The organism is Microbacterium sp. NPDC056569 (assembly GCF_042793475.1).
Taxonomy (GTDB): Bacteria; Actinomycetota; Actinomycetes; order Actinomycetales; family Microbacteriaceae; genus Microbacterium.
This window is the reverse complement of sequence record NZ_JBHTUV010000002.1, coordinates 1-56661: the sequence shown is the minus strand read 5'-3', so window position 1 is coordinate 56661 and position 56661 is coordinate 1. Positions and strand designations below refer to the sequence as shown.

General features: G+C 71.1%; 50 protein-coding genes and 2 tRNA genes. 21 read left to right on the top strand and 31 right to left on the bottom strand.

Going from position 1 to position 56661, the window contains the following annotated elements; all coding sequences use genetic code 11:
* Window positions 1–10 precede the first annotated feature (10 nt).
* The 4 genes from ACFQ7C_RS02620 to ACFQ7C_RS02605 form a co-directional block, all read right to left on the bottom strand.
* The gene (locus tag ACFQ7C_RS02620; protein ID WP_378897530.1) at window positions 11–1123 is read right to left on the bottom strand and encodes an aromatic acid exporter family protein; all 1113 of its coding nucleotides are present in this window, start codon (window positions 1121–1123) and stop codon (window positions 11–13) included.
* Between the two features lie 11 nt (window positions 1124–1134).
* Entirely contained in the window at window positions 1135–2241 is a 1107-nt protein-coding gene (locus ACFQ7C_RS02615) for a YgfZ/GcvT domain-containing protein (RefSeq protein WP_378897527.1), read from the bottom strand.
* A gap of 13 nt (window positions 2242–2254) precedes the next feature.
* The gene (locus ACFQ7C_RS02610; protein WP_378897525.1) at window positions 2255–2857 is read right to left on the bottom strand and encodes an FABP family protein; all 603 of its coding nucleotides are present in this window, start codon (window positions 2855–2857) and stop codon (window positions 2255–2257) included.
* Between the two features lie 135 nt (window positions 2858–2992).
* Entirely contained in the window at window positions 2993–3295 is a 303-nt protein-coding gene (locus ACFQ7C_RS02605) for a hypothetical protein (RefSeq protein WP_378897522.1), read from the bottom strand.
* A gap of 139 nt (window positions 3296–3434) precedes the next feature.
* Between ACFQ7C_RS02605 and ACFQ7C_RS02600 the strand changes: the two genes are divergently transcribed.
* The 3 genes from ACFQ7C_RS02600 (at window position 3435) to ACFQ7C_RS02590 (ending at window position 7314) form a co-directional block, all read left to right on the top strand.
* Window positions 3435–4133, top strand: a complete 699-nt coding sequence (locus ACFQ7C_RS02600) for a response regulator transcription factor (RefSeq protein WP_045298087.1) — start codon at window positions 3435–3437, stop codon at window positions 4131–4133.
* An 80-nt stretch (window positions 4134–4213) separates the two neighbouring features.
* A complete protein-coding gene (locus ACFQ7C_RS02595; protein WP_378897518.1) occupies window positions 4214–6379 on the top strand; it encodes an RNA degradosome polyphosphate kinase in 2166 nt (721 codons plus the stop codon).
* A complete protein-coding gene (locus tag ACFQ7C_RS02590; protein ID WP_378897516.1) occupies window positions 6376–7314 on the top strand; it encodes an NUDIX domain-containing protein in 939 nt (312 codons plus the stop codon). The genes ACFQ7C_RS02595 and ACFQ7C_RS02590 overlap by 4 nt, the downstream gene beginning before the upstream one ends.
* Window positions 7315–7356: 42 nt before the next feature.
* Here the strand turns inward: ACFQ7C_RS02590 and ACFQ7C_RS02585 are convergent, their stop codons facing one another.
* Genes ACFQ7C_RS02585 through ACFQ7C_RS02575 form a run of 3 tightly spaced genes read right to left on the bottom strand, consistent with a single transcriptional unit; the run spans window position 7357 to window position 13440 of the window.
* Window positions 7357–8691, bottom strand: coding sequence for a M1 family metallopeptidase (locus ACFQ7C_RS02585; RefSeq protein ID WP_378897513.1), 1335 nt, complete (start codon window positions 8689–8691; stop codon window positions 7357–7359).
* The gene (locus ACFQ7C_RS02580; RefSeq protein WP_378897510.1) at window positions 8688–12635 is read right to left on the bottom strand and encodes a Pls/PosA family non-ribosomal peptide synthetase; all 3948 of its coding nucleotides are present in this window, start codon (window positions 12633–12635) and stop codon (window positions 8688–8690) included. Before ACFQ7C_RS02580 ends, ACFQ7C_RS02585 begins: the two co-directional genes overlap by 4 nt.
* Before the next feature lies 1 nt (window position 12636).
* Window positions 12637–13440 carry a hypothetical protein gene (locus tag ACFQ7C_RS02575; protein ID WP_378897508.1) on the bottom strand — a complete coding sequence of 268 codons (804 nt, stop codon included), beginning with the start codon at window positions 13438–13440 and terminating at the stop codon, window positions 12637–12639.
* 239 nt (window positions 13441–13679) lie between these two features.
* Here ACFQ7C_RS02575 and ACFQ7C_RS02570 point away from each other — a divergent pair, with 239 nt between their 5' ends.
* The 4 genes from ACFQ7C_RS02570 (at window position 13680) to pstB (ending at window position 17741) form a co-directional block, all read left to right on the top strand.
* Window positions 13680–14798 carry a phosphate ABC transporter substrate-binding protein PstS gene (locus ACFQ7C_RS02570; protein ID WP_378897506.1) on the top strand — a complete coding sequence of 373 codons (1119 nt, stop codon included), beginning with the start codon at window positions 13680–13682 and terminating at the stop codon, window positions 14796–14798.
* A gap of 76 nt (window positions 14799–14874) precedes the next feature.
* Window positions 14875–15819, top strand: a complete 945-nt coding sequence (gene pstC, locus ACFQ7C_RS02565; protein ID WP_378897504.1) for a phosphate ABC transporter permease subunit PstC — start codon at window positions 14875–14877, stop codon at window positions 15817–15819.
* A gap of 1 nt (window position 15820) precedes the next feature.
* Window positions 15821–16930 (top strand): phosphate ABC transporter permease PstA, encoded by a 1110-nt coding sequence (gene pstA, locus ACFQ7C_RS02560; protein WP_378897501.1) that lies wholly within the window; start codon window positions 15821–15823, stop codon window positions 16928–16930.
* Window positions 16931–16961: 31 nt separating this feature from the next.
* On the top strand, window positions 16962–17741 hold the full coding sequence (gene pstB, locus ACFQ7C_RS02555; RefSeq protein ID WP_378897499.1) for a phosphate ABC transporter ATP-binding protein PstB: 780 nt from the start codon (window positions 16962–16964) through the stop codon (window positions 17739–17741).
* Window positions 17742–17790: 49 nt separating this feature from the next.
* On the opposite strand, the gene ACFQ7C_RS02550 is transcribed toward pstB, so the two are convergent.
* A complete protein-coding gene (locus tag ACFQ7C_RS02550) occupies window positions 17791–18339 on the bottom strand; it encodes a TetR/AcrR family transcriptional regulator (RefSeq protein ID WP_378897496.1) in 549 nt (182 codons plus the stop codon).
* Between the two features lie 68 nt (window positions 18340–18407).
* Here ACFQ7C_RS02550 and ACFQ7C_RS02545 point away from each other — a divergent pair, with 68 nt between their 5' ends.
* Window positions 18408–18860, top strand: coding sequence for a hypothetical protein (locus ACFQ7C_RS02545; protein WP_378897493.1), 453 nt, complete (start codon window positions 18408–18410; stop codon window positions 18858–18860).
* 9 nt (window positions 18861–18869) lie between these two features.
* On the opposite strand, the gene ACFQ7C_RS02540 is transcribed toward ACFQ7C_RS02545, so the two are convergent.
* The 7 genes from ACFQ7C_RS02540 to ACFQ7C_RS02510 form a co-directional block, all read right to left on the bottom strand.
* Complete coding sequence (locus ACFQ7C_RS02540; RefSeq protein WP_378897491.1) at window positions 18870–19757, bottom strand: aminodeoxychorismate lyase; 888 nt, start codon at window positions 19755–19757, stop codon at window positions 18870–18872.
* 214 nt (window positions 19758–19971) lie between these two features.
* Window positions 19972–20610, bottom strand: coding sequence for a DNA-directed RNA polymerase subunit beta (locus ACFQ7C_RS02535; RefSeq protein ID WP_378897488.1), 639 nt, complete (start codon window positions 20608–20610; stop codon window positions 19972–19974).
* Between the two features lie 83 nt (window positions 20611–20693).
* Window positions 20694–21101 (bottom strand): VOC family protein, encoded by a 408-nt coding sequence (locus tag ACFQ7C_RS02530; protein WP_378897485.1) that lies wholly within the window; start codon window positions 21099–21101, stop codon window positions 20694–20696.
* A gap of 59 nt (window positions 21102–21160) precedes the next feature.
* Window positions 21161–21508, bottom strand: coding sequence for a helix-turn-helix transcriptional regulator (locus ACFQ7C_RS02525; protein WP_045298308.1), 348 nt, complete (start codon window positions 21506–21508; stop codon window positions 21161–21163).
* A gap of 98 nt (window positions 21509–21606) precedes the next feature.
* On the bottom strand, window positions 21607–22440 hold the full coding sequence (locus ACFQ7C_RS02520) for an anti-sigma factor domain-containing protein (RefSeq protein ID WP_378898266.1): 834 nt from the start codon (window positions 22438–22440) through the stop codon (window positions 21607–21609).
* Window positions 22440–23042 carry an ECF RNA polymerase sigma factor SigK gene (gene sigK, locus ACFQ7C_RS02515; RefSeq protein ID WP_378897482.1) on the bottom strand — a complete coding sequence of 201 codons (603 nt, stop codon included), beginning with the start codon at window positions 23040–23042 and terminating at the stop codon, window positions 22440–22442. Before sigK ends, ACFQ7C_RS02520 begins: the two co-directional genes overlap by 1 nt.
* A 33-nt stretch (window positions 23043–23075) precedes the next feature.
* A complete protein-coding gene (locus ACFQ7C_RS02510) occupies window positions 23076–24794 on the bottom strand; it encodes a cytochrome c biogenesis protein CcdA (protein ID WP_378897480.1) in 1719 nt (572 codons plus the stop codon).
* A gap of 222 nt (window positions 24795–25016) precedes the next feature.
* Between ACFQ7C_RS02510 and ACFQ7C_RS02505 the strand changes: the two genes are divergently transcribed.
* The 8 genes from ACFQ7C_RS02505 (at window position 25017) to ACFQ7C_RS02470 (ending at window position 35540) form a co-directional block, all read left to right on the top strand.
* Window positions 25017–25679, top strand: a complete 663-nt coding sequence (locus tag ACFQ7C_RS02505; protein ID WP_378897478.1) for a fasciclin domain-containing protein — start codon at window positions 25017–25019, stop codon at window positions 25677–25679.
* A gap of 195 nt (window positions 25680–25874) precedes the next feature.
* Complete coding sequence (locus ACFQ7C_RS02500; RefSeq protein WP_378897476.1) at window positions 25875–27314, top strand: serine/threonine-protein kinase; 1440 nt, start codon at window positions 25875–25877, stop codon at window positions 27312–27314.
* 43 nt (window positions 27315–27357) lie between these two features.
* Window positions 27358–27430, top strand: a tRNA-Lys gene (locus ACFQ7C_RS02495).
* Window positions 27431–27513: 83 nt separating this feature from the next.
* Window positions 27514–31221: a nitrate reductase subunit alpha gene (locus ACFQ7C_RS02490; RefSeq protein ID WP_378897473.1), complete on the top strand. Its 3708-nt coding sequence runs from the start codon at window positions 27514–27516 to the stop codon at window positions 31219–31221.
* Complete coding sequence (narH, locus tag ACFQ7C_RS02485) at window positions 31221–32912, top strand: nitrate reductase subunit beta (RefSeq protein ID WP_378897470.1); 1692 nt, start codon at window positions 31221–31223, stop codon at window positions 32910–32912. The genes ACFQ7C_RS02490 and narH overlap by 1 nt, the downstream gene beginning before the upstream one ends.
* On the top strand, window positions 32909–33532 hold the full coding sequence (gene narJ / locus ACFQ7C_RS02480; protein WP_378897468.1) for a nitrate reductase molybdenum cofactor assembly chaperone: 624 nt from the start codon (window positions 32909–32911) through the stop codon (window positions 33530–33532). Before narH ends, narJ begins: the two co-directional genes overlap by 4 nt.
* A complete protein-coding gene (gene narI, locus ACFQ7C_RS02475; protein WP_378897465.1) occupies window positions 33532–34320 on the top strand; it encodes a respiratory nitrate reductase subunit gamma in 789 nt (262 codons plus the stop codon). Before narJ ends, narI begins: the two co-directional genes overlap by 1 nt.
* Entirely contained in the window at window positions 34317–35540 is a 1224-nt protein-coding gene (locus ACFQ7C_RS02470; protein WP_378897463.1) for a nitrate/nitrite transporter, read from the top strand. Before narI ends, ACFQ7C_RS02470 begins: the two co-directional genes overlap by 4 nt.
* A gap of 6 nt (window positions 35541–35546) precedes the next feature.
* Here the strand turns inward: ACFQ7C_RS02470 and ACFQ7C_RS02465 are convergent, their stop codons facing one another.
* Genes ACFQ7C_RS02465 through ACFQ7C_RS02445 form a run of 5 tightly spaced genes read right to left on the bottom strand, consistent with a single transcriptional unit; the run spans window position 35547 to window position 39946 of the window.
* A complete protein-coding gene (locus ACFQ7C_RS02465) occupies window positions 35547–35816 on the bottom strand; it encodes a hypothetical protein (protein ID WP_378897461.1) in 270 nt (89 codons plus the stop codon).
* A gap of 35 nt (window positions 35817–35851) precedes the next feature.
* Entirely contained in the window at window positions 35852–36301 is a 450-nt protein-coding gene (locus tag ACFQ7C_RS02460; RefSeq protein ID WP_378897458.1) for a GNAT family N-acetyltransferase, read from the bottom strand.
* A gap of 27 nt (window positions 36302–36328) precedes the next feature.
* Window positions 36329–36994: a DNA alkylation repair protein gene (locus ACFQ7C_RS02455; protein WP_378897455.1), complete on the bottom strand. Its 666-nt coding sequence runs from the start codon at window positions 36992–36994 to the stop codon at window positions 36329–36331.
* A complete protein-coding gene (locus ACFQ7C_RS02450) occupies window positions 36987–37577 on the bottom strand; it encodes an isochorismatase family protein (RefSeq protein ID WP_378897453.1) in 591 nt (196 codons plus the stop codon). The genes ACFQ7C_RS02455 and ACFQ7C_RS02450 overlap by 8 nt, the downstream gene beginning before the upstream one ends.
* Window positions 37574–39946, bottom strand: a complete 2373-nt coding sequence (locus ACFQ7C_RS02445; protein WP_378897450.1) for an MMPL family transporter — start codon at window positions 39944–39946, stop codon at window positions 37574–37576. The genes ACFQ7C_RS02450 and ACFQ7C_RS02445 overlap by 4 nt, the downstream gene beginning before the upstream one ends.
* 95 nt (window positions 39947–40041) lie before the next feature.
* On the opposite strand from ACFQ7C_RS02445, the gene ACFQ7C_RS02440 reads away from it, so the two are divergent.
* On the top strand, window positions 40042–40998 hold the full coding sequence (locus ACFQ7C_RS02440) for an EamA family transporter (protein WP_378897447.1): 957 nt from the start codon (window positions 40042–40044) through the stop codon (window positions 40996–40998).
* Window positions 40999–41018: 20 nt separating this feature from the next.
* Here ACFQ7C_RS02440 and ACFQ7C_RS02435 read toward each other — a convergent pair whose 3' ends face one another.
* Together ACFQ7C_RS02435 and ACFQ7C_RS02430 are read right to left on the bottom strand one after the other, a co-directional pair.
* Window positions 41019–41414, bottom strand: coding sequence for a hypothetical protein (locus ACFQ7C_RS02435; protein WP_378897444.1), 396 nt, complete (start codon window positions 41412–41414; stop codon window positions 41019–41021).
* Window positions 41415–41472: 58 nt separating this feature from the next.
* Window positions 41473–41545 (bottom strand) — tRNA-Thr (locus tag ACFQ7C_RS02430).
* Window positions 41546–41803: 258 nt separating this feature from the next.
* On the opposite strand from ACFQ7C_RS02430, the gene ACFQ7C_RS02425 reads away from it, so the two are divergent.
* From ACFQ7C_RS02425 to ACFQ7C_RS02415, 3 genes are all read left to right on the top strand, one after another.
* Entirely contained in the window at window positions 41804–42706 is a 903-nt protein-coding gene (locus ACFQ7C_RS02425; protein ID WP_378897442.1) for a MetQ/NlpA family ABC transporter substrate-binding protein, read from the top strand.
* Between the two features lie 88 nt (window positions 42707–42794).
* Window positions 42795–43832, top strand: coding sequence for a methionine ABC transporter ATP-binding protein (locus ACFQ7C_RS02420; protein ID WP_378897440.1), 1038 nt, complete (start codon window positions 42795–42797; stop codon window positions 43830–43832).
* Window positions 43825–44484, top strand: coding sequence for a methionine ABC transporter permease (locus ACFQ7C_RS02415; RefSeq protein WP_378897437.1), 660 nt, complete (start codon window positions 43825–43827; stop codon window positions 44482–44484). The genes ACFQ7C_RS02420 and ACFQ7C_RS02415 overlap by 8 nt, the downstream gene beginning before the upstream one ends.
* 148 nt (window positions 44485–44632) lie before the next feature.
* Here the strand turns inward: ACFQ7C_RS02415 and ACFQ7C_RS02410 are convergent, their stop codons facing one another.
* The 9 genes from ACFQ7C_RS02410 to ACFQ7C_RS02370 all read right to left on the bottom strand — a co-directional run bounded on the left by ACFQ7C_RS02410 (window position 44633) and on the right by ACFQ7C_RS02370 (window position 54133).
* Window positions 44633–46192, bottom strand: a complete 1560-nt coding sequence (locus ACFQ7C_RS02410; RefSeq protein WP_378897434.1) for an alpha/beta hydrolase — start codon at window positions 46190–46192, stop codon at window positions 44633–44635.
* Window positions 46189–47373: a DNA polymerase III subunit delta' gene (locus ACFQ7C_RS02405; protein WP_378897432.1), complete on the bottom strand. Its 1185-nt coding sequence runs from the start codon at window positions 47371–47373 to the stop codon at window positions 46189–46191. The genes ACFQ7C_RS02410 and ACFQ7C_RS02405 overlap by 4 nt, the downstream gene beginning before the upstream one ends.
* A 57-nt stretch (window positions 47374–47430) precedes the next feature.
* On the bottom strand, window positions 47431–48072 hold the full coding sequence (gene tmk, locus ACFQ7C_RS02400) for a dTMP kinase (protein WP_378897429.1): 642 nt from the start codon (window positions 48070–48072) through the stop codon (window positions 47431–47433).
* Window positions 48069–50786: a type I DNA topoisomerase gene (topA, locus tag ACFQ7C_RS02395; RefSeq protein WP_378897426.1), complete on the bottom strand. Its 2718-nt coding sequence runs from the start codon at window positions 50784–50786 to the stop codon at window positions 48069–48071. The genes tmk and topA overlap by 4 nt, the downstream gene beginning before the upstream one ends.
* A gap of 67 nt (window positions 50787–50853) precedes the next feature.
* Window positions 50854–51171, bottom strand: coding sequence for an Rv3654c family TadE-like protein (locus ACFQ7C_RS02390; protein WP_378897423.1), 318 nt, complete (start codon window positions 51169–51171; stop codon window positions 50854–50856).
* A 46-nt stretch (window positions 51172–51217) separates the two neighbouring features.
* The gene (locus ACFQ7C_RS02385; protein WP_378897420.1) at window positions 51218–51550 is read right to left on the bottom strand and encodes a TadE family type IV pilus minor pilin; all 333 of its coding nucleotides are present in this window, start codon (window positions 51548–51550) and stop codon (window positions 51218–51220) included.
* Window positions 51550–51786: a DUF4244 domain-containing protein gene (locus tag ACFQ7C_RS02380; protein WP_378898265.1), complete on the bottom strand. Its 237-nt coding sequence runs from the start codon at window positions 51784–51786 to the stop codon at window positions 51550–51552. The genes ACFQ7C_RS02385 and ACFQ7C_RS02380 overlap by 1 nt, the downstream gene beginning before the upstream one ends.
* 119 nt (window positions 51787–51905) lie before the next feature.
* Window positions 51906–52949, bottom strand: a complete 1044-nt coding sequence (locus ACFQ7C_RS02375) for a type II secretion system F family protein (RefSeq protein WP_378897417.1) — start codon at window positions 52947–52949, stop codon at window positions 51906–51908.
* Window positions 52934–54133: a TadA family conjugal transfer-associated ATPase gene (locus ACFQ7C_RS02370; RefSeq protein ID WP_378897414.1), complete on the bottom strand. Its 1200-nt coding sequence runs from the start codon at window positions 54131–54133 to the stop codon at window positions 52934–52936. The genes ACFQ7C_RS02375 and ACFQ7C_RS02370 overlap by 16 nt, the downstream gene beginning before the upstream one ends.
* Window positions 54134–54554: 421 nt before the next feature.
* Between ACFQ7C_RS02370 and acs the strand changes: the two genes are divergently transcribed.
* Window positions 54555–56549 (top strand): acetate--CoA ligase, encoded by a 1995-nt coding sequence (gene acs / locus ACFQ7C_RS02365; RefSeq protein WP_378897412.1) that lies wholly within the window; start codon window positions 54555–54557, stop codon window positions 56547–56549.
* Window positions 56550–56661 lie beyond the last annotated feature (112 nt).

Genomic DNA, 56661 nt, shown 5'->3' with positions numbered 1-56661 from the left:
GGGGGGTCCGTCACACCCGCGGCAGCACCGCGCGCGCCTCTGCGGAGGGCATGCCCGTCGCGGTGAGCAGATCGACGGCGAGCGGCCGCATCGCCGTGATGAGGTTCTGCTCGCCCTGCGAGCCGTGCGGCAGGATCTGCGCGGGATCGAGCCGCACCGCGACCGCACGCACCGCTTCGCGGGCGGCCGGCTGCAGCGCGATGTCGTCGAGGCTCTCGCCGACGAGCGCGGCAGCGCGCATGAGTTCGGCGAGCACTTCGGCCGGCACGGGGCGACGCTCGCCGTCGTCGCACAGGTACACCGCGCGGCGGGCGACCACGCGCAGGTTGCGGGTCGCGAAGTCCATGGCCTGCAGCACCTCGTGATGCCGGCGCAGCTCGGCGCGCTGCGGGCGCAGCCATGGCGAGAAGCCGGCGACGGCGAGCCCCGAGTCCAGCGACGCCCGCCACTCGTCGATGCGTGGAGCGATCCCGCGCGCCCTCTCGAGGCCGCGGGCGGCGCGCAGTGCGTCGCCGCGGCGCAGCGCCTGCACGATCGTGCGTGCCGCGGCGTCGGCCGCCGAGAACACGGCGTGCCCGTCGCGCGCCTCCTCCCGGCGTGGGTTGCGCGGGATGAGCGCGGTCACCGCCAGGGCCGCGACGCCGCCCACGGCGCCGTCGATCAGCCGGGAGAACGGCTCGGTCGCCGGCAGCGACATGACGATGCACGCCTGGACGCCCGCCATGATCGCGAACGGCGGATATGGCGAGAGGAACCGGGCGACCAGCAGCGTCACGCCCAGCGCGAGCGCCAGCTGCCACCAGCCGGGACCGACGACGACGACGAACCCCTCGGCGACGAGGATGCCGACGAGCATGCCGACGACGGTCTCGAGCACGCGCCTCGGACGTGCGTCGCGCACGAGGCCGAGACTGGTGATCGTGACGGTCGCCGCGAGCAGCGGCGCCGGGTGCCCCACGACGTAGTGCGCGACCGCCCACGCGGCCGTCGCCGCGACCGTGATCTGCACGATCGCGATCGCCGAGCCGCGCACGCGCGAGAGCTGCGGGCGCAGATCCAGCCGGGCACGCCAGCCCGTGGGCACGACCTGGGTGATCGCGGCGGTGTCGCCGTCGCCGGTCACCGCCCGCTCCTCTACTGGGCCGCCGCGCGGCGCGACAGCCGGGTGATGCGAGGCACGTTGGCGGTGGCCCCGGCATCCGGCGGCACGACGACCTCCTGCGCCGCGGCGACCGGGCCGTCGGCCGTGTCGACGGTGAGCGGCGCGTCGACCGGCGTCGTGCGGCGGACGACCGCGAGCGCGATCGGACCCTCTTCGTAGTGCAGCGCCGCCGACGTCACGATGCCGACGGCGTCGTCGCCGACACGCACGGCCGCGCCGTGCTCGGGCAGCACGCTGCCGGAGCCGTCGAGCTGCAGCGCCACGAGGCGCCGCGGCGGGTGTCCGAGGTTGTGCACCTTGGCGATGGTCTCCTGCCCGCGGTAGCAGCCCTTGTCGAGGTGCACCGCAGTGCGAAGCCAGTCCAGCTCGTGAGGCAGCGCGCGCTCGTCGACATCGGTCGACCACCGCGGGCGCCAGGCCGCGACGCGCAGCGCGTCGACCGCCGCCAGACCGGCGAGTTCGAGCTCACCGCGGGCCGCAGCATCCGCGATCCTCTGCTCTTCGTCGCGCGTGACGATCGCCTCGGCCCAATCGCGATCCGCACCCGGGTGCGGGTCGACCGGCGAGTAGGCGTGCCCGCCCGGCGTGACGGAGGGCCACGGATCCCGCCACACGAGGGGCACTCCGGCGGGTGCCGCCGGCGAGACGCGCTCGAGCGCCGCGGCCGTGCCGCCGATCACCGCGTACTCGTCGTCGGCGATGCGCGGGTCGACGCGCAGGCGGAACCGCATCCTGCGGAGCCAGTCGTACAGTCCCGCCACGTCGGCGCGATCGGCGATGAGCCAGGTGGTCTCACCGTCATCGACGACGGATGCCGCGTGCTCGACGTGCCCTTGCGGGTCGAGGATGAGCAGCTCGGTGCCGACGCCCGGGGCGAGACGCGCCAGCGCCTGCGACGACAGCGAGTCGAGCCACGTCAGCCGGTCCTCACCGGGGACGGCGATCACGGCGCGATCGGCGCGGGGCGCGAGGGCCGCTCCGGCGGCGAGCCGGCGCTGCTCGATGAGGGGGTTGCCCACGTGCTGCAGCCCGGCGTCGTCGACGACGGCGCCCGGGACGGAGGTGAACGGCGTGGTCATCATTCCACCCCGTTCATTCCGCTCGGGCGAGTCGCGCCGAGGCGTGTGCGCCGAGTTCGAAGCCGAGGGCGGCGATGTCCCACGCCCACAGCAGGTGGCCGTCGACGAGGCCGTACATGCGGGTCGCGGCCGCGTACGACTTGGCGCCCGCGGGACGGACGACCGCGTCGGTGGCGATGTCGATGCGCGGCCCCTTGATCTGGCCGAGGTACAGCTCGCTCACGCCGTCGGCGTGCACGAGGGCCGCCTCGAGGTCGAAGCCGCCGTCCGCATTGCGCAGCCGCTCGATGTCGTCGGCTGTGCGGGACACCGGCGGGGCGAGCGCGGGCAGGAGCCCGGGGCCGGCGTCGCCGTCGGTGGCGTTGAGGGCGAGGCGCCAGTAGCCGAGCTCGGCGACGAGGCGCGTGCGCTTCTCGGGGTCCTCGGGGTCGTGCAGCCAGGCGTCGGCGGAGTAGTTCAGGTAATCGCCGCCGTCATGGCTGAAGCTCACGCGATGCGTGAACTCGCCGGTGTAGGCGTGGTCGCCGTAGTCGATGACGCCCGTGCCCTCCCACACTCCGATGAGCCACGACAGCGGCACGAGCTCCGCGGGAAGGTCGGTCGGGATGTCGAGCACGACGGGGTCCGTCAGCGCTGGCCGCGGTACAGGTTCCAGACGACGGCCCCCGAGACGAAGACGATCGCCAGGGACGCCAGACCGAGCAGGCCCACGAAGAACAGTTCGAGCGCGACGGTATCCATACGAGGGAGTCTAGCCGGGAACGAGGGCGGCCAGACCGAACCCCAGGCTGATGACGCCCATCACGAGCGCGGCACCCAGCACGCTCGCCGCCACCCGCTCGGTGAAACCCTGGGAACGACCCGACCAGAGCTGGATCGCGAACCCCGCGATGAGGCATCCGCCCAATCCGACGCCCAGCCACGCCGCGCGCCAGTCCGGCGTCGCGAAGACGCCGACCACGATGGCGATCAGCGCCGCCAGCACCCACACGGCGACGATGCCGCCGATCGTGCGGCGAGGGGCGAGTTCAGGCACGGCCACGCGTTCCATCATCGCGCAAAGGGTCGCGCGACGCACGCGCCACGGCGACGCCGCCGGAGCGCGGGCGAATGGTCACGCGGACCGAGCGCTCCTCCCCCACGCCCTACACTGGGGTTCGCGGCGCACCCCCCTGCGCCGGGAAGGCGATCCATTGGCACAGCTCCTGGTTCTCAGTTCCACGCACGGAGGCGGTCCGGTCCTGCCCTCGCTCGAACTGCTGAGCCACCGCGTGCGCCTGATCCCCGCCGAACCCGCCCAGCTCGTCAATGCGCCGAGCGCGGACATCATCTTCGTGGACGCCCGCGTCGACCTCGTCGGCGCGAAGTCGCTGTGCAAGATCCTCAACACGACGGGGCTCGACGCGCCGCTGCTGCTCATCGTGACCGAGGGCGGGCTCACCGCGGTCTCGCCCGACTGGGGCGTCGACGACGTCATCCTCTTCACGGCGGGCCCCGCCGAGGTCGATGCACGCATCCGCCTCGCGGTCGGCCGTCAGTCGGCCGAGCAGGTCTCGACGCGCATCCAGACCTCGGGGATCACCATCGACGAGTCCTCGTACTCGGCCAAGGTGCACGGGCGCCCGCTCGACCTGACGTACAAGGAGTTCCAGCTCCTCCACTTCTTCGCGACCCACCCCTCCCGGGTCTTCACGCGCGAGCAGCTGCTGAGCGAGGTGTGGGGCTACGACTACTTCGGCGGCACCCGGACGGTCGACGTGCACGTGCGGCGGCTGCGGGCCAAGCTCGGCGACATGGAGCAGCTCATCGGCACCGTGCGCAACGTGGGCTACCGCTTCAACGTCTACGAGGACGAGCCCGAACCGGCACCCCGCGAGCGCACCGACGCCTGAGCACCGGACGGCGGGCCGGCCGTCCACTCGCGCGACAGCGAGTTCACACTCTCGTCACGTCACCCTGCAATGATGAGGGGATGATCGAACCCGAGGTGCTCGACGCCGGCCTGGGCGACGCGGACGACGACGACTTCGACCTGTCGGAGGTCTTCGACTCCCAGCTTCCCGACCACCGCTACCTGGATCGCGAGCTGAGCTGGCTCGCCTTCAACCAGCGCGTGCTGGAGCTGGCCGAGGATCCGAACCTCCCGACGCTCGAACGGGCGAACTTCCTGGCGATCTTCGCGAGCAACCTCGACGAGTTCTTCATGGTCCGCGTCGCGGGCCTCAAGCGCCGCATCGTGACGGGCCTCGCGCTTCCCACCAATGTGGGCCGCTCCCCCGCCGACGTGCTCGCCGACATCTCGGCCGAGGCGCACCGGCTGCAGCTGCGCCATGCCGAGGCGTGGACCTCCCTCGTGAAGCCCGCGATGGCGGACGCCGGTATCCAGGTCGTCTCCTACGACTCGCTCGACCGGTCGGAGCGCGAGGCGCTCTACGACTACTTCCAGGCGCAGGTGTTCCCGGTCCTCATGCCGCTCGCCGTCGACCCGGCCCACCCGTTCCCCTACATCTCGGGCCTGTCGCTCAACCTCGCGATCCGCATCCGCAGCGCCCGCACCGGGCGTCAGGAGTTCGCGCGCCTGAAGGTTCCGCCGATGCTCCCGCGCTTCGTCGAACTGCCTCCCGTCGACGGCGCGGTGCGTTACCTGCCGCTCGAGGACCTCATCTCGAACCATCTCGACGATCTCTTCCCGGGGATGGAGGTGCTCGACCACCACGCCTTCCGCCTCACCCGCAACGAGGACGTCGTGATCGAGGAGGACGAGACCGAGAACCTCATCCAGGCACTCGAGGCCGAGCTGCTCCGGCGCCGGTTCGGCCCCCCGATCCGCCTCGAGATCACCGACGACATGGACGACGTGACGCTCGACCTCCTCATCAAGGAGCTCGACATCACGCAGCAGGAGGTCTACCGCCTTCCCGGCCCGCTCGATCTGCGGGGCCTGTTCGACCTGTCGCGCATCGACCGGCCGGACCTGCACTACAAGACGCATCTTCCGACCACGGCGCTGGCCTTCCAGCCGGGCGACAACAACGAGCGGCCCGACATCTTCGCCTCGATCCGCAAGGGCGACGTGCTGGTGCACCACCCCTACGAGTCGTTCGCGACCAGCGTGCAGGCGTTCCTCGAGCAGGCCGCCAAGGATCCGCACGTGCTCGCGATCAAGCAGACGCTCTACCGCACGTCGGGTGACAGCCCCATCGTCGAGGCGCTGATCGACGCCGCCGAGGCCGGCAAGCAGGTGCTCGCGCTCGTCGAGATCAAGGCGCGCTTCGACGAGGCGAACAACATCGTGTGGGCGCGCAAGCTCGAGAAGGCGGGCGTCCACGTCGTCTACGGCCTGGTGGGCCTCAAGACCCACTGCAAGCTCGCCCTCGTGATCCGCGAGGAGAACGGGGTGCTGCGCAGCTACAGCCACGTCGGCACGGGCAACTACAACCCCAAGACGAGCCGGATCTACGAGGACTTCGGCCTCTTCACCGCCGACGACCAGGTCGGCCGCGACCTCACGCGCCTGTTCAACGAGCTGAGCGGCTACGCGATCGAGAAGAAGTTCAAGCGCCTGCTCGTCGCGCCGCTCCACCTGCGCAAGGGCCTGCTGCGCCTCATCGACAAGGAGCGGCGCAACGCCCTCGCGGGAAAGGCCGCGAGCGTGCGCATCAAGGTGAACTCGATGGTCGACGAGCAGATCATCGACGCCCTCTACCGCGCCAGCCAGGCCGGAGTGAAGGTCGAGGTCTGCGTGCGCGGCATCTGCTCGCTGAAGCCCGGCGTCGAGGGCATGAGCGAGAACATCACCGTGCGCTCGATCCTCGGCCGCTACCTGGAGCACTCGCGCATCTTCGCGTTCCACAACGACGGCGACCCGATCGTCTACATCGGAAGCGCCGACATGATGCATCGCAACCTCGACCGCCGCGTCGAGGCGCTGGTGCGCGTGGCCGCGCCGGCCCATGTGAAGGAGCTCAACGACCTCTTCACGCTGTCCATGAGCGACGCCACGAGCTCCTGGCACCTCGGCCCGGACGGCGAATGGGTGAGGCACAACGCGGACGCGGACGGCAAGCCGCTCCTCGACCTCCAGGACCGGACCATGGTCAATGTCCAACGGCGCCGGCGGGCGCGGGCGGTGCGATGACCGAGACGGCCGTCTACGCGGCCGGGGGCGTCGTCTGGCGTGTCGCCGACGACAAGCTGCGCGTGCTCCTGATCCACCGCACCAAGTACCGCGACGTCACGCTGCCCAAGGGAAAGGTGGACCCGGGCGAGATGCTCGCCGAGACGGCGGTGCGCGAGATCCACGAGGAGACCGGCATCCGCGTCGCCCTCGGTGTGCCTGTCGGGGTGTCGCGCTATCGCCTCCCGAGCAAGCGCACCAAGATCGTGCACTATTGGGCCGCCGAGGCGACGGATGCGGCGATCCGCGGGTCCGCGTTCGTGCCGAACAAAGAGATCGCGGCGATCGAATGGGTCTCGCCGAAGAAGGCTCTGAAGCGGCTGAGCTACCCCGTCGACAGCGAGATCATGGAGAACTTCCTCCGCCTCGTGGACGAAGGCGTGCTCCGCACGTTCCCCATCGTCGCGCTGCGGCACGCCAAGGCCGTCGCCCGCGAGGAATGGGAGGGGAAGGATGCTGCGCGCCCCCTCTCCGCGAGGGGCCGCAAGCAGGCGGCCTCCATCGTCGGCCCCCTGCTCGCGTTCGGTGTGCGGCGGATCGTGTCGAGCCCGGCCGCCCGCTGCGTCAAGACCGTCGCGCCCCTGTCGACTGCCATCGGGCGCGAGATCGACACGAGCAAGCTGATCAGCCAGGACGCGTGGGAGGACGGCAGGTCCGACGCCCGCACGGTGATCGGCGAGCGCGTGCGTTCGCGCAAGCCCGCCGTGCTGTGCAGCCACGGTCCGGTGCTGCCCGACATCCTGAGCGAGCTCGCGCTCGCGACCGGCACACTGCGAGGGTCGTACCTCGGCAGCGCATCGGCCCTCGAGCCGGCGGCCTTCTCGGTGGTCCACCTGTCGGTCGAGAACCCGGGCTCGGGCATCGTCACGATCGAGACGCACACACCGAAGGTGTGACGCCCTCGCAGGACCGGCCCTGGCCGATGCAGCGCCGGGCCCTCACTCCCGCGAGCCCGGCGGCCGGAGCCACCTGCGCCGAGCCGGCTCCGGCAGGCGTTCGGGCAGAGGCGGCAGCGCGGGGGCGTCCAGCCACTCGCCGAGCAGCTCCGCCGCCGCGGCGCCGGCGATCTGCTCAACGCCGTCGCGGAAGGCGTCGGTGGTGGCCAGCGCGTGCCGGTGCTCGCGCACCCACGTGTGCAGCAGATCGGCGAACACCTCGGCGCCGACCGTGCGGCGCAGCGCCTCGAGCGTCAGCGCTCCGCGCTTGTAGACGCGGTCGTCGAACATGTGCGTGGGGCCCGGGTCCGAGATGACGAGGTCCTGCGGCAGCGCCTGCAGGCGTGCGTGGTGCTCCTCGGCGAGCGTCGCGATGTCGGCGCCGCCCGACGCCTCCGACCACACCCACTCGGCGTAGCAGGCGAACCCCTCGTTCAGCCAGATGTCGCGCCAGCGCTCGACGCCGACACTGTTGCCGAACCACTGGTGGGCGATCTCGTGTGGGACGAGACGGGCAGCCTCGGGCTCGAAGTGGTTGGCACCGAATACCACGAGCCCCTGGGCCTCGAGGGGGATCTCGAGCGGGTCCGCGGTCACGACGACGGTGCAGCCCTCCTGCGGATACGGCCCGAACGCCTCCTGGAAGCAGTCCAGGATGCGGGGCACGTCGGCGAACCATCGCCGCGCCGCGGTCACGAGCGGGGCCGGCGCCATCAGCCGCACCGGGCCGATCGCGCTCTCCCGGTACGGGCCGATGTGGACGGCGGCGAGGTACGTCGCCGTCGGCACCTCCGACACGAACTCCCAGCGCGTGAGTCCGCCGCCGCGCACCGGCGGATGCGGCACGCCGGTCGCGGCGACCGCGTACTCGGGATCGGTCGTGATCGCGATGCGGAACCGGGCACGGTCGTCGGGCCGGTCGTTGCAGGGGAACCAGGTCGGCGCGCCGATCGGCTGGGAGGCGACGAGGACGCCGTCCTCGAGCTCCTCCCACCCGATCGTGCCCCACCGCGAGCGCCGGGGGCCCGGCGCTCCCGCGTAGCGCACCTCGATGGAGAACTCCTCGCCCACCTCCAGCGCCTGCGGCGGCGTGACACGCAGGCCCGCAGCATCCTGTGCGAACTTCGTCCGCGCGTCGCCGTCCACCCGCACCCGCGACGCGCGCAGTCCGATGAGGTCGAGCCGCACGGAGCGCGTCCGCTGGGTCGCGACCGCGTTGACGAGAGCGGTGCCCTCGAGCCGGTTCGTGTGGACGCGGTAGCGCAGGTCGAGGTCGTACGACACGACGTCGAACGAGGCGTCGCCGCTGCGCGGCGTGTACGGGTCGGGGCCGATCACGACGTCGACTGGTACGCGCGCACCTTCACCGCGCGCCACGGTCCGATCGGGTTGCCGCTCCAGCGGGAGCCGACGGGCACGCTCTCGCCCCGCATCACGAGCGACGCGGGCCCGACGGTCGCGTGGGCGCCGATCGATGCGGCCGGGAGGATCACGCTGTGCGGGCCGAGCGTCGCACCGGGTTCGAGTTCGACGGTGTCCATGCTCATGATTCGATCATGGAACAGGTGGGTCTGCACGACGCACCCCCGGTTGACTGTGGATGCTTCGCCGAGCGTGACGAGGTCGGGCTCGGGGAGCCAGTAGCTCTCGCACCACACCCCTCGCCCGATGCGGGCGCCGAGGCTGCGCAGCCACACCGCGAGCGCCGGCGTACCCGCCGCCGCGCGCGCGAACCACGGGGCAGCCAGCATCTCGGTGAAGGTGTCCGACACCTCGGTGCGCCACACGAAGCTCGACCACAGCGGCTGCTCCCCCGCACGGATCGGGCCGACGAACAGCCATTTCGCGGCGGTCGAGATGCCCGCGGCGAGCGCGCCGGCCGCGAGCAGCACGAACCCCGAGAGCAGGAGCGCGATCCACGGCCCCACCGTCTCGACGAGTGCGGCGAGCGCGAACAGCACCAGCAGCCCGACGCCGCACGTGACGACGACGGGGATGAAGCGGCAGAGCTCCCACAGCGACCGGGCGACGCGCAGCGCGGTCGGCGGGTCGTAGGTGCGGCTCGCGTCGCTCTCGTTCGGCTGCCGGCGCAGGCGCGTGGCGGGCGAGCCGAGCCAGGACGACCCCGCCTTCGCCTTGACCGGTGCCGCGGACAGCACCGCGACGAGGCCGTCCTTGGGGACCGTGTGCCCGGGCGAGGCCATGCCGGAGTTGCCGAGGAACGCGCGCTTGCCGATGCGCACCTCGCCGAGCCGGAGCCATCCGCCGCTCATCTCGTACGACGCGACCATCGTGTCGTCGGCGAGGAACGCGCCGTCCTCGATGCGCGTCATCGCCGGGATGAGCAGGACGGTGGATGCCTCGACATCGTGTCCGACCCGCGCCCCGAGCAGCCGCAGCCATACCGGCGTGAACAGGCTCGAGTACAGGGGGAACAGGATCGTGCGCGCGGAGTCGAGCAGGCGCTCGGTGGACCAGGCCTGCCACCCGACCCGGCTGCGCACGGCGTGGGTGCCCTCGTGGAGCCCGATCGACGCGAGGCGCACCCCCAGCACGACGGCGCCGGCATAGACGACACCGGTCACGAGCACCGCCGGCACGAGCCAGACGAACGCCGCGCCGAGCGCGCTGCCGAGATCGGCAGCGCCCCGCATGCCGATCGCGAGCACCACTCCCCCCGCCGCGAAGCTCACCATGGGGAGGAGGCCAAGGGCCACAGCCGACGCGGCATACGCCCACAGCCACCGCCGCGCTGCCCGCGGGCGCTCGGCCGGCCAGCCCTCGCTCGTGCCGCCGACGCGCACGGCGGGCGAGCCCGCCCATGACTGGTTCGCACGCACGCGGCCGAAGACGGCGGAGCCGGGTGCGATCTCGGCGCGCTGCCCGATCCGCGTGCCGGGTGCGAGGGTGCTGCGGGTGCCGACGGTGGCGTCGGCGCCGATGCGCACCTCCCCGATCCGCACGAGGTCGCCGTCGATCCAGTACCCGCTGAGGTCGACCTCGGGCTCGATCGATGCGCGATCCCCGACCTTCAGCATCCCGGTGATCGGCGGAAGCGTGTGCATGTCGACATCCGCGCCGATCCGGGCGCCGAGGGCGCGCGCGTAGTACGACACCCACGGCGCACCGGCGAGTCCCACCGCGTCGACCTGGTCGGAGATCTGCTCGGCGAGCCAGAGCCTCAGGTGCACCGAGCCGCCGCGGGGGTAGTCCCCGGGACGAAGTCCGGCCAGGAGCAGTCGAGCGGATGCCGCGGCGATCGCCATGCGGCCGAACGGCGTCGCGAACAGCACGAGCCCGATGATGAGCAGCCACCACGGCGCGGAGGGCAGGGCCTCGAATCCGGGGAAGAGCTGCAGGATCGCCCCGGCCGTCAGCAGGTAGAGCAGCCACCGGACGCCTGCGAGGACGAACAGCGGTGCGCCCAGGAGCGACTGCACCCATTGCGTCGTGCGAGGCGTGGGCTCCGGCATCCGGAAGTCCCCTGCCTCCTCGCGCGAGAGGAACGGCTGCAGCGCCTTCGCCATCGCCCCGAGGCGCGGCACGTCGTAGATGTCGGCCACCGAGAAGTCGGGGACCCGCACCCGGATGCGCGAGACGAGCTGCGCTGCGGCGAGCGAGCCCCCGCCGAGGTCGAAGAAGTCGGCCTTGCGATCGGGGACCGGGAGCCCGAGCACCGCCTGCCACTGGTCGGCGAGCCACGCCTCGTCGGGGCTGAGGTCGGCGCGCGGGATGTCGAGGTCGGGCAGCGGCCACGGCAGTGCGGCGCGATCGACCTTGCCCGAGGTGCGCACCGGGAGGTCGGGCACGACGGCGAGCAACGGCATGACGCCGGCGGCGAGGCGCTCGGCGAGGTGCCCGCGGGCGGCCGCACGGTCGAGCTCGCCGTCGACGACGAGGTAGCCCACGAGAACGGGGACCCCGGCATCGCTGGTGCGCACGGCCGCGCTCGCTGCGGTCACGCCCGGGAGCTCCTGGAGGGCGTTCTCGACCTCGCCGAGCTCGATGCGACGGCCGCCGACCTTGACCTGGTCGTCGGCCCGGCCCTGGAACAGGAGGCCTTCGGGCTCGTACCGCACGAGGTCGCCCGACCGGTAGGCGCGCTCCCAGCCGAGGGTCGGCATCGGCGCGTACTTCTCGAGGTCCTTGACCGGATCGAGGTATCGGGCCAGGCCGACGCCGCCGATGATGAGCTCGCCGAGACCGCCGGGCTCGACCTGCCGGTCGTCCGCGTCGACGACGGCCAGCGCCCAGCCGTCGAGCGGAAGCCCGATGCGCACCGGTCCCTCGCCGTCGAGGAGCGCCGCGCACGCGACCACGGTCGCCTCCGTCGGGCCGTACGTGTTCCAGACCTCGCGGCCGTCGGCGACGAGCCGTGCGACGAGCTCCGGCGGGCACGCCTCGCCGCCGAAGATCAGCAGGCGGACGTTCTCGATCGCGTCGGCCGGCCACATCGCGGCGAGCGTCGGCACCGTCGAGACGACGGTGATCGCCTGGCGGATGAGCCACGGCGCGAGGTCCTCGCCGGAGCGCACGAGCGAACGCGGCGCGGGGACCAGGCAGGCGCCGTGGCGCCATGCCAGCCACATCTCCTCGCAGGAGGCGTCGAAGGCGACCGACAGGCCGGCGAGCACCCGGTCGCCGGGTCCGAGCGGCGCGCCCTGAAGGAACAGTCGGGCCTCGGCGTCGACGAAGGCGGCGGCGGAGCGGTGCGACACCGCGACGCCTTTGGGCACGCCCGTGGACCCGGAGGTGAAGATGATCCACGCGTCGTCGTCGGTCGTCGGCGGCGGCACCGCGACGATCGCGTGCGTGCTCGGGTTCGGCGCGGCGCCGCCGAACAGGACGGCGGGCTCCTGGCCGTCGACGATCGCCGCCGGCACGTAGGCGCCGCCCTCGCCGATCACGCCGTGCACGCGCGCCTCGCCGAACACGAGCCGGGCGCGCTCGTCGGAGTCGTCGGCGTCCACCGGGACGTACGCCGCTCCGGCGGCGATGATCCCGAGGATCGAGATGTACAGCTCCTTCGAGCCCGAGGGCATCCGCACGCCCACACGGTCGCCGCGGCGGACGCCCGCCTCGTGCAGCAGCGCGGCGGTGCGCGAGACGCGCGCCATCAGCTCGCGGTAGCTGAGCGCCCCCGACCCGTCGTCGAGAGCGGAGGCCTCCGGCGTGCGCTGCACGGTGGCGCGGAGGATGTCGAGCAGCGTGCGCGGCGCCGGTGCCGCGTCGATGCGATCCAGCGGTGCCGGTACGGCCGGCAGCGAATCGATCGAGCTCACGTCAGGACAGCAGCGCGATCAGCTCGGCCTTGGTGAGCCGCGAATAGCCGGTCCGCCCGGCCGCGCGGGCACGGTCGCGCAGCTGAGCGACCGTGAGCGCACCGAGATCGGAGGAGCCGGATGCCGCGGCCGAACGCTCGGCGGCCGGCTTGCGGGCACGCGGGGCACGGGGGCGCGGCGCGGCCTTCGGTGCGTCAGGAGCGGGCGCCTCTGCGGGCGCTTCCTCGACGGGGGCCTCCTCGACGGGGGGCTCGTCGACGGGGGCCTGCTCGACAGAGGGCCCGTCGACGGTGGGCTCGGAAGCCGCGGTGGCGGCAGCATCCGTCTCCGTCTCCGCGTCCGCTTCACGGGAGGCGAGTTCGGCTTCGAGCGCGCGGTCGGCCCCGAGAGCCTCCTCCTCGGCCTTTGCCGCGGCGCGCTCGGCCTTGGCCGCCGCCTTCTTGAGCGCCTTCGCCTCGGCGGCACGCGCCTTGCCCTCTGCGGCGGCCTTCGCGGCCTCTGCCGCGGCGCGCTCGGCTTCGGCCCTCAGACGCGCCTTCTTCTCCGCCTTCGCGACGGCGGCACGGGTCGCCTTGCGCACGCGCTCCTCAGCGCGCTGCGCCTTCTTCGCGACCTTGCGCGGGTTCTTGCGGATGGCCTTCTTCGACACGTCGACGTCGTCGACGGTCTCGGCCGCGACCTCGCGCAGCTTCTTCGCGCTCCTGCCCGGGAGGGTCTTGGCGACCTGGCGGGCCTTCTTCGCCGCCGACTCCGCGTCGTCGATCGCCTCGAGGGCCTTGCGCTCTGCCTTGGTGGTCTTGCTCATGCGAGGCACCTTAGCGGGCGCCGGTGAACGACCGACGGCGGATGACGCGGAATTCTGCGGCAGAACCACCCCGTGACGTCAATGCCTGTGCATGGATGTCGGCATCCCGTTCACCTTCCGTTCACCCGCACAGCGCAGTCTCTTAAGAGTCCGAGCCTACGTTTCAGACGAACCCCGCACCGGGTTCGAACCCGAAGGCCGCTTCGGCCTGTTTCCCTGACACGTGAAGGATTCACACAGTGAAGATCTCCCGCATCGCCCAGGTGGGCGCTGTCGCCGCAGTCGCGGCTCTCGCCCTCGCCGGCTGCGCCGCCAACGAGACCCCCGGCGGCACGACCGACGAGACCACGGCCGCGTCGGACCTCTCCGGCGAGATCTCGGGCGGCGGCGCGTCGTCGCAGGAGGTCGCGGTTCAGGCCTGGACCGCCGGCTTCCAGACCGCGAACCCCGACGTCACCATCAACTACGACCCGTCCGGCTCCGGCGCGGGCCGCGAGTCGTTCCAGGCGGGCGCCTTCCCGTTCGCAGGCTCCGACCGTGCGTTCAAGGTCGAGGAGATCGAGGCCGGCCCGTTCGACGGGTGCGTGGACGGCTCGGGCATCATCGAGCTCCCCACCTACATCTCGCCGATCGCGATCATCTTCAACGTCGAGGGCGTGGACGCGCTCAACCTCGACGCCGCCACCGCCGCGGGCCTGTTCGCCGGCACCATCACGAACTGGAACGACCCGGCGATCGCCGCCCTCAACGAGGGTGTCGATCTCCCCGACCTGGCCGTGACACCGGTGCACCGCGCCGACGACTCGGGCACCACCGAGAACTTCACCGACTACCTCTTCCAGGCCGCCGGTGACGTGTGGACCTACGAGCCCGACGGCGTGTGGCCGTCGACCCCCGTCGCCGGTGAGGCCGCGCAGGGCACTTCGGGTGTCGTCTCGGCCGTCGCCGGCGGCAACGGCACCATCGGCTACGCCGACGCCTCGCGCGCCGCGGAAGAGGGCCTGTCGACCGCCGCCATCCAGGTCGGCGACGAGTTCGTCGAGTACTCGCCCGAGGCCGCTGCCGCGATCGTCGACGCGTCGCCCCTCGAGGACGGCCGCGGCGAGGGCGACCTCGCGATCGAGCTGCAGCGCACCTCGGAGGAGGCCGGTGTCTACCCGATCGTCCTCGTCAGCTACATGATCGCGTGCCAGGAGTACGCCGACGCGGCCGTCGCGCCGCTCGTCAAGGGCTACCTCGAGTACGTGGCGAGCGCCGAGGGCCAGGACGCGGCCGCTGCGGCCGCCGGCAACGCGCCGATCTCCGACACGCTGCGCGAGCAGGTCAACGCCGCGATCGACCTGATCGTCGTCGAGTAGGACCCCGATGCCCGGCCCGGTCGCACGACGATCGGGCCGGGTATCACCCTGAGAGACCCGAATCCAGAAGGACACCATGACCACGACGACCGCCCCCGCGACGGGCAAGGTCAAGCAGCGGCCAGGCGACCGCTGGTTCTCGGGAACCGCCCTCGGCGCCGGCGTGATGATCCTCGTCACGCTCGCCGCCGTCGCGATCTTCCTCATCATCCAGTCGATCCCGGGCCTCACCGCGACGAGCGAGACCGCCAGCATCCTCAGCGGGAACTTCTGGGAGTACGTCTGGCCGCTCGCGTTCGGCACGGTCTGGGCCTCTTTCCTGGCGCTTCTGATGGCCGTCCCGCTCGCGGTGTCGGTCGCGCTCTTCATCTCGCACTACGCACCGCGCCGGCTCGCGCAGGGCCTCGGCTACGTCGTCGACCTGCTCGCTGCGGTGCCCTCCGTCGTGTTCGGCCTGTGGGGCATCCTGGTGCTCGCTCCCGCCGTGCAGCCGGTCTATGCCTGGCTGAACGCGAACATGGGCTGGTTCCCGCTCTTCGGCGGTACCGTGTCGAGCACCGGCCGCACGATCTTCACCGCGGCGATCGTCCTCGCCGTCATGGTGGTGCCGATCATCACGGCCATCTGCCGCGAGATCTTCCTGCAGACGCCGGTCCTCCATGAGGAGGCCGCGCTCGCGCTCGGCGCGACGCGCTGGGAGATGGTCCGCATGGCCGTGTTCCCCTTCGGGCGCAGCGGCATCGTGTCGGCTTCCATGCTGGGCCTCGGCCGCGCGCTCGGTGAGACGATGGCCGTCGCCATGGTCCTCTCGGTGGCCAATGTCGTCACCTTCCAGCTCTTCACCTCGGAGAACCCGGGGACGATCCCCGCGAACATCGCGCTCACCTTCCCCGAGGCCTACGGCCTGAACGTCAACGTCCTCATCGCGACGGGCCTCATCCTCTTCATCGTCACCTTCGTCGTCAACGCCATCGCACGATGGATCGTCAGCCGGCGCAAGGAATTCTCGGGAGCGAACTGACATGACCGTGACGACCGCTCCTCCTCAGCCTCCGCAGGCGACGGCACCCGTGCGCGAGGCGCCCCGCCTGACCAGCGGCCATTTGCCCGTCTGGGCGCCCTGGGCCATCCTCGCGGGAAGCCTCGCCGCCGGTGCGATGCTGTTCGGCATCCTCGCGATGGGATCCGGCGACGACTTCAACATCGCCGGCTGGGCCGTCGTGGCCGGACTGCTGTACCTCGTCTTGATCACGACCACGTCGTCACTCGTCGAGGGCCGCCGCAAGGGCGTCGACCGCCTCGTGACCGGTGTGGTGACGATCGCGTTCCTCATCGCGATGGTCCCGCTCGTCTCGGTCGCCATCACCGTCGTCGTCAACGGCGTCGCGGGCCTCTCGGCCGAGTTCTTCAGCTCGTCGATGCGCAATGTGGTCGGCGAAGGGGGCGGCGCGCTCCACGCGATCGTCGGCACCGTCCTCATCACGCTCGCGGCCGCCGTCATCTCGATCCCGATCGGCATCTTCACCGCCATCTACCTCGTCGAGTACGGTCGCGGCGGTCGCCTCAGCCGCGGCATCACGTTCCTCGTCGATGTCATGACGGGCATCCCGTCGATCGTGGCCGGTCTGTTCGCATACGCGGTCTTCGCGCTGATCTTCGGCCCCGGCATCCGCATGGGCATCATGGGCTCCATCGCCTTGTCCGTGCTGATGATCCCCGTCGTCGTCCGTTCCACCGAAGAGATGCTGCGACTCGTGCCGAACGAGCTGCGCGAGGCGTCGTACGCGCTCGGGGTGCCGAAGTGGCGGACGATCTCGAAGGTCGTGCTGCCCACCTCGATCGCCGGCATCACGACAGGCGTCATGCTCTCGATCTCGCGCGTCATCGGCGAGACCGCGCCGCTGCTGCTCACCGCGGGCGTCGCGACCTCGATGAACTACAACCTCTTCGATGGCCGCATGATGACCCTCCCTGTGTTCGCGTACTCCCAGTACATGAACCAGGGCATCCCCGCGCAGGCCTACATCGACCGCGCGTGGGCCGCCGCGTTCATCCTCATCGTCCTCGTGATGCTCCTCAACCTCATCGCGCGCATCGTCGCGAAGGTCTTCTCGCCGAAGCTCGGCCGCTGAGCGTCCTCACCCGAAAGAACTGACAGGAACAATGTCCAAGAGCATCGAAGTCAACGACCTCAACGTCTACTACACGGACTTCCTGGCCGTCGAGGGCGTCTCGCTCGACATCGAGCCGCGCAGCGTCACCGCGTTCATCGGCCCCTCGGGCTGCGGCAAGTCGACGTTCCTGCGCACGCTCAACCGCATGCACGAGGTCATCCCCGGCGCCCGCGTCGAGGGCGAGGTGCTGCTCGACGGCGACAACCTCTACGGCGCCAACGTCGACCCGGTGCTCGTGCGCCGTCAGGTCGGCATGGTGTTCCAGCGCCCCAACCCGTTCCCGACGATGTCGATCAAGGAGAACGTGCTGGCGGGTGTGAAGCTCAACAACAAGAAGATGTCGAAGTCGGACTCCGAGGCGCTCGTCGAGAAGTCGCTCAAGGGCGCCAACCTCTGGAACGAGGTCAAGGACCGCCTCGACAAGCCCGGCTCGGGCCTCTCGGGCGGCCAGCAGCAGCGTCTGTGCATCGCGCGCGCGATCGCCGTCTCGCCGGAGGTCATCCTCATGGACGAGCCGTGCTCGGCGCTCGACCCGATCTCGACGTACGCGATCGAGGAGCTGATCGGCGAGCTGAAGAACGACTACACGGTCGTCATCGTCACGCACAACATGCAGCAGGCCTCGCGCGTCTCCGACAAGACGGCGTTCTTCAACATCGCCGGCACCGGAAAGCCGGGCAAGCTCATCGAGTACGACGAGACGAAGACGATCTTCACCACGCCGTCCGTCCAGGCCACCGAGGACTACGTCTCGGGCCGCTTCGGATGAGTCGCACCACGCCACGAAGCCCCTCGTCCTGCGGCGAGGGGCTTCGTCGTCATGCCGGAGCGGTGGCCAGGGCGAAGAGTGTCTCCACCAGCGGACGCGGGTCGGCCGGGACATCCCATCCGCTCGACACGAGCTGCTGGTAGCCGATGACGGCCGAGACGACGATGACCGCGCGTCGCCGCGCCTCGCGACCGGGAACCCCCGATGCTTCGAGCAGGCCGCTCAGGTAGGACACGCGTCGCTCGGTGACGGCCTCGACGAAGTCGCGGACGTCCGCCGCGGCGGCGTCGGCGTACAGCGTGCGCTCACCCGAGCGCTCCCCCGTGCGATGGGCGATGATCTCGAGCAGCGCGGAGAGCCGCGCCTGCGGATCGGGGATCGTCTCGACCTCGGCGATCAGCGCATCGGTCTCGCGGTCGCGCCACGTCTCGAGCACGGCCTCGACGAGCGCTCGGCGGTCGGCGAAATGCCAGTAGAAGGACCCCTTGGTCGTGCCGAGCTCTCGCGCGGTCGGCTCGACGGCGACCGCGCGGATCCCGTCTTCGCTGAACCGGCGGTACGCGGCCTCGACCCAGTCCGCTCGGGTGAACCTTGCCATGTCCGTACGGTACCGTATAGTTTTCTCGACAGGACCATACGTTGGCGTATGGTCGCGAGGAGCTTCGCATGAGAGAACCCGCGTTCTGGTCGCTCGCCCTGGTCGACATCGCAGATCCCGACTACACGCAGGTGTGGGTCGACGTGCTGCCGGCGCACGCCTCGGCAGATCCGTCGGCGTGGGCCCGCAACCTGCTGTCGACGGCCGCCCTCCCCCGGTGGATCGCGCTCGTGCTGATGGCTCTCGCCGCTCTTCGTCACCGGCCCGCGCGCTGCGACCGGCTGGCCGTCTCCCGCGTCGTGGGCGATGAGGCGCTGGTCGCGGTGAATGCGCGCCGCCTCGACGTGCGCGTCGGTGTGGGCGTCGACGAGCAGAACTCGCTCGTGCGCGTGGTCGCGGCCATGCGCTTCAAGGGCGCGGGCGGCCGCCTCGCATCGCTGCCCGTTCGTGCCGGACTCGCGCTGCTCGCGCGCGGCATGATCGCGCGGGCGCGCCGCGACATGTCGGGCGTGACCCGGTGAGCGTCGGCCTCAGTCGCGCGGGCTGAGCAGGTATCGGTTGAAGGATGCCGTGAGCTCGGCGTCCACCGGCACCTCGATGCCGTCGATCGCCCTGATCGGCGCCGCGAGCCGCACGCTCGATACCAGCCACGCGGCATCGGCTTCGCGCAGCGCGCTCGTCGGGAGGACCTCGTAGCGCGTCTCGTGCCCGTGCCCCTCGAGGTGCGCGAACAGGCTCAGCTGCGTCGTGCCGTGGAGGATGCCGCCGTTGGGCGCCGGTGTGACGAAGCGCCCGTCGATGCGGAGGATGAGCGATGCCGTGGGCGCCTCGAGCACGAAGCCGTCGGAGGTGACGAAGATGGCATCGTCGGCGCCGCGGCGCTTCGCCTCGCGGATCGCGGCCATGTTGACGGCGTACGACAGGGTCTTGGCGCCGAGGAGCAGCCACGGCGCCTGCGCGGGGGTGTCGATGCCGTATCCACGGTCGAGCGTGACGACCCGCACGCCCCTCTCGCGGGCGATCGAGTTGTCGGCGGCCGCCGTGGCGGTCGCCCACGCGGTCGGTGCGGGCCCGTGCTCGACGCCGCGACTCAGGATGAGCTTGACGACGCCCTCCCCGTCGCTCGGCGCGTGCCGGGCGGCGACGGCGACGGCCTGCCGCCACTGCTCGAGGTTCGGCGCGGGAAGGTCGCAGATCCGTGCCGAGTGCGCGAGTCGTTCGAGGTGCGCCTCGGTCTCCTGCGCGTGGCCGTCGACCACCCCGATCGACTCGAAGATGCCGTCGCCGCGCTGCGTGCTCAGTTCGCCGACGCTGAGCGCCGGCGCGGACGGATCGATGACCCGGAACGAGTCGGCGAAATCGGGGCGAGGATCGTCGGATGCCGCGGGCTCGATCACGAGCGCGAAACGCAAGGCCATGACCCCGAGCTTAGGCGTTCGGGAATGCCACGCTCCCGGACTCGGTTACACTGGATCGGCCGGGCCGCAGTAACCCCGGGCTCCAAAATTTGCCGCTTCGAGCGGCGCCGCGCCGAGAGGCGTTCTGCGGCCCGGCACTTTCATGCCCCGGCGCATTTTGGCGAGTCGCCAAGACCGGTTGCGGAGTCGGAGGGCTCGCGCGACGCGCCTCAGGTCAGGTGAGGGAGTCGCGGCGCCAGAGGGCCGCGCAGGCCGTGAGGTCGGCGGCGTAGTCCGACAGGCGCAGCGCGCGGGTGGTGAAGGCGGACGCCCGGTCGGGCTCGGTCGCCTCGTAGTCGTCGGCGACGTGCGTCGCACCAGACGCCTGCACGCGGCAGAACGCCGCCGCGCGGTCGAGCGCCACCGCGAAGTCGCCCTCGAAGAGCCCGCGCAGGATGGTGTCGACGAGGGCGACGAGCTCCTCCGGCCCGGCCGGCGACGGCGCGCCGGCCACCACGTCGTCGGGGGAGGCGAGCTCGGCACGGCCGCGCTCGTAGAGGAGCGCGGCCGTGCGCGGGTCGTCGTGGATCATGAGCTGCACGAGGTACAGCCGCCACAGGGCCCCAGGAAGCGTCTTCGCGGGCGACCGCGACCACAGCTCGGCCAGGTCGTCGATGCCGTGCTCGTCGGTGAAGGCGACGAGCCGGTCGACGACGGTGCCGTCGGGGTCGGCCCGTACGCGGGCGAGCAGGGCGTGCGCAGTCGTGTGCGCGACACGGGAGACTTCGGCCGGATCCTCCGCGGAGAACACCCGGTCGAAGAGTTCGGCCGGTCGGCGGACGGGCTTGTGGAACTCCCTGGACGAGTCGCTCATTCCGTCCAGGCTACTCGCCGCCACGAGAACGGGCTCGCGCTGCATGGCGGCGACCCACGGAAGGCACACGGTCGCGCCCTGTCTCAGCCCTGGTTGATGCGGATGTGGTTGCCGGCCGGGTCGCGGAATGCCGCGTCGCGCGGGCCCCAGCCCTGCTCCTTGGGCTCCTGCAGCACCTCGGCGCCGAACTCGCGCAGCTTCTCGAACGTGGCGTCGAGGTCGCTGGTGGTGAAGACGTAGGGTCCGGGGCCGGATCCCTTGACGACGAGGCGCTGCAGCGCGTCACCATCCTCGGGCGAGCGTCCGGCGGTCGGGTCCGAGACGACGAGCGAGAGGCCGGGCTGGCCGGGGAAGCCGAAGCTCACCCAGCGGTGCCCGTCGTACGAGACGTCGTTGACGACCTCGAGGCCGAGTCCGTCTCGGTAGAACGGGATGGCGGCATCGACGTCGTCGACGGTGATGGGGCTGTATGCCAGGGCGATGTTCGTCATGGCTGCCACGCTACGGCCGCGTCGCCGCGCGCGCTTCTCCGATCCTGCTCGGTTGCGGATCAGGCGTAGCGGGTCGGGCGCGTGAGGATCTTCGCGACGCACAGCGGCATCGCCTCGGCGGCGTCGTGCGGCCGCGAACGGTACGAGCTCGGGGTCTCGCCCACGATCTCGGTGAAGGTGGAACTGAACGAGCCCAGAGAGGTCGCGCCGACGGCGGTGCAGGCATCCGTCACCGACATGCCCTCGCGCAGCAGGGCCATGGCGCGCTCGATGCGCCGGGTCATGAGATACGCGTACGGGGTCTCGCCGTACGCCGCCTTGAACTCGCGCGAGAAGTGCGCCGGCGACATGAGCGCCTTCGTCGCCATCGTCGGCACGTCGAGAGGCTGCGCGTAGTCGCGGTCCATGAGGTCGCGCGCGCGGCGCAGGTGCGCGAGGGTCTGGGTCGTCTGGGGGACGGATGCCACGGCCTCACGCTACCGGGATCGGCGGCGTCGCAGGGGCGTCAGGCGGTCGGGATCGCGACGATCGGCTCGGACGACGGCTCCCCCGTCGGCGAGCCACCCTGGGGCTCGACCGTGACCGCGATCATGTCACCGGGCTCCATCGCGCCCTCGAGCAGCGCCGTCGTCGTGCCGCCGGTCGGCTCGAACACCCCGGCGGGAACCGCGGCGCCGTCGCGCACGAACCAGAGTTCGAAGCTCTCTTCGTCAGCGATCTGCGGCAGCCCCTGCGAGACCAGCACGACCTTCCCGACGGACTCCGACCAGTGCGCCGTCGCCGAGCCGCCGTCGGTGATGTCGACCGTCGCCGACTGGGCGTCGGGGGCATCCTCGATCTGCTGCAGCGCGACGATCTCCGCCGGACGGTTCACGTACTCGTTGATCTGCACGGCGGCGAGCCCGAGCGCGACGAGGAGCACCATGCACGCGGCGAGCGCGAGGATGCCGCGCGTCCAGCGCCGCCGCGAGACCGCCTGGATCACCGCCGTCGGCGGGGGCGTCTCGGCAGCCGGCTGATCGTCGGGCCGATCGGCGGCAGGCGGAGGAGCCGGGGTCCAGCGGTCCACGGGTTCCGCAGTGGCGGCCACCGCCGCGTCCATCGCGGGCAGCTGCGGCGTCATCGCGATCCGCGACAGCAGCGTCGAGCGGAGCGTCAGCGGGGGCAGCGCATCGGAGACGGTGTCGGAGAGCGCGGCGGCGGTGGCAGCATCCGTCTCGATCCAGTGCTCCCATTCGGGGTGCTCGCGGCGCGCGGCCTCGAACGCGCGCCGGTCGGCGGGTGACAGCGCGTTCAGCGCAGCGCCGGCGGCGAGCTCGGAGAACTCCTGCTCGTCCATCACGCGGTCACCCCCATCTCGGCCCGGAGGCGCGACAGGCCGTCCCGCATCCTCGTCTTGATCGTCCCCAGCGGAGCCCCCACCAGGGCCGCGATCTCGCTCTGACTGTAACCCCCGTAGTACGCGAGGGTCAGCGCCTCCCGCTGGGCATCGGGAAGCTCCGACAGCGCGGCCGCCACCTTCTCCCCCTCGATGCGCAGCTCGACCTCTTCCGAGACCCCGTCGTGTGCGACGTCGAGGTCCCGGAACCCCGCGCGCACGTCGCGATCGCTCGACGCCTGCGACGACCTCACGCGATCGACCGCCCGGCGGTGCGCGATCGTGAGAACCCACGATCTTCCCTGACCTCTGTTCGGAGCGAAGCGCGCAGCGGATTGCCACAGCTCGAGGAAGACCTCCTGCAGCACCTCCTCGCTCTGCGCACGGTCGACGAGCACGCGCAGGATGAGACCGAACACGCGAGGAGACAGCAGGTCGTACAAGCGGGCGAAAGCGACCTGGTCGCCGCCGGCGACGCGCCGGAGCAGTTCCGCGATGCGGTCGACGGGCTCGGTGCCGTCCTCCGGCACGTCGATCCCGTCGATCACCATGTCTTCCAGCATGCCTCACGCACCTCACTCCGAGCGGCCGTGTCCTCACCCGAAGGTGAACGAGTACACTTCCACCCCCGGCGACACCTCGACGTCGAGAACGTGGACGCCGCCCGTCGTGCCCTGCGCCACCGCGTGCGAACGCGGCGTCCCGGAGACCGCGATGGTCTCTCCGCTCCCGCCGTCGAGGCGCACGCGCACCTCGCCTTCGCCCGCCAGCACCATGCGCACCTCCTCGGCATGGAAGCGCAGACGGATGCCGCCACCGCCGTCGCCCGAGGGCGTGGCGTACTGCGACGCGACGTGCCAGGAGCCGTCGAGCGCGAACGAGTCGTCGGGCTGCGCCGCGGGCACCGCATAGTCGCCGTCTCCCGCGCGATAGGGTCCCTCACCGCCGTAGTTCACGTCCTTGGACGAGCCCAGGAACGTCTCCCGCGTGCGGGTGGCGGCGTCGGGCGTCTCGTCGTCGATCTCCGTGGGGTCGGGCAGCGCGACATCCGGGTCGGCGTCCTCGAGGAGCGCGCGGATGAGCTTCTCGGTCGCGGCGTAGTTCCCCTCGCCGAACGCGATGTGGCGGACGATGCCGTCGGCGTCGATCAGGTAGTGCGCCGGCCAGTAGCGGTTCCGGTAGTTCGTCCACGTCGCGAGGCTGTTGTCGAGGGCGACCGGGTAGGTGATCCCGAAGCCCCTCGCGCCCGCCGCGACGTTGCCGGCATCCTTCTCGAAGGCGTACTCGGGCGAGTGGATGCCGATCACCCGGAGCCCTGCATCGCCGTAGGCCTCCTCCCAGGCCACGACGTGCGGGATGCTGCGCTGGCAGTTGATGCACGAGTACGCCCAGAAGTCGATGAGCACGACCTCGCCCCTGAGGTCTTCGAGATCGATCGCCGCGCCGTCGGGCGTGTTGAGCCACGCCTCGATGCCCCGGATGCTCGGGGCGGTGCCGCAGGACTCGAGCTCGCCCGCCCCGTTCGTGCACCGGTCGAGGTCCTTGTTCTCGTCGGTGACGAGGCCGCCGAGATCGAGCGCGCGGCGTGCGTCGGGGTTGTCGGTCAGCTCGCGCTGGATGCCCGCGGTGTAGTCGGGCACGAGCCGCTGCAGCAGCTGCGGCACGTTGAAGACGAGGCCGACGGCGAGCGCGAGCATCGCGATGCCCGCGGCGATGCGCAAGCCGCGCTCGCGGGTGCGGAACGCCCGGATGCGCTCGATCAGGCCTCGTCCGGCGAGAGCGAAGAACAGCAGCGGGATGGCGACGCCGACCGCGAACGAGACCGTGAGCACGACGGTGCCGGCGTCGATCCGCCCCGTCGAACCCGCGACGATGATGGCGGCGAGCACCGGCCCGGCGCAGGGCACGAACACCGTGCCGAGGGCGAGCCCGACACCGTAGCCGCTCCCCCGGTTCTGCACCTCGGTGCGGCGCGCGAGCTTCTGGAAGGGCTTCTCGAGCACCTGCTCGAACCGCGGGACGAGGAGGCCGACGCCGATCAGCACGAGCACCGCGATGCCCGCCCACCGCAGCACGTCCTGCGGAAGGCCGAGCGCGCCGAGCAGCAGCGAGCCGAGCAGCGTCACGAGCGTGAAGCTCGTGATCAGGCCCGCGATCACCAGATAGGGACGCCAGCGCGACACCGACGGCGCGTCGCCGTCGACGCGCGCCGACTGCGCGCCCCCGGTGAGGAAGATGACGGGCAGCACCGGCAGGATGCACGGCGAGATCCCCGTGATGAGTCCGCCCAGCAGACCGATGATGACGAGCTCCATGCGTCCCCCCTCGTGCGTCGCAGGTTGTTCGCACCTCGTTCGCCTTCGGATTGCCGCGACAGGGAACGGATGCTGCGGCCCCGGGCCGCAGCATCCGTTCCGTCCGATCTCCAATCCGATGCGACGAGCCCTCCGAACAGTCCGTGTAGCCGCTCCTGCGGCACGCTCCCCGCACCGGGGGCACGCACACCGCGGTCGGACGACCGCACAGAGGAGGAAGACATGTCTCGCATCACCGGGAAGCGCGCGTCGGCAGGGCTGATGCTCGCCGTCGCGGCGACCTTCGCGCTGTCCGCCTGTTCGATGGGCGGATCGACCGCGGAGCCGTCGACCCCACCGTCCGAGCCCTCGATGGAGGCGAGCGAGGAGCCGATGACCGCCGATCCCGCCGCGAACCTCGTCGGCCCCGGCTGCGCCGCGTACGCCGAGGCCGTGCCGGACGGCGACGGCTCGATCGAGGGCATGTCGGCCGATCCGGTCGCTGTCGCGGCATCCAACAATCCGATGCTGACGACGCTCACCGCCGCCGTGAGCGGACAGCTCAATCCCGAGGTCAACCTCGTGGACACCCTCAACGGGGACGAGTTCACGGTGTTCGCACCGGTCGACGACGCGTTCGCCGCGATCGACCCCGCCACGATCGAGTCGCTCAAGACCGACACCGAGACGCTGACGTCGATCCTGACGTACCACGTGATTCCCGGGCAGATCGAGCCGGCCGACATCGCGGGCACCCACACGACGGTGCAGGGTGCCGACCTCGAGGTCACCGGCGAGGGCGACATGTGGATGGTCAACGACGCCAACGTCATCTGCGGCGGCGTGCAGACCGCCAACGCCACCGTGTACCTCATCGACGCGGTCCTGATGCCTCCGGCGCAGTGACCGAACGCCGGCTTCGGCCGGCGACCGGGGGGCGGCGCGACCGCCGGCGCCTGCGAGGTGCGCCGGCGGTCTCGTCGTGCCGTTGCACGTCGGCCGCGGCGCGTCAACCCCTCTGTGAGCGAACGTCCCAGTCCGTACCGTGGATGAAGGCCCGGTGCGGCGCCGGAGGGGTGCGGGCATCGGGTGGGAGGACATGTGACTGACCTGCTCGCGTCCGGAGAGCTCTCCACCGGCGAGCTCCTGGACGACCGCTACCTGCTGCGGGAACGGATCGGCGAGGGCGGCATGGCACGCGTGTACCGCGCCGACGACACCCATCTCCAGCGGTCGGTCGCCGTGAAGGTGTTCCGTGAGCCGACGGACGCCATCGGCTCCGTCGAACGGGCGCTGTCGGAGACGACGCTCCTCGCCTCGCTCAGCCATCACTCGCTCGTCACCGTGTTCGACGCGCGCGTGGGCACGGATGACGTCAGCTACCTGGTGATGGAGCACGTCGACGGCATCACCCTGCGCGAGCTGATCGCACGCGGTCCCGTCGATCCCCGGGTCGTCGCGTCGATCGCGATCGACATCGCCGAGGGGCTGCACGTCGCGCACGACCACGGGGTCGTGCACCGTGACATCAAGCCCTCGAACGTGCTTCTCTGGGCGTCACCGCGGCCGGGATGGGAGTGGCGCGCGAAGCTCGCAGATTTCGGCATCGCCTCCCTGATGGACTCGGCCCGCGTGACGACGCCGGGCGTCATCGTCGGCACGATGGCGTACGTCGCGCCGGAGCAGGCGCGCGGAGTGGCACCGGCACCGTCCGCCGACATCTACGCCTTCGGACTGCTGCTGATCGAGGCGCTCACCGGGGAACGCCCGTTCGGCGACGCCGAGGGCATCGGCACCGTCATGGCGCGGCTGTCTGCGGCGCCCGAGATCCCCGAGTCGCTGCACCCGTCCTGGCAGGGACTGCTGCGCGGGATGACGGCGATCCGCCCCGACGACCGGCCTGCCGCGCTCGAGGTCGTGGCCGCGGCGTCACGGCTGGCGGCGATGGAGAACACCATCGCCCGCGAGAACGCCGATCCCTCGACGGCGCCCATCGCAGCTCCGGTCGCGACGCCTGTCACCGGTCCCACGCGGGCCTTTCCCCAGCCGGCCCCCGCATCGCCGCCCGTCGCGCCGGGGGCGCTCCGGCGCGACGCTCGCACGGCCGGCGTCGCTGCGCGGACCTCGGCGGACACGGACGCCGCGTCTCTGCTCCTCCCATCCGGTCCAGACGAGCCGCACCGACCCTCGCGCCGCGTGCTCGTCGTCGGAGCGGTCGCCGCGGCGCTGCTCGTGCTCGGACTCGCTCTCGGCACGGTGTGGCTCTCGAACGTCTGGTCCGAGCAACCGGGACCGGTGCCGACCTCACCGGTGGAGGAGCAGGATTCGCCCGCACCGGCGGAGGAGGAGCCGGTCGAAGAGGCCCCGGCGAACGTACCCGCGGAGCAGGTCACCCCGGACGAGGCGCCGCCCGCCGACACGGGCGGAGGCGGGAGCGACAACAGCGGCAGCGACAACAGCGGGCCCGGCAACAACAACGGCAACGGCAAGGGCAACGGCCCCGGCAGCAACAGCGGCGGCAACGGCAAGGGCAAGGGCTGATCCGGCGGGAGTGGGCGCGTGCGGCAAGTAGGCTTGTCGTCGAGGGCCTCTAGCTCAGTCGGTAGAGCATCGGACTTTTAATCCGCGGGTCGTGGGTTCGAGCCCCACGGGGCCCACCTCGAATCCCGGGCTGAACGCCCGGGAAAAGGCATCCCACCCCTCTGGTGCACCCGCCGGACCCTTCGCTAGGGTCCGAGACATGACGCCCCAGATCGGTGTGGACGGTCCGGCTTCCGATGCTCTGCTGGCCGCAGGGCGGTTCTTCACGAGGTGGGACGAGACCCCCGATCACCGGGCGGCGTTCCTCGAGGGCGGGCGCGAGGGCGACGCCTTCTACCGCGACCGGTGGAGTCACGACAAGGTCGTGCGGTCGACGCACGGCGTGAACTGTACGGGCTCCTGTTCGTGGAAGGTCTACGTCAAGGACGGCATCATCACCTGGGAGGCCCAGGAGACCGACTATCCGAGCGTCGGACCCGACCGTCCCGAGTACGAGCCCCGCGGGTGCCCCCGCGGGGCTGCGTTCTCCTGGTACACCTACTCCCCCACGCGCGTGCGCTACCCCTACGTGCGCGGCGTTCTGCTGGAGGACTTCCGCACGGCGAAGAAGCTCGGCAAGGACCCGGTCGAGGCTTTCGGCGAGATCACGAGGAACCCCGAGACCCGCCGACGCTACCAGCAGGCCCGTGGCAAGGGCGGACTGGTTCGCGCGTCGTGGCGCGAAGCCGTCGAGCTCGTCGCCGCCGGCTACGTCCACACCATCAAGGAGTACGGCCCCGATCGCGTCGCCGGCTTCTCGCCGATCCCGGCGATGTCGATGGTGTCGCACTGCATCGGCACGCGGTTCACGCAGCTCGTCGGCGGCGTGATGACGTCGTTCTACGACTGGTACGCCGACCTGCCGGTCGCGAGCCCGCAGGTGTTCGGCGACCAGACCGACGTGCCCGAGTCGGGCGACTGGTGGGATGCCACCTACTTGATGATGTGGGGCTCGAACGTGCCCGTCACCCGCACCCCCGACGCGCACTGGATGGCCGAGGTGCGCTACCGCGGCACGAAGGTCGTCACCGTCAGCCCCGACTACGCCGACAACACGAAGTTCGCCGACGAGTGGCTGCCGTGCCAGGCCGGCACCGACGCCGCCCTCGCGATGGCGATGGGCCACGTGGTGCTGAAGGAGAACTACGTCGACCGCCGCGTGCCGTTCTTCGCGGACTTCGGGCGTCAGTACACCGATCTGCCCCACCTCGTGCGGCTCACCGAGCGCAACGGCGCCTACGTGCCCGGCACATTCCTCACGTCGAAGGACCTCGGTGGCGACACCCCGGAGGACGAGTGGAAGACGGTGGTGCTGGATGCTGCGACCGCCGCTCCGCACGTGCCCAACGGCTCGATGGGGTTCCGGTACGCCGCGTCGGGCGAGGGCCGCTGGAATCTCGACCTCGAGGGCGTGGAGCCGGCGCTGTCGATCGCCGATCTCCCCGCCGCGACCGCAGCGCCGGAGGCGGTCGAGGTGCTCCTCCCCCGCTTCGACTCCGCCGACGGCGAGGGCGCGGTGCTGCGCCGGGGAGTCCCGGCGACGCGGGTGGGCGGCGTCCTGGTCACGACCGTCCTCGATCTGATGCTCGCCCAGTACGGCGTCGCGCGCGACGGGCTGCCGGGCGACTGGCCGACCGGGCTCGATGACGCAGAGTCGCCGTACACGCCGGCGTGGCAGGAGGAGATCACGGGCGTGCCGGCGCAGGCATGCACGCGCATCGCACGCGAGTTCGCCGCGAACGCGATCGAGTCGAACGGCCGGTCGATGATCATCATGGGCGCCGGCATCTGCCAGTGGTTCCACGGCGACGCGACCTACCGCACGATCCTGGCGCTCTTGATCCTCACCGGTTCGATGGGGCGCAACGGCGGAGGCTGGGCGCACTACGTCGGCCAGGAGAAGTGCCGGCCGATCACGGGCTGGCTCTCGCTCGCGAACGCCCTGGACTGGTCGAGGCCACCCCGCACCATGATCGGCACCGCCTACTGGTACATGCACACCGACCAGTGGCGCTTCGACGGCTACTCCGCCGATGCGCTCGCGTCGCCGCTGGCCGAGGGCAACCTCGCCGGCATGCACACGGCCGACACGATCGCCCAGTCCGCGCGGCTCGGGTGGATGCCGTTCTACCCGCAGTTCGACGTCAATCCGCTCGACCTCGCCGACCAGGCGGACGCGGCGGTGGCGAACGGCGAGGCGGCGGATGCAGCATCCTTCGTCGCCTCGAAGCTCGCGTCCGGCGACCTGCAGCCCGCGATCGCCGACGTCGACGCCCCCGAGAACTGGCCGCGCCTGCTCACCCTGTGGCGCTCGAACCTCATGGGATCGAGCGCGAAGGGCAACGAGTACTTCCTCAAGTACCTGCTGGGCACCCACAGCAACGTCATGGCCACCGACGAGGCGAGCGTGCGCCCGAACGACGTGAAATGGCACGACGAGATCCCCGAGGGCAAGCTCGACCTGCTGGTGTCGGCGGACTTCCGCATGACCTCGACGACGCTGTTGTCGGACGTCGTGTTCCCCGCGGCGACCTGGTACGAGAAGCACGATCTCTCGTCGACCGACATGCACCCGTTCGTGCACGCGTTCACACCGGCCATCGACCCGCCGTGGGAGGCGAGGAGCGACTTCGACCTGTTCCACGCGATCGCGTTCGAGTTCTCGGCGCAGGCGCGCACGCACCTCGGCACGCGCAGAGACCTGGTCTCGGTGCCGATGCAGCACGACACCCCGGGCGAGACGTCGCAGCCGGGCGGCGAGGTGCGGGACTGGGCGCGCGGCGACACCGCCGGCGTCCCAGGCAAGACGATGCCGCAGTTCACGGTCGTCGAGCGCGACTACACCGCGATCGCCGACAAGCTCGGCGCCGTGGGTCCGCTGGCCGACAAGCTCGGCTTCACCATCAAGAACGTCACGTACGACGTGTCGCACGAGGTGGGTCGGCTCGCGGAGAAGAACGGCGTCATGCTCGGCGGCGCGGCCGACGGACGGCCGGCGATGGACACCGACGTCAAGATGGCGGAGGCGATCCTGGCATTCTCGGGCACGACGAACGGCGAGCTCGCGTCGCAGGGGTTCCGCACCCTGGAGAAGCGCGTGGGCAAGCCGCTCGCCGACCTCGCGGAGGGCTCCGAGGAGAAGCGCATCACGTTCGCGATGACGCAGGCGGCTCCGGTGCCGGTGATCACCTCGCCGGAGTGGTCGGGATCCGAGACGGGCGGACGCCGCTACGCGCCGTTCACGGTCAACATCGAGCGGCTGAAGCCCTTCCACACGCTCACCGGGCGCATGCACTTCTATCTCGACCACGCGTGGATGCGCGACCTCGGCGAGGCTCTCCCGATCTACCGCCCGCCGCTCGACATGCACCGGCTGTTCGGCGAGCCCAAGCTCGGGCCCGACGGAGCGCAGCAGGTCGTCGTGCGCTATCTCACGCCGCACTCGAAGTGGTCGATCCACTCGGAGTACCAGGACAACCTGTTCATGCTGTCGCTCTCGCGCGGCGGCCCGACGGTCTGGATGAGTCCGGCCGATGCCGCGGCCATCGGCGCCGCCGACAACGACTGGGTCGAGTGTGTGAACTCGAACGGCGTGCTCGTGGCGCGGGCGATCGTGTCGCACCGCATGCCGACCGGCGTGGTCTACGTGCACCACGCGCAGGAGCGCACGATCGACGTGCCGAAGTCCGAGGCGACCGGCCGGCGCGGCGGCATCCACAACTCCGTCACGAGACTGCTGGTCAAACCCACGCACCTGATCGGCGGGTACGCCCAGCTGTCGTACACGTTCAACTACCTCGGCCCGACGGGGAACCAGCGCGACATGGTGGCGACGGTCCGCCGCCGCAGCCAGGAGGTGGTGTTCTGATGCGCGTGATGGCCCAGATGGGCATGGTGATGAACCTCGACAAGTGCATCGGGTGCCACACGTGCTCGGTCACGTGCAAGCAGGCGTGGACGAACCGGGCGGGCACCGAGTACGTCTGGTTCAACAACGTCGAGACGCGGCCCGGTCAGGGCTACCCCCGGCGCTACCAGGACCAGGACCAGTGGCGCGGCGGCTGGACGCTCAACAAGCGCGGGCGACTGTCGCTGCGCACCGGCAGCCGGCTGAAGCGCCTGCTCACGATCTTCTCGTCGCCGGTGCAGCCGAAGCTCGAGGACTACTACGAGCCCTGGACCTATGACTACGAGACGCTCATCGACGCACCCCTCGGCGACGACTTCCCGGTCGCGCGGCCGAAGTCGCTCATCACCGGCGAAGACACGAAGATCACCTGGTCGGCGAACTGGGACGACGACCTCGGCGGAGCCTCGGAGATGGGTCATCTCGACCCCATCGTCGAGCGCGTGCGGCGCGAGTCGGAAGACATGATCACGCTGCAGTTCGAGAAGACCTTCATGTTCTACCTGCCGCGGATCTGCGAGCACTGCCTCAATCCGTCGTGCATGGCGTCGTGTCCATCGGGTGCGATCTACAAGCGCGCCGAGGACGGCATCGTGCTCGTGGATCAGGACCGCTGCCGCGGCTGGCGTCAGTGCATCACGGGCTGCCCGTACAAGAAGATCTACTTCAACCACAAGACCGGCAAGGCCGAGAAGTGCACCATGTGCTATCCGCGGCTCGAGGTCGGCATCCCCACGGTCTGCTCCGAGACCTGCGTCGGGCGCCTCCGGTACCTCGGCCTGTTCCTCTACGACGCCGACCGCGTCACGGAGGCGGCGTCGACGCCAGACCCGAAGGATCTGTACGAGGCGCAGCTCGACCTCATGCTCGACCCCGACGACCCCGAGGTGATCGCGGCGGTCCGCGCGCAGGGCGACATCCCCGAGGACTGGATGGATGCCGCGCGCCGCTCACCCGTCTACGCCCTGGCGAAGACCTACCGTGTGGCGCTGCCGCTTCACCCCGAGTACCGCACGATGCCGATGGTCTGGTACATCCCGCCGCTGTCGCCGATCGTCGACCTCCTGCGTGACCAGGGCCACGACTCGGAGGCCGCCGGCACGCTGTTCGGCGCGATCGAGGCGCTGCGCATCCCCGTCGAGTACCTCGCCGAGCTCTTCACCGCGGGCGACACCGACATCATCACGGGGGTGCTGTGGCGACTCGCCGCGATGCGCTCGTACCTGCGGGACATCACGCTCGAGCGGGAGCGCGACGAGTCGATCCCGGCCGCCGTCGGCATGACCGGCGAGTCGATCTACGCGATGTACCGGCTGCTCGCGATCGCGAAGTACGAGGACCGCTACGTCATCCCGACGGCGCACTACGAGAGGGCGCACGAGCTCGAAGAGCTCGGCTGCTCGCTCGACTTCGACGGCGGCCCGTACGGCAACGAGCCGGGCATGTTCGGCGAGGCGAGCGGCCGACCCGTGCCCGTCGCGGTCGAGACCTTCCACGCCCTCAAGGAGCGCCAGACCTCCGATGCCGCCGCGAGCGGCGAGTCCCTGCGCGGCCGGGTGAACCTGCTCAACTGGGACGGCAACGGCGCGCCCCCGGGTCTCTTCCCTCCGAAGGATTCGACACCGGATGCGGGGCCCGGGGGCTCGTCGTGAACGTCCGGGTGGTCTACCAGGCGGCGTCGCTGTGCCTGAGCTACCCCGACGAGGGCGTTCTCGGCTCTTCGGCCCTGATCGGCCAGGCGTTGAGGGAGACGTCGCCGCGGGCCGCAGCATCCTTCGCCCCTCTGCTCGAATGGTGGGCGAAGACCTCGGCGTCCGAGGTGCAGACCGCGTACGTCGACACGTTCGACATGTCGCGGCGGCACGCGCTGTATCTGAGCTACTGGACCGACGGCGACACGCGCCGGCGCGGCGCGGTGCTCACCGACCTCAAGCGCCGGTACCGCGAGGCGGGCCTCGCGATCGACGGCACCGGTGAGCTGCCGGATTTCCTGCCGCTCGTGCTCGAGTTCGCCCGCCACGCGCCCGGCGAGGGGGCGGCGCTGCTGCAGGAGTACCGGCCGAGCCTCGAGCTCATCCGCATCGCCCTCGCCGAACGCGGATCGCCGTACGCCGGCGTCGTGGCCGCCGTGTGCGACACACTCCCCGGGCGCTCTCCCGCCGACCGACAGCAGGCGATGGCGATGGCGGCGGCGGGGCCGCCCCGCGAGTACGTCGGGCTCGACGCCCACGACCCGCGGCTGCTGCCGCTCGAGCCGGTGGGGAGGCGCTGATGGAGCTGTTCCTGTGGGGCATCCTCCCCTATGTCATGGTGGCGGTGCTCGTCGGCGGAACGATCTGGCGCTACCGCTACGACCAGTTCGGCTGGACCACGCGTTCGTCGCAGCTCTACGAGTCGCGGCTGCTGCGGATCGGCTCTCCGCTCTTCCACTTCGGGATCCTCGTCGTGATCATCGGACACGTCGTGGGTCTCGTGATCCCCAAGGCGTGGACCGACGCACTCGGCGTCTCGGAGGACATGTACCACCTCGCCGCCCTCGGGCTCGGCACTGTCGCGGGCTTCGCGACCCTCGTCGGGGTCGGCATCCTGATCTACCGCCGTCGCACCACCGGTCCCGTGTTCATGGCGACGACGAACAACGACAAGACGATGTACATCGTGCTGGTGGCGGCGATCGTCGCGGGGCTCGCCACAACCGTGCTGAGCGTGATCGGGCCGCCGCACGAGACGACCTACCGCGAGACGGTGGCGCCGTGGTTCCGGTCGCTGTTCGTGTTCCAGCCGGACATCGCGGCGATGAGCGAGGCGTCGCTGGACTTCCAGATCCACACCGTCATCGGCATGGTGCTGTTCATGATCTGGCCGTTCACCCGGCTGGTCCACGCGTTCACGGCGCCGGTGCACTACCTGTTCCGCCCGTACATCGTCTACCGCTCGCGCGACGGTCGGCCGACGACGGCGCGTGGGATCCGCCGCGGCTGGGCGCCCGTGGGCACCACCGATCGCACCCCCGACCGCAAGGCTTCGACGACGACACGCAAGACAGGAGGACGACCATGACCACGGATGCTGCAGCCACCGCCGCGACCGGCACTCAGGAGCTGCCCGGCCGCACCAAGAACCTCCTGCTGGCCCTGCTGGCCTTCACCATCACGTTCTGGGCGTGGAACATGGTCGCGCCGCTCGCGGTGCAGTACACCGCCGAGATGGGGCTGACCTCGACCGAGGCCTCGCTCCTCATCGCGACCCCCGTGCTGGTCGGGTCGCTCGGCCGCATCCTGACCGGCGCATTCACCGACCGCTTCGGCGGTCGCCTCATGTTCACGATCCTGACCGCGGCATCGGCCGTTCCCGTCGTGCTGGTCGCGCTGGCGGGCGTGTGGGGGTCGTACGCGCTCATGATCGCGTTCGGGTTCCTGCTCGGCATCGCGGGCACGACCTTCGCGATCGGCATCCCCTTCGTCAACGCCTGGTACGAGCCGGCCAAGCGCGGCTTCGCCACGGGCCTGTTCGGCGCCGGCATGGGCGGCACCGCGCTGTCGTCGTTCTTCACACCCCGCATGGTGGCCTGGTTCGGCTACGTCGCGACCCACCTCATCATCGCCGGCGCGCTCCTCGTGGTGGCGGTCATCGTGTGGCTGTTCATGCGGGACTCGCCGCTGTGGAAGCCGAACACCGCCCCCGTCATGCCCAAGCTCAAGGCAGCCTCGAAGCTCGCCGTCACGTGGCAGATGGCGTTCCTGTACGCCGTCACGTTCGGCGGCTTCGTCGCCTTCTCGACCTACCTGCCGACCTACCTCAAGGAGGTCTACGGCTACGACCTCGCCGACGCCGGCGCCCGCACCGCGGGCTTCGCGATCGCGGCGGTGATCGCCCGTCCCGTCGGCGGCTGGCTCTCGGACCGCATCGGACCGGCGACCGTGCTCTGCATCTCGCTCGGCGGTGCCGCGGCCATGGCGGTCGTCATCGCGCTGCAGCCGCCGCCCGAGCTCGCCGCCGGAGCGTCGTTCGTGCTGATGGCGCTCTTCCTGGGCCTCGGCACCGGCGCGGTGTTCACGTGGGTGGCGCAGCGCGCCCCCGCCGAACGGGTCGGCACGGTCACCGGCATCGTCGGCGCGGCCGGCGGACTCGGCGGCTACTTCCCGCCGCTCGTGATGGGCGCGACGTACAACGCGGAAGCCCACAGCTACACGATCGGGCTCAGCCTGCTGTGCCTGACCGCGCTCGTGGCGCTGGGCTTCGTGATCTTCCTGGCCCGGAGAGACCGGAAGCGAGCCTGACGGCGGTCAGCGGACAAGCGCTCCCGCGATGAACCACACCACGACGCTGAGCACGAGGGCGCCGAGCGGGTACCAGAACGCGGTGCGACGACGGGCGAGCGCCACGATCCCCGCGAACGCGCCGAGCACCGTGAGGGCGAGCGGGGTGTAGCCGCCGAGGGCGACGGCCCCGCTGTTGTCGTTGCCTCCCATCGCCCACAGCAGCGCGGCGAAGAAGAAGAACACCGAGATGCCGAGGGCGACGAGGATCAGCGCCACGGTGACGGTGATGTCCACCGCTCGCCCGCCTGTCGGCCCCGCGGGTGCCTCGCTCACCGGCCGAGCCCGATCTCGTAGTGCACGAACCCGGTGTGGGTCGCGACGCGGTCGTAGAGCGCTCGCGCGGTGGCGTTGGCCTCCTGCGTGAGCCAGTACACCTTCGCGGCGTCGTGCTCGCGCGCCCAGTCGGACACGTGGGCGATGAGGGCGCGCCCCGCGCCGGTGCCGCGCGTGTCGGGGGCGACGAAGAGGTCCTCGAGGTAGACGTAGGGCGCCGCGGACCACGTGGCGGCGTGCGTGAGCCAGTGCACGAAGCCGATGACACGACCTTCCTCGTCCGTCGCGACCGCTCCGTGGATAGGGAACTGCGGGTCGAGGAGGCGGTTCCAGGTCAGCGCGGTCTGTTCGTCCGAGACCTCCGACTCGTAGAACTCGATGTAGCCGCGCCACAGCGGGAGCCAGGCGTCGCGGTCGGCAGGGGCGAGGGGGCGGATCTCGGTCACGTGCCCGAGAGTAGCGGGTCGCCCGCGTCAGGCGAGCGCGGTGCGGGCGGTGCGTCGCGCATGGGCACTGAGGTCGTCGCCGCGACGTGCGAGGAACTCCTCCAGCCGCGCGGGATCGACGCGGCCGATCTCGCGGAGCGCGATCCCCACGTTCGTCTGCACCAGGTGCTCCGGGTCGTCCGCGAGGATCTCGCACAGCGCGAGCGGGTCGTCGAGGTCGCGCGCGCGGATGATCGAGAACGCCGCGGTGATCGCCGCGCGGCGGTGCCAGCGGTCGTCGGACCGCGCGAGCTCGAACAGCACGTCGCGCCGGCGGTCGAGCAGGTGGAGGCCCACGACGCGGGGCGCGGAGCGGTCGATGTAGTCCCAGGTGTCGATCCGGTCGAGCCGCCGTATCCACAGCTCGTACAGCGCCGCGCGATCGACGCCCTTCGTCCGGGCCTGGAAGTCGAGGATCGACACCGCCACCATCCGCATCTCGTACGCGTCGGAGTCGAGCAGCCGGTCGACCTCGGCGAGCGGCATCCGTGCATTCGCCTTCGCGATGTCGAACACGGTGCCCATGCGCACCCCGATCACCTCGGTGCGCCCGTCGGTCATGCGCCGCTCGATCTTGGCGCGTTCGTCGACGGATGCTGCGCCCTCGAGCGCCGCGCGCACGCTCTCGGCCGTCAGCGGCCGGGGCTCAGTCACCGTCCGCGAGTCCCGATGACCGCAGCTCGGCACCGGCGTGCGCGAGCTCGGCCAGCGCCGCGTCGCTGGATTCGGCGGCGACGCCCGCGACGAGGTCGGTGAGGATGCGGACGTGCCGGCCGTGCTCGATGGCGTCGAGTGCCGACGCGCGCACGCAGTAATCGGTCGCGATGCCCGCGATGTCGACGTCGACCACGCCGTGCTCCTCGAGAAGATGCGCGACCGTCACCCCGTCGTCGGTGGTGCCCTCGAACAGCGAATAGGCGGGCTTGCCCTGTCCCTTCTTGACGTGGTGGGTCACCGCCGTCGTATCGAAGCCGGGGTCGTACTCGGCACCGTCGGTGCCGCTCACGCAGTGGATCGGCCACGTGTCGACGAAGTCGGGCTCCGGGTGGAAGTGCCCGCCGTTGTCGCCCTCGGCGTGGTGCCAATCGCGCGAGGCGACGATCACGGCGTACTCCTCCGCGTGCGTGACGAGGAACTCCGAGATGCGCTGCGCGACGGCGTCCCCGCCCTCCACTCCCAGCGCACCGCCCTCGGTGAAGTCGTTCTGGACGTCGACGATGAACAGCGCCTTGCTCATGGTTCGAGCGTACGCCTGTACTCCTCGCGCGTGAGCGGATGGCCATCCCCGGCCACGAGCTCGGGATCCGTCTCGGCCGGCAGCGGCTCGTCATGTGTCGCAACTCCGCCTGAATCCGCCGCAGGCGACGTTTCGCGCTCGGAGGCTCCGATCGAAGCGGAGTTGCTGCCCGCCGGTGCCGCGCCGGCATCGCGTCGCCAGAGCTTCGAGGGCCACCAGATCGCCTTGCCGATGTCGTACGAGAGGGCGGGCACCAGGAGCGACCGCACGACGAACGTGTCGAGCAGCACGCCGAAGGCGACGATGAACGCGATCTGCGCGAGGAACAGGATGGGGATGACGCCGAGCGCCGCGAAGGTCGCCGCGAGCACCAGTCCCGCCGACGTGATCACCCCGCCCGTGGCGACGAGGCCGCGGAGGATGCCGGGTCTCGTGCCGTGGACGAGCGACTCCTCGCGTACGCGCGACATCAGGAAGATGTTGTAGTCCACCCCGAGCGCGACCAGGAACACGAAGCCGTACAGGGGCACGGCGGGATCCGCTCCCGGGAAGCCGAACACCTCGTTGAAGACCAGCGCGCTCACACCCAGCGCCGTCGCGAACGACAGGATCACGGTGCCGATGAGGAGCACGGGGGCCAGGATCGAGCGCAGCAGCAGCATCAGGATGACGAGGATCACGACGAGGATCACCGGGATGATCACCGTGCGGTCGCGCGTCGACGTGTCGTTCGTGTCGATGTCGGTCGCCGTCTCGCCGCCGACGAGCGCCGTGTCCGCGCCGAGCGTCTCGGCGAGGTCGGCGCGCAGTTCGCGCACCGTGTCCTCCGCGGCGACGGAGTCGGCAGCATCCGTCAGCGTCCCGATGACGAGCACATCGCCGTCCGAGACGGTCGGCTCGGGTGCAGGGGTGCCGGGCGGGCCGACCGCGGTGAACACCGGCTCGCCGTCCTCGACCTCGACCTGCGCCTGTCCCGTCGGCGAGTCCTCCGACGCGGCGGAGACCGACTCGATGCCGTCCGACGCCCCGAGCACGCGGACCGTGTCTGCGAGGTCCTCTTCGGGCACGATCACGTAGACCGGTGACCCGGAGCCCGCCGGGAAATGCTCGGCGAGCACCTCCTGGCCGTCGCGCGCCTCGGAGGCGCCGAGCACGAGGTCGCTTGTGGGCACTCCGTCGGCCTTCAGCTGTGTGATGCCCACGGCGCCGGCGAGCAGCACGATCGTGCACGCGATCCACACGATGCGGGCGTGGCGGGCGACGAAACGCGCCTGGCGCGGCCAGAGGCCCTTGACCGGCCGCGTGAGGTCGTCGGGGATCATCGCGATCGGCTCCTTCGGGATGAAGGGCCAGAACGCCGCGCGTCCGCACAGCGCGAGCAGCGCCGGCAGGAAGGTCAGCGCCGACAGCATCGAGAACACGATCCCGATGGACGCGATCGGGCCGAGGGCTCGGTTGGTCGCGAGGTCCGAGAGCAGCAGGCACAGGAGGCCCGCGATCACCGTGCCGCCAGAGGCGAGGATGGGCTCGAACGCTCCGCGCCACGCCGAGAGCGCAGCATCCCATTTCGTCGTCCCGGTCGCGATGGACTCGCGGAACCGGGCGACGTACAGCAGCGCGTAGTCGGTCGCCGCGCCGATCACGAGGATGAAGAGGATGCCCTGCACCTGGCCGTTGAGCACCACGATGCCGGCGTACGCCAGCCACCAGACCGTGAGAAGGGCCACGCAGAGCGCGAACACCGAGGTGAGGAGCACGAGGATCGGCAGCAGCGGCGACCGGTAGACGATCACGAGGATCAGGAACACGGCGAGGAGCGCGACGCCGAGCAGGAGGCCGTCGATCCCCAGGAAGCCCTCGACGAGGTCGGCGGTGAAGCCGGCGGGGCCGGTGACCCAGCCCTCGAGGCCGGCCGGGAGATCGTCGGCGACGAGCGAGCGGATCTCCTCGACGGTCGGCCCCACCTCGCCCGAGGCGTCGATGGGCACGAAGATCTGCGCGGCCTCGCCGTCGTCTGACGGGATCGGCGGCGACACGTCCTCCTGCACCCCCTCGACGTCGGCGATGTCTTCGGAGAGCGCCTGCACGTCGGCGATGTCGTCCTCCGAGAGCTCGCCGTCGCCCGTGACGACGACGACCGCGGGAATGCTGTCGCCGCCGAGGAAGTCCGCGAGCCTCCCGTTGACCTGCGTCGCGTCCGCGCTCTCGGGCAGGAACGACGATCGGTCGTTGCTCGACACCTCGTCGACCTTGCCGAAGTAGGGACCGCCGATCGATCCCGCGGCCAGCCAGAGCAGCACGAGGAGCGCGGGGATGCCGATTCGCAGCCAGCCGGAGGTGCGGCGGTTCGCGTGGTGAGGCGAGGTCATATCGCTAGCTTATCTAGCGAATTGCGTCTCGTTCGACCATTTCGGTGCGAACCACGCCGTCACTCGGCCTCGCGCCGCTCCTAAGCTGGGTCGCGATGCTCTCAGCCGCCATCGCCCTCGTCGGGGCCGTCGTGTACGGGGCGGCGGACTTCCTCGGCGGACTCGCCGCCCGGCGCCTGCGATCCATCGCGGTCACCGCTGTCGCCGCCGTCGCGGGCCTCGCCGCGCTGCTCGTCGCCCAGCCGCTGTTCGGCGGGGTGTGGTCGGCGCCCGATGTGGCGTGGGGCGTGCTCGGCGGCATCGTGAGCGTGGTCGCGATCGCGCTGCTGTACGCATGCCTCGCGATCGGCCCGATGAGCATCCTGTCGCCGCTGACCGCCGTCGTCTCCGCCGTCGCGCCGATGCTGTGGGGGCTGCTGGTGAACGGTGACGCCCTGGCGCCGATCGGGTACGCGGGACTGGGCGTGGCGCTCGTCGCGGTCGTGCTCGTGGGCTTCATCCCCGGCGAGAGGATCGTGCGCCCGAGCGCCCGAGGCCTCGCGATGGCGGTGGGCGCGGGCCTCGCGATCGGCGCGTTCCTCATCGTCCTCGATCAGACCTCCGCCGACAGCGGCCTCGTCCCGCTGGTGACGAGTCGCGCGACGAGCGGCGTCGTGACGGGCGTGATCGTCGGGGTGCTGGCACTTTCGGCGCTGCGCCGCGGCGAACGCGCCCGGTCGGCACTGAAGGCCGACGGGCTCCCCCTCGGCGCCACGCCCAGCGGACACGCCGACCTCGAGCACCCCACGTCGGATTTCGCTCGCGTCATCACGACCACGCGTCAGGCATGGTGGCTGGCGATCGCATGCGGGATCGCGGATGCCGCCGCCAACGCCCTGGCGCTGTTCGCGCTGCGCACCGGCGACCTGGCCGTGGTGTCGGCGCTCACCGCGCTCTATCCCGCCGGCACGATCCTCCTCGCCGCGATCGTGCTGCGCGAGCGCGTCGCGGCGGTGCAGTGGGTGGGCCTCGGACTCGCCCTCGCCGCCGGCGGCATGCTGGCCGTCGCGTAGCGGCGCGGGGATCCGTGGGATCAGCCGCGCACGAAGAGCATCACGAGCGACGTGGCGAGCGCGACCACGCCGAGCGTCAGCATCCCACCCGCGAGGCGTGCGACCGCCCGCACGGCGGGCGACCCCTGGGTCAGCCGCATCCGATTGTGCGATCCGCGTCGCACGAAGATGTCGGCCATGTCGGCGTCGCCGATGCGGTGGTCCTGCTCGTGGGTGAGGTGGGCCTCCCCGACACCGCCGTCCTCGTCGAACCAGCGGACGAGCCGGCCGCTCGGAGCGGTCTCGACCACAGCGCGCGCCGGCACCCAGGTGCCGTCGAACAGATACATGATGAGCGCGACGCCGGCGAGGAGGGCGCCGACGCCGAACCCGATCCACGAGAAGATCTCAGCGAGGGCGTCGATCGCCTGAGGCACCGCACACCCTCCTTCGCATACGGAAAACGGCCGCTGTCCGCGGCCGCTTCCGGTTCTGAGCCACCTAAGGGAATCGAACCCTTGACCTAATCATTACGAGTGATTCGCTCTGCCGACTGAGCTAAGGTGGCGAGCCTCGCTTGCGCGACGCACAAGCAACGATCTTACAGGGTCTCGTCGGTGCTCGCGAACCACGGCGGCCGAGGCATCCGTTCCGGACTCGATCCCGCTTTGCGGCGGACTCGGTGTCGACGTATTACATCCCGGTTCGAGATGTTGCGTGACGTCGACGTAGGTTCGAACCCGGTCCGCGACGAAGCGTGCGCGGTCCGTGGATCGTGCGCGCGGTCACAAGCCCGAGACGGGCCTCGATCCACAGGAGCACTCACATGTCCACGTCCAAGAAGCTCACCGCAGCAGCAGCACTCGCGCTTCCTCTCGCCCTCCTCCTCGCCGGCTGCGCCGGGACCGGAACGGATGCTGCCGCCGGCGCCTCCGACGAGAACGAGGTCGTCCGCATCGGCGTCGTCGACTCCGGCGACCCGTACTGGGAGACCTACAAGGAGGCTGCGGCGGACGAGGGCATCGAGGTCGAGCTCGTCAACTTCAGCGAGTACACGCAGCCGAACCCCGCCCTCTCGGCAGGCGAGCTGGATCTCAACCAGTTCCAGCACATCATCTACCTCGCGACGTACAACGTGCAGAGCGACGACGACCTGCAGCCGATCGGCGCCACCGCGATCTACCCGCTCGGTCTGTACTCGTCGCAGTACGAGTCCGCCGACGACATCCCCGAGGGCTCGACGGTCGCCGTCCCCAACGACGAGTCGAACCAGGCGCGCGGCCTGCTCGTGCTGCAGTCGGCCGGCCTCATCGAGCTGAAGGACGGCGGCTCGGTCTTCTCGACCGTCGCCGACGTGCTGCCGGAGTCCAAGGTGAAGGTCGAGGCGCTGGACGCCGCCTTCACGGCGACCTCGCTCCCCGACGTCGCCGCGTCGATCGTGAACAACGACTTCCTCGCCGACGCCGGCCTCACCCCCGAGGACGCGATCGCCACCGACGACCCGGCCGACCCGAGCGCCTTCCCGTACATCAACATCTTCGCGGCGAAGGCCGAGGACGCCGACAACCCGACGTACCTCAAGCTCGTCGAGATCTACCAGAACACGCAGGACGTCCTGGACGGCGTCGTCGAGGCCTCGGGCGGCACCGCCGTACTGGTGAAGACCCCGGCCGACGAGCTCGTCGCGTCGCTCACCGACGTCGAGGACGACATCCGCGCCAACTCGTAACACCCGCCATTTCGCGGCACTCGTCTGTGCGGTCCGCGTGCACCTCGTGCGCGCGGACCGCACGTGCGCGTTCCGCCGAGGAGCATCCATGACCCTGATCCGCCTGACCGGCGTGACCAAGACCTTCCCGCCGCCCTCCAAGGACGCCTCTCCGGTCGCTGCGGTCGACGACGTGTCGCTCGACGTGGCCGCCGGCGAGGTGTGCGGCATCATCGGCTACTCCGGCGCCGGCAAGAGCACCGTGCTGCGCCTGGTGAATGCGCTCGAGACGCCGACCGCGGGCACCGTGGAGATCGACGGCCGAGACATCACGCACCTGCGCGAGCGCGAACTGCGGGAACTGCGCGGCGACATCGGCATGATCTTCCAGCAGTTCAACCTCTTCGACTCCCGCACGGTCGCGAAGAACGTCGCGTACCCGCTCGAGGTGGCCCGCCGTCCGCGCGCAGAGATCGCCGCGCGCGTGGATGAACTGCTGCGCTTCGTCGGCCTGGCCGACAAGGCGAAGAGCTACCCCGAGCAGCTGTCGGGAGGCCAGAAGCAGCGCGTCGGCATCGCCCGCGCGCTGGCGACCAACCCGCGCATCCTCCTCGCCGACGAGGCGACCAGCGCCCTCGATCCCGATACGACGCAGGAGGTGCTCGCGCTTCTGAAGCGCATCAACGAAGAGCTCGGCGTCACCATCCTCGTGATCACGCACGAGATGGACGTGATCCGCACCCTCGCCGACCGCGTCGTCGTGATGGAGAACGGCCGCATCATCGAGAGCGGCGCGGTGTTCGACGTCCTGTCGGCGCCGCGGCACGCCGCCACGCGCCGGTTCGTCGCGAGCATCATCGAGGACGTCCCGGTCGGCGACCAGCTCCGCACCCTGCGCGATCGCCATCCCGGGCGCATCGTGACGTTCACGATCCGCGACGGCGACATCACGCAGGCCGACGTCTTCGCCGCCCTCTCGTCGCACGCCGTGCGGTTCGAGCTCGTGCACGGCGGCATCAACGACATCGGCGGGCGCGTCTTCGGGCACCTCACGCTCGCCCTGACCGGAGAGGCGGATGCCGTGCAGCACGCCATCGACGCCGCTTCGGCGTTCGCACCGCTGATCGAGGAGGACGCCCGTGGATAGGCTCGTCGATCTTCTGCCAGAGCTCTGGGCCGCCACGGCCGAGACGCTGTACGTCGTTTCCCTGAGTCTCGTCTTCGGCGGCATCGCGGGCCTCCTCGTCGGCATCGCGCTGTACGCGACGAGACCTGGCAGCCTGTTCCCGAACCGGTTCCTGTTCGGAACGCTCAACGTGGTCGTGAACTTCTTCCGGCCGATCCCCTTCGTGATCCTGCTCGCCGCGGTCCAGCCCATCGCGCGCAGCCTCGGCATCCCGGGCATCGGGCCGGAGTTCGGCATCTTCGCGATCACCATCGCATCGCTCTTCGCGATCAGCCGCATCGTGGAGCAGAACCTCCTCACGGTGCGGCCGGGCGTGATCGAGGCCGCGCGCGCCACGGGGGCGAGCCGGTCGCGGATCCTTCTGCGCCTCCTCCCCCGCGAGGCCCTCGGTCCGCTGATCCTCGGTTACACGTTCATCGTCGTCGCCCTCGTCGACATGACCGCGATCGCGGGTGCCGTAGCCGCGGGCGGCCTGGGCGAGTTCGCGATCGTCTACGGCTTCAAGCAGTTCAACCCGGCGGTGACGTGGGCCGCGGTGCTCGTCATCATCGTCATCGTGCAGCTCGTGCAGTTCCTCGGCAACGCGCTGGCGCGCCACGTCCTGCGCCGCTGACGACCCCGCGCTCCGGAGCGAGAGGACGGATGCTCCCCACGCCCACTCCCCGCATCGCTTCGGGCTGCGCGGAGCCTCTGGGGCGCGTGGGCCCACCTCGTGTGAGGGTTTGCGGCCATCTCGGAGGTCGCGCGAAAACGTCTTGCGACTAGCCGCAGCGCAGGTCGTCCTCGGGTGGCGTGCCCTCGAGGAGGTAGGTCTCGACCGCGGCGTCGACGCACGGATTGCCCTTGTTGTACCCGGTGTGCCCTTCGCCGACCCGGGTCACCAGGACCCCCGAGGACAGCTGGTCGGCGAGCGAGACCGACCACTCGTACGGGGTCGCGGGGTCGTTCGTGGTGCCGACCACGACGATGGGCGCTGCGCCTTCCGCCGCGATGGGCTCGCGCACGCCGGTGGGCGGGTACGGCCACACCGAGCACGGGTCGGGGCCGAACCAGTACGGGGCGATCGTGGGGGCCTGCTCCGCGAGCGTGGCCTCCGCCGCGGTCTGCGCCTCGTCGGTGCCCTCGGCCGGGTAGTCCATGCAGTTGTAGGCACGGAAGGCCTCGGTCTGGTTGCCGATGTACGCGCCGTCGAGACGGTCGTAGTAGAAGTCCGCCAGCTGGAACGCGATGTCGGCGTTGCCCTGGAGCACCTCGGTGAGCGCCAACGTCAGGTAGGGCCAGCTGTCCTGGGAGTACAGCGCGGAGACGATCGCGGTCATGAGCGAGTCTGCACCGAGCATGCGGCCGTCGGCGTTCGGGATCGGGTCGCGGTCGACGCTCGCGAGGAGCGTGCCCAGGTCGGCCATCGCCTCGTCGACCGAGCCGCGGAACGGGCACTCGTCGTCCGTGAGGCAGTCCGCCATGTAGGCCCGCAGCGCGGATTCGAAGCCGATCCCCTGCGTCACGTTGACGTCGAGGTTCGAGACCGACGGGTCGACGGCGCCATCCAGCACGAGTCGCCCGACCTTCTCGGGGAACAGCTTCGCGTACGTCGCGCCGAGGAACGTCCCGTACGAGTAGCCGAGGTAGTACAGCTCCTCGTCACCCAGCACGGCGCGCATCAGGTCCATGTCGCGCGCGGCGTTCTCGGTCGTGATGTAGGGCAGGATGCCGTCGCTGTTCGCGTCGCACGCCTCGGCGAATCCCTCGTGGCGTTCCAGGAGCTCGTCCGCCCAGGCATCCGTCCCGCGCGCGCCCTCGGGGATGTCGAACAGGTACGCATCCATGTCGGCGGCGTCGTAACAGGTCACCGCGGTGGACTCGCCGACGCCGCGCGGGTCGAAGCCGATGACATCGAACTGCCGTCGCACCGGCTCGCTGACTGCGAACGACACCGAGTCGCGGATCAGCTCCACGCCGCTGGAACCGGGCCCGCCCGGGTTGGTCAGCAGGGATCCGGTGGGCTCGGTGGTGCCTTCCGCGCGGTGGCGGATCACCGACAGCTCGATGTCGCCCTTCGACGGGTCGGACCAGTCCAGGGGTGCGGTGACCGTGGTGCAGTCGAAGGTCTCGTTGCAGCCCGACCAGTCGAGGGTCTGCTCGTAGTACGGCAGCAGCTCGGCGGGAACGCCGCCGGTGTCGGCCGGCTTGCTCGACGTCGGGCGCGGAGCCGCGTCCGGGATCATCGAGGACAGGCAGCCGCTGAGGACGAGGGATGCTGCGACCAGGCCGGCCAGCACGGCGACCGTGCGACGGAATCTGCGGGGGCGGGTCGGGTTCACGGGGTCCTTCCGCTCGCGACGGTGACGAGCATGCTCTCCAGGGCGAGCGCGGGGGCGGCGTTGAGTTCGAGGTTCTCGCGCGTGACGCCGATGCGGTCGACCACCGTCAGCGTTCGCTCGGGAGTCCACGCGGCGGCGAGCGCTCGCAGGTCGTGCTCGAGCTCGCGGTTGATGAGCGCGGTGTCGCGACCGAACTGCAGCATCAGCACGTCGCGGAACATCGATTCGAGGTCGGTGAGCACGCGATCGATGCCGTCGCGCAGGCTGCGCGTGGCGCGGCGCTTCTGCTCGTCCTCGAGCGCCGACAGCTGCGACCGCACGGCGGGCGGGATCGCACCGCCCTCGGCGATGCCGAGGGTGCGCAGCAGGCCGGCACGCTCGGCCTCGTCGCGCTCGGCCGTGAGGGCCTTCGCGTCGTCGGTCGCCGCGGTGACGATCGCTCCGGCGACCTCGACCGCGTCGCCCACGCCGCGTACGGCGAGCACGCCCCGCAGCGTGGCATCGCGCCGGGCGCGGGCCGCAGCATCCGTCGCCAGTCGCTGCGCCATCCCGATGTGGCGCTGGGCGTGGCGGGCGGACTGCTCGGCGATCGCGGGATCGACCCCGCTGCGACGCACGATGAGGTCGGCGACGTCGGCGACATCGGGCTCGCGCAGGCGCAACGTGCGCACACGGGAGCGGATCGTCGGCAGCAGGTCGGCGTCACTCGGCGCGCACAGCACCCAGACGGTGCGCTCGGGCGGCTCTTCGAGCGCCTTCAGCAGCACGTTGGAGGTGCGCTCGGCCATGCGGTCGGCGTCTTCCATCACGATGACGCGATAGCGCCCGAGCGACGGCGCGAAGTACGAGCGCTCCACCAGGGCACGGGCGTCTTTGATGGAGATGATCACGCCCTCGGTGCGCAGGGCGGTGAGGTCGGGGTGGGTGCCCGCGAGCACCTGCTGCATGGTGCGCTCGTCGCCGGGCTCGGCGATGAGGGCTGCCGCGAAAGCATGGGCGAGCGTGGACCGACCGGAGCCGGGAGGGCCGGTGATGAGCCACGCGTGGGTCATCGACGCGGGATCGGATGCTGCTTCCCTGAGCGCCGCGACGGCGTCGGGCTGCCCCCACACGTCGCCCCAGGGGAACGTCTGATCGTCCTCCGCGGAGGACGCCCCAGCGACAGCGGCGACTGGCTCCATGCCGACCAGCCTAACCGTGGCGCCGGACACCGGCTGTGCGTACGCCGTGCGTTCGCCTCATGCGAGGAGGGGCTCCACACGAGCCCGCACGGCGGCTGCGAGCTCGTCCGCCGGCAGCGCCGCGTCGAGCACGAGGAAGCGCTCGGGCTCGGCGGCGGCGAGCGCGAGGAACTCCTCGCGGACCCGGGCGTGGAAGTGCTCCTTCTCCGCCTCGAGGCGGTCGAAGGGCTTGTCGTCGGCGTCGAGCCGCTCGCGGGCCGACGCGGGGTCGAGGTCGAGGAGCACCGTGACGTCGGGGAGCAGTCCGCCGGTCGCCCACAGCGACAGCTCGCGCACCTCGTCGCGTCCGAGCACGCGCCCCGCGCCCTGGTAGGCGACGGACGAGTCGAGATAGCGGTCCTGGATCACGACCTCGCCGCGCGCGAGGGCGGGGCGCACGAGCGTCTCGATGTGGTGCGCCCGGTCGGCGGCGTACAGCAGCGCCTCCGCTCGGGGCGCGACTTCGCCCCGGTGATGGAGGACGATGTCGCGGATGAGCACGCCCACCTCGGTGCCGCCGGGCTCGCGCGTGCGCACGACGGTGCGCCCGGCATCCGTCAGCCACGTGTCGAGGAGCGCCGCCTGCGTCGTCTTGCCGACGCCGTCGCCGCCCTCGAACGTGACGAACAGCCCTCTCGCGGCGCCGTCGGCGGCCGTCACTTCTTCGCCGCGGGCTTGCGCGTCGTCGTCGTGCGGCGCGCCGGGCGCTTCGCCGGACCCTTCGCACGCTTGTCGGCGAGCAGCTGCACGGCGCGCTCGAACGTGATCTCCATCGCGTCCTCGCCCCTCGGGATCGTCGCGTTCGTCTCGCCGTCGGTGACGTACGGGCCGAAGCGGCCGTCCTTGAGCTTGATCGGCTTGCCGCTCGTGGGGTCGGCCTCGAACTCCTTGAGCGCCGACGACGCACCGCGCGCGCCATACTTCGGCTGCGCGTACACGGCCAGCGCCTCCTCGAGCGTGATGTCGAAGATCTGCTGCTCGTTCTGCAGCGTGCGGGAGTCGGTGCCCTTCTTCAGGTACGGTCCGTAGCGGCCGTTCTGCGCGGTGATCGGCGCCTCGGTCTCGGGGTCGAGGCCGACGGTGCGCGGGAGGTCCAGCAGCTTCAGCGCGGTGTCGAGGTCGATCGTGTCGACCGACATCGACTTGAAGAGCGACGCCGTGCGCGGCTTCGGCGCGGCCTCCTTCTTCGCGCCGCGCTTCTTCGGGGCCGGCTCGGGCCCGACGGCGACGACCTCGCCGGTCTCCTCGTCGACTTCCTCCGCTGCGGGCGGGTCGTTCTCCTGCACGTACGGGCCGAAGCGGCCGTCCTTCACGACGACGAGCTTGCCGTTGGCGGGGTTCTCCCCCAGCACGCGGTCGCCCGCGACGGGCGCGTCGATGAGCTCCTGCGCGCGCGCCGGGGTCAGCTCGTCGGGCGCGAGGTCCTCGGGGATGTTGACGCGCCGGGGCTCGGCATCCGGCTTCTCCTTGTCAGGCACCTCGAGGTACGGGCCGTACTTGCCGAACCGCAGCGTCGCGACGTCGCCGATCGGCGTCGAGTTGAGCGCCCGCGCGTCGATCTCGCCGAGGTTGTCGACGATGTTGCGGAGGCCGACGTGGTCGGTTCCCCCGAAGTAGAAGTCCTGCAGCCAGTCCTGGCGCTTCTGCTCACCGCGCGCGATCGCGTCGAGGTCGTCCTCGAGCGCCGCGGTGAAGTCATAGTCGACGAGGTCCGCGAAGTGCTGCTCGAGCAGGCGCACGACGCTGAACGCGAGCCAGCTGGGGATGAGCGCCTGGCCGCGCTTGGTGACGTAGCCGCGGTTGAGGATCACGTCGATGATGCTCGCGAACGTCGAAGGGCGGCCGATGCCCTTCTCCTCGAGCGCCTTGACGAGGCTCGCCTCGGTGTACCGCGGCTTGGGGCTCGTCGCGTGGCCCTTGGGCTCGACGTCGCGCAAGCGCAGCACGTCGCCCACCGCCATCGCCGGCAGCGCCTGGTCGTCGCTCTTGTCGGCGTCGCTGCGCTTCTCGTCGCGCCCCTCTTCGTAGGCCTCGAGGAAGCCCTTGAAGGTGTACACGGTGCCGGACGCCGTGAACTCGGCGCGGCGGCCGCCCGCCGAGACCTCGAGGGTCACGGTGGTCGTCTCGTACTTCGCGTCCGACATCTGGCTCGCCATGGTGCGCTTCCAGATGAGGTCGTACAGGCGCAGTTCGTCGCGGTCGAGCTGGCCCGAGACCTCGGACGGCGTGCGGAACGTCTCGCCCGACGGGCGGATGGCCTCGTGCGCCTCCTGCGCGTTCTTGCTGTTGTTGCGGTAGCTGCGCGGGTTGAGCGGCACCGAGGCTGCGCCGTACATCGCGACCGCCTGCTCGCGCGCGGCCTGAACGGCCTGCGTCGACAGCGCGGTCGAGTCGGTGCGCATATAAGTGATGTACCCCTTCTCGTAGAGACGCTGCGCGACGCCCATGGCGTGCTTGGCGCTCATCGAGAGCTTGCGGCCGGCCTCCTGCTGGAGCGTCGAGGTCGTGAACGGGGGCTTGGGGCTGCGGGTTCCCGGCTTGGACTCGAGAGCGGTGACGGATGCCTCGGCCGCAGCCTCGATCGCGGCGGCGAGTTCGCGCACCTGCGCCTCGTCGAGGACCAGCACGGCCTTCTTCAGCTCGCCGCGGTCGTCGAAGTCGGTGCCGCGCGCGAGCACCGCGCCGTCGACGCGGGCGAGGCGGGTCGAGAACGACTCGTCGAGACCCTGCGGGCGGTTGGGTGCGGCGAGCGCCTCGATGTCCCAGTAGGACGCCGACACGAACGCCATGCGCTCCCGCTCGCGGTCGACCACGAGTCGCGTCGCGGCCGACTGCACGCGGCCGGCCGACGTGCCCTGCTGCACCTTGTACCAGAGGACGGGGCTGACGTCCCAGCCGTAGAGGCGGTCGAGGATGCGGCGCGTCTCCTGCGCGTCGACGAGCGCCAGGTCGAGCTCACGGGTGTTGCCGACGGCAGCCTGGATCGCGTCCTTGGTGATCTCGTGGAAGACCATGCGCTTGACGGGGACCTTCGGCTTGAGCGTCTGCAGCAGGTGCCACGCGATGGCCTCGCCCTCGCGGTCCTCATCGGTGGCGAGCAGGAGCTCGTCCGCCCCCTTCAGCGCGCGCTTGAGTTCAGCGACCGTCTTCTTGCCGCGCTCGCTCTCGACGTAGTAGGGGTCGAAGCCGTTGTCGATGTCGATCGAATACTTCCCATAGGCCTGCTTCTTGTCGGCCGGGATGTCGCGCTTGTCCGCCAGATCGCGGATGTGCCCGACCGAGCTGAGCACCTCGTAGCCATCGCCGAGGTAACCCTGGATCGACTTCATCTTCGTCGGTGACTCGACGATGACGAGCTTCTTGCCTTCTGCCAACGGGGGCGTCCTTTCTTCGACGCAAACCATACACGCCAGTTCTCGGTGCAGGGGCTGTGAGACGCGATCAGGGCGGTGGCCCCGCCCGCGCCGACGCCTGCGCGGTCACCGGCCCGAGGCGCACGGAGACGGTGACCGTCGCGATGAGCCCGTCGAGATCGCAGGCCTCGATCTCGGCGCCGAATGTCGCCGAGATCTGGGCCGCACGATCGCACGGGACGCCGGGAACCGCACCGGATGCCGCGTCCGCTGCGGCGAGCGCCCCGGCATCGGCAGCGGCGGCCAGCCGCTGCCCCGCGACCGCCGCTGCACCCGCGACGGCGACCCCTGCCGAGAGCAGGGCCGCCGCGGCGACGACTCCCGCGGCCGCCACCGTTCCCGCCATCAGCCCGCTCCGCTCGCGCGGCGCGCCGCCGCGCGTCCGGGCGCGATCACAGCCCACCCGCCAGCGCGCAGCCGGAAGCAGTGACCCGGAGTCCGAACAGGGCGGGGGCGGACGCCGTGACGCAGACGAGATCCTCCCGCGGAGAGATGTCGACGGATGCTGCCGCCACCGTCGCCGTGACGGCGTCGCGCACGCGCTGCTCGGACTCGCCGCGTGCGCTCAGGCGTGCGGCATCCGCCACCGCGTCCTGCAGACGCACCTGCCGGGACGCCGCCGCGAGGACGCCGACACCGACGACCAGCACGAGGGCGACGGCCGGGAGGGCGACCGCGAACTCGGCGACGACCGACCCGCGGTCGTCGCCCAGCCGCGGCCGCATCACGCCACCGTGAGCGCGCGGCGCACGAGGTCGGTGAGGATGGTGCGCACCTCGTCCGACCTCATGATGACGACGAGCAGGCCCGCGAACGCGACGGCGGCCATCGTGGCGATCGCGTACTCGGCCGTCGCGGCCCCGGTGTCGTCCGCCCATGCGTCACCGCGTGACGCGAACAGTCGTTCGGCGCGGCGACGGGTGAGCGGGGGGACGGTGCGATCGGCGTGCGACAGGAACATGGCTTCTCCGTTCGAGGGATTCGTGGTGACGGGCACGGTCTGGGCGGCATCGTGGCCGGCGGGTTCGAAGCCGCGCGGCCGGGCCGCGGGGCTCCCCGCCGGCGCGGGCGTGTGCGCCCTCACAGCGACACCGACATCGTCGACATGACGCTGAGCAGCATCGGTGCGACTCCGAGAAGAAGGAACGCGGGCAGGGTGCAGACACCCAATGGGATGAGCAGCCGCGACGAGAGCCGCGCGGCACGCAGACGGGCTTCGATACGGGCGCGATGCCGGGCGTCAGCGGCCGAAGCCCTCAGCAGCTCGACGGCGGGCACACCCGCCGTCCGCGACAGCGCGAGCACGGCGTCGACGTCGTCCAGCTGGCCGGGCGGCCGATCGGCGGCTGCCACGCCCGGACCGGCGCCCACGCCCGGACCGGAGCCCGCGTCCGGACCGGAGCCCGCGTCCGAATCGGAGCCGGCGTCCGGATCGGCGCTGGCGTCCGGACCGCCGCCCTCCGCCGCCGCTCCGCGTCGGCGGGCGTCTTGCACGACGGTCCGCGCGCGATCGATCGAGACCCCACCGCTCAGCGCGATCGCGATCAGTTCGGCGTCCAGGCCGGGCGAGCCGTCGGCCGTCGCGGCCGCGTGCACGAGACGCTTCGTCCATCGGTGGGCGGCGAGGATGAGCACGGCCCCGCCGCCGAGGCAGGCCAGTCCGAGCGGGTTCGCGAACAGTGTGCCGAACGTGTCGAAGCCGAGCGCCGCGCCCAGCCCCACCGCGACGAGCGGAAGCCAGCTCATGAGCCGGGCCGTGCCCGCGGGCTCGGCGAGCGCGACCCTCACGTCGTCGGCCGCCTCCTGCGCGTCACGCAGCGCAGCGGCCAGTCCGCGCAGGCACTCGGCGAGCGGCGCACCCACGACCAGCGCGACCTGGCACGCGACGCCGACCTCGCGCCACGCGCCGGGCCCCGCGGTCGCGATCGCCTCGGGCAGCGGTACCCCTCGCCCGATCGCCGAGGCGACGTGCCGAGCGGCCGGATCGCCGGCGCGGGCGAGATGCTCCCATGCGCGGGCCGGAGACACCCCCGCCTGCAGCAGGACCGCCAGCCGCAGCACGATCTCGGCGATGTGCGCCGACGCCGCCGGGGGTCGGCGCGACGCCGTCAACGAGAGTCCCATCGCTCCTCCTCGATGGCAAGACGCCCCTCGGCGTCGACGACGGGACGACCCGCCCCGGCGATGCGGCGGGAGCCGTCCGCACCTCGCTCCACGTGCACGACGAGTCCGATCGCACTCGCCGCCTGGCGCGCGAGCGCGCGGTCGTCGAGTCCGGCCGGCGCGCCCAGCGCCTCGAGCCGGGCCGGCACGTCGTGCAGGCCGTTCGCGTGCACCGTCCCGGCCCCGCCGTCGTGACCCGTGTTCAGGGCCGAGAGCAGCTCGCGCACCTCGTCGCCGCGGCACTCGCCGACCACCAGGCGGTCGGGACGCATCCGCAGCGCCTCCCGCACCAGCCGCGCCAGACCGACGCCGCCGCTGCCCTCGATGTTCGGCTGACGGGCCTCGAGGCGCACATGGTGGGGGTGCGCGATACGGAGCTCGGCGACGTCCTCGATCGTGACGATCCGCTCGTGCTCGGGCGCCGCCGCGAGGAGCGCCGCGAGGAGCGTCGTCTTGCCGGCTCCCGCGGCGCCGGAGACCAGGAGGTTCGTGCGCCCGGCGATCGCCGCGTCGAGCCGGCGGCGAGCGGTCCCGTCGAACATGCCGGTCCGCTGCAGCTCGTCGAGCGTCGCGGCGCCGAAGCGCGGCACGCGGATCGACAGGACCGTGCCTTCGGGCGCGATCGGCGGCAGCACGGCGTGCACGCGGATCCCGCCCTCCAGGCGCACGTCGACGCACGGCGAGGCGTCGTCGATGTGGCGTCCGCCCAGGCCGATGAGCGCAACGGCGAGGTCGCGCACCTCTTCCTCGGTGGCACGCCACTCGCGCGCCCGCGCCACGCCGGCTCCGCGATCGACGAACAGCCCCGACGCGCCGTTGACGAACACGTCCGTGACGTCGGGGTCGTCGAGGTAGGCCGCGAACGGGTCGAGGACGGGATGCCGCGGCGCCGGCACCCGTGAGAGTCCGAGCATGGTCCCCGGGTCGGAGCGCTCGACGGGGGCCGCACCGCCCCGGGGCGGCACCCATCTGCCGGCCACTCCCCCGGTCGGCAGCGGCGCCCCCGCCGGTGGGACGATCTCCGGCCGGGCCACCGCTGAGGACGGCGTCGCAGCCGCCGGCCGGGCCGCAGCATCCGGTCTCGCCTGCAAACCGGGCGCACCCGCCGCCCCGGAACGGCGACGGACGACGAACGGTGCGGACATGCTCCGACGCTACGGAGAGCGCGCCCCGGCCCTGTCGGCAGAATCCGTCATCCGTGGAGAGCCGCGCCGTGGTGCGAGCTGGGGAGGAGCCGGCGCCCGCGGGCCGAGGGACCGCTCCCAACAAATGGAGGCGGCATCCCATGGGGGGAATGGGATGCCGCCAAGCGCGGCCCCGAATTCGGGGGGTGACGTCGGGTGCCGCAATGCCAGAATCGATGTTCGGCCACCGGTCAGCATATGCGAGGTAAGGGTCCTGACAAAACGAAAAGGAGAGGATTCTCACTGATATATCGGTCGGGATCGATGCATGCGCGGCTCCCTACTATCGGGGGTAGTCGGTTCCGGCGGCGGTGGGTACATTTCCTGGCAGACTCGCCGACACCGCTCGGCCTCGACACAGCCCGCAAAGGAGCGCGCTCCCATGAGCGAACAGACCCCGGTCACGCACACCGCCAGCAGCCAGATCGACCACCTGCTCAACGAGGACCGGCGCTTCGCGCCGACCGCCGACTTCGCCGGCAACGCGATCGCGACGGCCGAGCTCTACGAGGAGGCGAAAGCCGATCGCCTCGGATTCTGGGCCGACAAGGCCCGCGACCTCCACTGGCACACGCCGTTCAGCGAGGTGCTCGACTGGTCGAACCCGCCGTTCGCACAGTGGTTCGCCGACGGCGAGCTCAACGTCGCCTACAACTGCCTCGACCGCCACGTCGAGGCGGGCAACGGCGACCGCATCGCCCTGCTGTGGGAGGGCGAGCCCGGCGACGAGCGCCGCGTCACCTACGCCGAGCTCACCGACGAGGTCAAGCGCCTCGCGAACGTGCTCGAGGGCCTCGGCATCGGCCAGGGCGACCGGGTCGCGATCTACCTGCCGATGATCCCGGAGGCCGTGGCCTCGATGCTCGCGGTCGCGCGCATCGGCGCGATCCACTCTGTCGTGTTCGGCGGCTTCTCGGCCGACAGCCTGCGCGCCCGCATCGACGACGCCGGGGCCAAGCTCGTCATCACCGCCGACGGCGGCTACCGCAAGGGCAAGGTCTCGCCGCTGAAGCCGGCCGTCGACCTCGCGCTGGCCGACCGGGGCACCGGCGCGCAGGAGACCGTCGAGCACGTGCTCGTCGTCAAGCGCGGCGGCAACGAGGTGGACTGGACCGACGGCCGCGACCTCTGGTGGCACGACGTCGTCCCGCAGGCGTCCGCCGCGCACGAGGCGCAGGCGTTCCCCGCCGAGAACCCGCTGTTCATCCTCTACACGTCAGGCACCACCGGCAAGCCCAAGGGCATCCTCCACACGTCGGGCGGCTACCTCACGCAGTCGGCGTTCACCAACAAGGTCGTACACGACCTGCACCCCGAGACAGACGTGTACTGGTGCACCGCCGACATCGGCTGGATCACGGGGCACAGCTACGTCACCTACGGCCCGCTCGCGAACGGCGCGACGCAGGTGCTGTACGAAGGCACGCCGGATGCCCCGCACCCCGGTCGCTGGTGGGAGATCGTGCAGAAGTACGGCGTCACCGTGCTCTACACCGCCCCGACCGCGATCCGCTCGTTCATGAAGCTCGGCCGTGCGATCCCGAAGCAGTTCGATCTGTCGTCGCTGCGGCTCCTCGGCTCGGTGGGCGAGCCCATCAACCCCGAGGCGTGGATGTGGTACCGCAAGATCATCGGCGGCAAGACCGCGCCGATCGTCGATACGTGGTGGCAGACCGAGACCGGCTCGATCATGGTCTCCGCCCTCCCGGGCGTCACCGAGACCAAGCCCGGCTCGGCGCAGGTGCCGCTGCCGGGCATCTCGATCGACGTCGTCGACGAGGACGGCACGCACGTCGGCAACGGCAACGGCGGACTCCTCGTCATCACCGAGCCGTGGCCGTCGATGCTGCGCGGCATCTGGGGCGACCCGGAGCGCTACGTCGAGACCTACTGGGAGAAGTTCCAGAAGCAGGGCTACTACTTCGCCGGCGACGGCGCCCGCCTCGACGACGACGGCGATGTGTGGCTGCTCGGCCGCGTCGACGACGTGATGAACGTGTCGGGCCACCGCCTGTCGACCACCGAGATCGAGTCGGCGCTCGTCGGCAACGAGGCCGTCGCCGAGGCGGCCGTCGTGGGCGCCTCCGACGAGACCACCGGTCAGGCCGTCGTCGCCTTCGTCATCATCAAGCAGTCCTACCTCGACGCCCACTCCCCCGACGGCCTCGCGCAGAGCCTGCGCCTCTGGGTCGGCGAGCAGATCGGCCCGATCGCCCGCCCCCGCGACGTCTACATCGTGGGTGAGCTGCCCAAGACCCGCTCCGGCAAGATCATGCGCCGCCTGCTGCGCGATGTCGCCGAGGGCCGCGAGGTCGGCGACACGACCACGCTCGCCGACACCGCCGTCATGTCGGTGATCTCCGCGCAGGTCAAGTAGCGAACGAGAAGAGCGGATGCTGCAGCCCGGGGCTGCAGCATCCGCTCTCTGTCGTTCGTGGCTCGCGTCGCCGATCAGGCGTACGAGAAGACGACCTCGACCTCGACGGGGG

Excerpts from the sequence above, each read along its gene's own strand:
- ACFQ7C_RS02615 (WP_378897527.1), bottom strand. The coding sequence starts at position 2,241 with ATGACCACGCCGTTCACCTCCGTCCCGGGCGCCGTCGTCGACGACGCC.
- ACFQ7C_RS02605 (WP_378897522.1), bottom strand. The coding sequence starts at position 3,295 with ATGATGGAACGCGTGGCCGTGCCTGAACTCGCCCCTCGCCGCACGATC.
- ACFQ7C_RS02595 (WP_378897518.1), top strand. The coding sequence starts at position 4,214 with ATGATCGAACCCGAGGTGCTCGACGCCGGCCTGGGCGACGCGGACGAC.
- ACFQ7C_RS02590 (WP_378897516.1), top strand. The coding sequence starts at position 6,376 with ATGACCGAGACGGCCGTCTACGCGGCCGGGGGCGTCGTCTGGCGTGTC.
- ACFQ7C_RS02575 (WP_378897508.1), bottom strand. The coding sequence starts at position 13,440 with ATGAGCAAGACCACCAAGGCAGAGCGCAAGGCCCTCGAGGCGATCGAC.
- pstC (WP_378897504.1), top strand. The coding sequence starts at position 14,875 with ATGACCACGACGACCGCCCCCGCGACGGGCAAGGTCAAGCAGCGGCCA.
- pstA (WP_378897501.1), top strand. The coding sequence starts at position 15,821 with ATGACCGTGACGACCGCTCCTCCTCAGCCTCCGCAGGCGACGGCACCC.
- pstB (WP_378897499.1), top strand. The coding sequence starts at position 16,962 with ATGTCCAAGAGCATCGAAGTCAACGACCTCAACGTCTACTACACGGAC.
- ACFQ7C_RS02550 (WP_378897496.1), bottom strand. The coding sequence starts at position 18,339 with ATGGCAAGGTTCACCCGAGCGGACTGGGTCGAGGCCGCGTACCGCCGG.
- ACFQ7C_RS02545 (WP_378897493.1), top strand. The coding sequence starts at position 18,408 with ATGAGAGAACCCGCGTTCTGGTCGCTCGCCCTGGTCGACATCGCAGAT.
- ACFQ7C_RS02540 (WP_378897491.1), bottom strand. The coding sequence starts at position 19,757 with ATGGCCTTGCGTTTCGCGCTCGTGATCGAGCCCGCGGCATCCGACGAT.
- ACFQ7C_RS02535 (WP_378897488.1), bottom strand. The coding sequence starts at position 20,610 with ATGAGCGACTCGTCCAGGGAGTTCCACAAGCCCGTCCGCCGACCGGCC.
- ACFQ7C_RS02530 (WP_378897485.1), bottom strand. The coding sequence starts at position 21,101 with ATGACGAACATCGCCCTGGCATACAGCCCCATCACCGTCGACGACGTC.
- ACFQ7C_RS02525 (WP_045298308.1), bottom strand. The coding sequence starts at position 21,508 with ATGGACCGCGACTACGCGCAGCCTCTCGACGTGCCGACGATGGCGACG.
- ACFQ7C_RS02520 (WP_378898266.1), bottom strand. The coding sequence starts at position 22,440 with ATGGACGAGCAGGAGTTCTCCGAGCTCGCCGCCGGCGCTGCGCTGAAC.
- sigK (WP_378897482.1), bottom strand. The coding sequence starts at position 23,042 with ATGCTGGAAGACATGGTGATCGACGGGATCGACGTGCCGGAGGACGGC.
- ACFQ7C_RS02510 (WP_378897480.1), bottom strand. The coding sequence starts at position 24,794 with ATGGAGCTCGTCATCATCGGTCTGCTGGGCGGACTCATCACGGGGATC.
- ACFQ7C_RS02505 (WP_378897478.1), top strand. The coding sequence starts at position 25,017 with ATGTCTCGCATCACCGGGAAGCGCGCGTCGGCAGGGCTGATGCTCGCC.
- ACFQ7C_RS02490 (WP_378897473.1), top strand. The coding sequence starts at position 27,514 with ATGACGCCCCAGATCGGTGTGGACGGTCCGGCTTCCGATGCTCTGCTG.
- narH (WP_378897470.1), top strand. The coding sequence starts at position 31,221 with ATGCGCGTGATGGCCCAGATGGGCATGGTGATGAACCTCGACAAGTGC.
- narI (WP_378897465.1), top strand. The coding sequence starts at position 33,532 with ATGGAGCTGTTCCTGTGGGGCATCCTCCCCTATGTCATGGTGGCGGTG.
- ACFQ7C_RS02470 (WP_378897463.1), top strand. The coding sequence starts at position 34,317 with ATGACCACGGATGCTGCAGCCACCGCCGCGACCGGCACTCAGGAGCTG.
- ACFQ7C_RS02450 (WP_378897453.1), bottom strand. The coding sequence starts at position 37,577 with ATGAGCAAGGCGCTGTTCATCGTCGACGTCCAGAACGACTTCACCGAG.
- ACFQ7C_RS02445 (WP_378897450.1), bottom strand. The coding sequence starts at position 39,946 with ATGACCTCGCCTCACCACGCGAACCGCCGCACCTCCGGCTGGCTGCGA.
- ACFQ7C_RS02440 (WP_378897447.1), top strand. The coding sequence starts at position 40,042 with ATGCTCTCAGCCGCCATCGCCCTCGTCGGGGCCGTCGTGTACGGGGCG.
- ACFQ7C_RS02425 (WP_378897442.1), top strand. The coding sequence starts at position 41,804 with ATGTCCACGTCCAAGAAGCTCACCGCAGCAGCAGCACTCGCGCTTCCT.
- ACFQ7C_RS02420 (WP_378897440.1), top strand. The coding sequence starts at position 42,795 with ATGACCCTGATCCGCCTGACCGGCGTGACCAAGACCTTCCCGCCGCCC.
- ACFQ7C_RS02405 (WP_378897432.1), bottom strand. The coding sequence starts at position 47,373 with ATGGAGCCAGTCGCCGCTGTCGCTGGGGCGTCCTCCGCGGAGGACGAT.
- ACFQ7C_RS02390 (WP_378897423.1), bottom strand. The coding sequence starts at position 51,171 with ATGGCGGGAACGGTGGCGGCCGCGGGAGTCGTCGCCGCGGCGGCCCTG.
- ACFQ7C_RS02385 (WP_378897420.1), bottom strand. The coding sequence starts at position 51,550 with ATGCGGCCGCGGCTGGGCGACGACCGCGGGTCGGTCGTCGCCGAGTTC.
- ACFQ7C_RS02380 (WP_378898265.1), bottom strand. The coding sequence starts at position 51,786 with ATGTTCCTGTCGCACGCCGATCGCACCGTCCCCCCGCTCACCCGTCGC.
- ACFQ7C_RS02375 (WP_378897417.1), bottom strand. The coding sequence starts at position 52,949 with ATGGGACTCTCGTTGACGGCGTCGCGCCGACCCCCGGCGGCGTCGGCG.
- ACFQ7C_RS02370 (WP_378897414.1), bottom strand. The coding sequence starts at position 54,133 with ATGTCCGCACCGTTCGTCGTCCGTCGCCGTTCCGGGGCGGCGGGTGCG.
- acs (WP_378897412.1), top strand. The coding sequence starts at position 54,555 with ATGAGCGAACAGACCCCGGTCACGCACACCGCCAGCAGCCAGATCGAC.